Below are 57,671 nucleotides of genomic sequence, written 5' to 3'. Positions count from 1 at the left end.
TGCAGATACCGGTAGAAATGCAGCGGAATCCGGCTGGTCCTGAGCAGGGTTGCATGCAGATTGACCGGCAGCACCGGCACCACGCGCAGCCGCGCGGTCATTTCAAGATGCGTCACCGTCGCCTGCATCGAGCGCGGCTTGTCGGCCTTCGGCTTTTCCGGCTTGGCCATCTCACGCCTCTCCAGTGGCCACGGGCGTATCATCCCGCCCGCCCCACTCGCTCCAGGATCCGTCATAGAGCCGGCTGCCCTGGTGGCCGAGCGACCTGAGCGCGAGCGTGATGACGGCGGCCGTCACCCCGGAGCCGCAGGTGGTCACCACAGGCTGGCCAAGGTCGACGCCGGCTGAGTCAAAGATCGCCCGCAACTCGCTGAGCGATTTAAGCTTTCCTCCCGCGGAAAGGCTCATCACCGGCACGTTGCGGGCGCCGGGCATGTGGCCCGACCGCATCCCGGCCCGGGGTTCGGCCTCGACGCCCGTGAAGCGGCCGGGGCCGCGCGCGTCGGCGATCTGGCTGCCGCCATTGGTGACGATGCCCATCATGTCGTCGAAGCTTGCGACGGCGCCCGCGTCGAGCGTCGCGGCGAAATCCACCGGTTCCGGAGTGCGGGGAAGGCCTGTTTCGACAGGGCGACCCTCGGCCTTCCAGCGGTCGAAGCCGCCGTCGAGCACAAGGACATCGCGGGCCCCGAAGCTTTTCAGCATCCACCAGACCCGCGGCGCGGTGAACATGCCCGGTCCGTCATAGACGACGATGGTGTCTGTGTCGGACAGGCCGAGGCCGCCCATGGCGGCGGCGAACTGAGCCTCGCCGGGCAGCGTGTGCGGCAGCGACGCGCCGGGTTCGACAATGCGATCCTGGTCGAAGAAGAGGGCGCCGGGAATGCGCGCTGCCTGATATTCGGCCACCGGATCGCGGTTCTGCGCCGGCAGATACCAGGAGGCATCGACGATCCTGAGCTTCGCATCGTCAAGCCGCTCGGCGAGCCAGTCGAAGGAGACGACGTAGGGACTGGTATCGGTCATCGGGTGTTTCCTGCTTTGTCGGGTCGCCGCGGTCAGTCCGAGACGTTGCCGGTTCTTTCATGCCATTGGGCAATCGATTCGTCAGGATAGCGCGGAAACGTCTTGTCGCGCGGTCCCAATTGAGGCTCGACCCAGCCCGGCTTGAAGTCGAGCATCAGATGGGTGGATTCGTCCGGCTTTGGCAGGTCGGTGTCGATTGCCGAGGCGAAGGGGTGGATGAGCACAGGCCAGTTCGGATCATAGACCCAAAGCGCGCTGCCGCACGTGCTGCAGAAACGCCGCTCGCCCTCTGACAGGCCGTCCTTCATGCGGGCGTGGAACATGGTGATGTTCTCCTCGCCCTTGACGTCGAGCGTGTCGGTCAGCCCCATGATGTTGATGGCGTAGCCGCCTCCGCCCGCCGTCTTGCGGCAGATCGAGCAATAGCAGCGCTGGTAGGGTACGGGATGCGGGCTGTCGCAGGAAAAGCGGACGGCGCCGCAGTGGCAGGATCCTTCAAGACGCATGGTCATCTCCCTCGCGGATAGGCGTAACCGGGCCGGCCTAGTCTGGAGCGGCTCCGAAGCGAATGCGGAATCGGCGGTTTTCCTTGCCCTTCTTCTCGATCTTGCCGATGTGGATCTCGCCCACCTCGGCGGTGGAGCGCACATGGGTCCCGCCGCAGGGCTGGCTGTCGACCGAGGAAGCCTCGCCGATGCAGACCAGACGCAGGCGGCCGGTGCCGCGCGGCGGACGCACATTCTTGGATTTGACAAGGCCGGGATTGGCATCGAGATCGGCGTCGGCGATCCATTCGATGGACACCGGATGGTCCGCCCTGACGAGTTGCATCAGCTTTTCGGTCACCTCGGCCTTGTCGATGGTTTCGGCCATGTCGAAGTCCACGCGGCTGTCGTCCTCGCTGACGGAGGCACCGGTGATCGGGAAGGGGCAGACGACCGAGAGCAGATGGCAGGCGGTGTGCATGCGCATCAGCTTGAGACGCCGCTCCCAATCAAGATGCATGATCAGCCGATCGCCGATCGCGGGCATCGGCTGGCCAAGCGCAGGAATGTGCAGGACCTGCTGCTTGGTCTCGCCGGTCACCGTGCCGACGATCTCGATCCGGCCGCCGTCGGCGCGTTCGAAATGGCCGGTGTCGCCCGGCTGGCCGCCGGAGGTGGCGTAGAAGCAAGTCCGGTCGGTGAGGATGGCGCCGTCCTCGCGCACGCCGGTGACAACGGCCTCGCAGCTCTTGAGATAAGCGTCATCGAGAAACAGCAGGGCCATGGGATCATTCGCCGGAATAAGGAATGGAAAGGCTGCTTTCGGCCGTCAGCCAGCCCGGCACCGGCAGTCCCTTGGAGATCAGGAATTCCGGGTTAAACAGTTTGGACTGGTAGCGGTTGCCGTAGTCGCACAGGATGGTGACGATGGTGTGCCCGGGTCCCATGTCGCGGGCCATGCGGATGGCGCCCGCCACATTGATGCCCGATGAGCCGCCCAGGCAAAGGCCCTCGTGCTCGAGCAACTCGAAGACCAGCGGAATCGCTTCGGAATCGGGGATCGTGTAGGCGAAATCGGGGGTGAAGCCCTCGAGATTGGCGGTGATCCTGCCCTGGCCGATGCCCTCGGTGATGGAGGAGCCCTCGGACTTGAGTTCACCCTTGTTGTAGAAGCTCGCGAGCGCCGCGCCTTCCGGATCGGCAAGACCGATCTTGATGTCCTTGCGGAAGCCGCGCAGGCCCTCGGCGACGCCGGCGAGCGTGCCGCCGGAGCCGACCGCGCAGATGAAACCGTCGACCTTGCCGTCGGTGTCGCGCCAGATTTCCGGCGCTGTTGTCTTCACATGCGCCTCGCGGTTGGCGACATTGTCGAACTGGTTGGCCCAGATGGCGCCATTGGGGTCGGTCTTCGCCAGTTGCTCTGCCAGCCGGCCGGACAGCCGGACGTAATTGTCCGGGTTCTTGTAGGGCTTTGCCGGGACCTCGACCAGTTCGGCGCCCAGCAGCCGGAGCGCGTCCTTCTTTTCCTGGCTCTGGGTCTCGGGAATGACGATGACGGTGCGGTAGCCGAGCGCGCGCGCGACCATCGACAGGCCGATGCCGGTGTTGCCGGCCGTGCCCTCGACGATGGTGCCGCCGGGACGAAGCAGGCCCTTGCGCTCGGCGTCGCGAATGATTTCCAGAGCCGCCCGGTCCTTGACCGACTGGCCTGGATTGAGAAATTCCGCCTTGCCAAGAATGGTGCAGCCGGTGAGCGCCGAAGCAGCGTTGAGCCTGATCAGCGGCGTGTTGCCGATCGCCTTAAGTACGGAAGGAAGAATTTGCATGGGAATCCTGTCATTTTCGCCAGAGACTAAGCAGGCCTTTTTGGCTTCTCAAGACCCGGTGGAAAAGAAAAACCATTCGCCGGATCGGCTCCACTGGAGATTGAACGTCCGTCTTGCACCGAATCCGTCGCTTTGTCGCGCCCGGCGGCAGGGCCATCGGCAAATTCATCAGGGGCCGCCGGATTTTCCGGGAGAATGGCGCCGAGCCGATGGGGGATGAAACAATCCGCGGACGCACTACCTATCAGACCTGACGCCACCACTGGAGACGCCTCATGCCCCATTTCACCGTCCGTCCGGTCGACGGCGCCGCTTGGATTACCGGAGCCTCGAGCGGCATCGGCCGTGCCGTGGCGCTTCTGCTGGCCGCCAAGGGGTTCACCGTGCATGCAACGGCCCGCAGCGCCGACGATCTTGACGCGCTGGCCTCCGAAGCATCGGGACTGAGCGGCCGGATCGTCGCCACGCCGGGCGATGTGACCGATCCCGAGGCGATGACGGCGATTGTCGAGCGGATCATCGCGGACACCGGACCGCTGGCGCTGGCAATCTTCAATGCCGGCGTGTTCCTGCCCGTGTCGGGCGAAGCGCTGCAGGCCTCGCGCTTCAAAAAAACATTCGACGTCAATCTGATGGGGGTGGTCAATGGCCTGGTGCCGGCGGTAGGGGTCATGAAGCCGGCGGGCCGCGGCCAGATCGCAATCGTGTCCTCGGTGGCGGGCTATTCCGGTCTGCCGTCGAGCGCCGCTTACGGCGCCAGCAAAGCGGGGCTGACCAACATGGCCGAGAGCCTGAAATTCGATTTCGACAAGCTTGGGATTCGGATTCAGGTCATTCATCCCGGCTTTGTCGAGACACCGGCGACGGAGAAGAACCCGTTCGAGATGCCAGCGTTGATGAAGGTCGATGACGCAGCCGGGCGCATCGTCGAGGGACTGGCATCGTCCAGCTTCGAGATCACGTTTCCACGGCGCTTCACCTATGTGCTCAAATTCTTGAGGATGCTGCCCTATCCGCTCTACTTCACGCTGATGAACAAGGCCACCGGCTGGGAGGACCGGCCGCTGGAAACCGCAATGCGCGAGGACAAGGCGTAACACCCGGTCAGCGGCGGCTGTCGATCTCGTCCCGGAGCCTGCTCTGCCCGGCCTCGTCGAGCGGGAAATTCCACATCAACGCGATTGCCGCCAGCTTGGCGATGATCGGCAGCCAGGCGTAGGCGATGGCGAGCGCCAGCACTCCTTCGCGCGCCACGCCTGTGCCGCCGGGCACGAAGCCGAACAGCGCCAGCGCCGGAAACACGATTCCGACGCCAGCCGCCAACGCCAGCTTTGTAACCAGGCTCCAGGCGGCGAAATAGACGCCCGAGCGTTGTTCGCCTGACGAAGCCGTGTCGACGTCAATCACGTCGGCCTGGATCGCGGGCGGCAGCGCCAGGTCGAAGCCGAGCAGCAGTCCGGTCAGTGCGCAGATGGCGCCAAATCCGATCAGCGCGCCCTCCGGCAGCAGCGGAGCGGGGGCAAAGGCGAGGCAGGCGGCCAGCATGCCGAAACACCAGGCCCGGTGCTTGCCGATCTTTCGCGCCATGAATGTTGCCAGCGGCACGCCGGCAATGCCGCAGAGGAAATACAGAAACAGCAGCGGACCGCGTGCGTCGGGCAGCGCCAGCCGCTCGGAGACGAAATACAGAAACAAAGTCGCCGGGATGCCGTTGGCGACGCCGTTGAGGAAAAATGCCGCGATCAGCCTGACGAAGGGTTTGTTGGCGGCGATGTGCCTTAGCCCATCGCGCAAACCGATGCGCTTGCTGCTCCGCTCCACCGGCTCGGGCACCCGCCAGACCGCGACGGCGCCTGTCACTATAAGCAGCACCGCGACCGCGGCGCCTAGGATTGCGAGCCCGTGCCAGCCGTCCGGACTGGCAAAGCCCACCGTGAAGGGCAGCACGATCGCCGTCAGCGCCCCGCAGAGCGTGAGTGCCTCGCGCCAGCCGGCGAGCCGCGCCCGTCCGTGGTAGTCGTCGGCGAGTTCCGCGCCCCAGGCGGAGAAGGCGATCAGCGCGCCGGAATAGCCCAGCGACAGCGCCAGTCCCCAGCCGGCAAGCCACAGCGGCGTGGCGCCGGCCGGTGGCGCAAACAGCATCCACGCGGCAAGCGCGGTCAGGGGCAGGCTTGCCGCAAACAGTGTCCTGCGCCGGCCGAAGCGCGGCCGGAAACGGTCGCCGGCCCAGCCGATCAGCGGATCGTTGACGGCATCGAACAGCCGCACGATCAGAAGCGCGAAGCCGACCGAGGCCAGCGGCAGTCCCAGCGTCTCGGTGTAGAAGGTCGGGACCAGCACGTAGAGCGGCAGGGTGAGGGCGGCCAGCGGAATGGCCGGAAGCGCGTAAAGGACGATCTGCGCCAACGGCATCGGTGGAGAGGCCGGGCGAGGGCGTCCGGCGCCGGCGGGCAGGGTGGCGGCTGGCTCGTCGTTCACGCTTCTCACTTTCGCCGCCGCCGCTGTTTTGGTGGGGCGGCTTTCTATCGTTCATTCAATGGCTTGCGCGGCACTGCTCGCTGCCTGATTCCGCTTCTTCGGGAGATGAATCAGGTCAGGTCGAGGTGCCCGGCGGCCGGAGCTCCGGCGCAGGCGCTCTCAGCCGAAGACCACCTGGCGGACATTGACATGGCCGGAGCGGAAGCCTGCCTCGCAGTAGTAGAGGTAGAATTCCCACAGCTTGCGGAAGCGGTCGTCGAAGCCCAGCGGACGGATGGTGTCCCAGGCGCCCCAGAAACGGTGCCGCCATTCGGCGAGCGTCCGGCCGTAGTCGGGACCGAAGGCGCGGTGGCCCACCATCTCCAGACCGGCATCCCTGCCGAGCGAGACGAGATGGCTTTCCGCCGGCAGCATCCCGCCCGGGAAGACGTAGCGCTGGATGAAATCCGGGTTGTTGCGGTAGGTCTTGTAGGCCTCCGGCTTGATGGTGATGATCTGCAGCCCGGCGCGACCGCCCGGCTTGAGACAGTCGCGCACCTTGGCGAAATAGGTCGACCAGTATTTTTCGCCGACCGCCTCGAACATCTCGATGGAGACCACGGCGTCGTATTTGCCGGTCTCATCGCGGTAATCCTGGAACTTCAGATCGACCTTGTCGGACAGGCCTGCCTTCTCGATGCGCTCGCGGGCGAAGGCCAGTTGCTCGTGGGAGATGGTCAGCCCCGTGACATGGCAACCAAGCTCGGAGGCGGCGTATTCGGCAAAACCGCCCCAGCCGCAACCGATTTCCAGCACCCGGTCGCCCCGCTTGATGCCGGTGGCCTCAGCAAGCGCGCGGTACTTGGCGGTCTGCGCGCTGGCGAGATCGTTGGCGCCGTCGCTGAAGAGCGCGGAGGAATAGGTCATCGTCGGGTCGAGCCACTGCTTGTAAAAGGCATTGCCGAGATCGTAATGGGCAGAAATGTTGCGTCTGGCGCGGCGGCGGGTGTTGGTGTTGAACCAGTGCCGCATCTTCTCGATGATCCTCAGCACGCCGCGGGCGCCGCCGGCGAGATGGTCGCCCATCTCCACATTGATGAGAAACAGCTCGAGAAAGCCGGTCACATCCGGGCTTTCCCAGTCGCCATCCATGTAGGATTCGGCAACACCGATGGTGCCCGCCGTCAGGGCCCTGTGGGCGAGGTTCCAGTTGTGCAGGATCAGCACTGCCTCCGGCCCGTCGGCGAGGCCGTCGATGCGCACGCTTCGGCCGTCGGGCATGCGGATCACCAGCCGGCCCTGCGGCAGGCTGAGCAGGCCCTTGAGCGCCATCCTTGCCTTGGCTGGAAGGCCGCGGACATAATGCGAGAAATTGTCTGCCGACAGGCGTTCGGCGGACGTGATGATGGCGGGATCGGATGTGAAAGATGTCATGCCCGTGAACTCCAACTGTTTACGCTTGCGATGTCCCGGCTCACTGCCCAGGCTGACCGAAGCCTGTTTCGTCACGGTAACTGACGCTTCCGGGCGGCGGCGGGCGGTGCACGAGACGCACCCCCTTCAGCCACAACCTGAGTGCTTCCCAATGGATGCCGCCGATGATTTTCAACGGCAGAAACGGAATCCGCAAGAGATTTTTGCCTAGCGCCCAGGTGGTGAGTGCCTGCCGTCGGGCCGAATAAGTTGCGGCTAGGACAGGGCCGTCGGCGTCCGTCTCGAGTATCCTCCATGTCATCGCTTCCCCAGGATCGTTCATGCGGAAGAGGTAGTGCAGGCCGAGCTCAAGGAAAGGCGAGACATAGAATATCTTGGTCCGCGACTGGCGGATGCCGGCTGCCGAAGCCTCGCCCGGCAGCACCGGGCAGACATAGGAGTGGTGCTCGCCGAAAGTGTTGCGCACCTCGTACACCAGCGCCGTCAGCCGGTCGTCCTCGTCGTAGGCGTAATAGACCGAAAGCGGATTGAAGACATGGCCGAGGATCCGCGGGTAGCAGGCGAGCAGCACTCTTGCCGCGGGTCTGGCCAGTCCGGCGCGCGCGAGCAGTCCGTCAATGTGGCTGCGCAGGTCGGGGGCGGGCGAATCGCGCAGGTGGTCCCTTTCGAAGAAGGACACCAGGTTGGCGCGGTTGACCGAGAAGAGGGGCGAGAGCCTGCCGGCTGCCGGCAGTTGATCGAGATCGACCATCAACGAGAAGACGCGGTAGCGGAAGCGGTGGCCGATGGGCCTCATGCGCTGGTGCATGACGTCGCCGACATAGAGCCGCGCCGGCGCGTCCGCCGCGGATCGCGTCGGCGCGGGGGCGGACCGGCCCGTGGTGGTGGTGGCGTTCACCGTCTCACGCCGCCATCGTGTGGGCGGCCGGAGCCTGGCGCCAGGGGAATCTGCCGCCGAGCGCTTCGGCGGCGCGGATGCCCGATGAAAGTCCGTCCTCGTGAAAGCCGAAGCCGGTCCAGGCGCCGGCATAGCTGGTGGCGTTGTCGCCCTGGATGCCGGCCAGTTGTGCCTGGCGCCGCATGGCGTCGGCGCCGAATTGCGGATGGTCGTAGCTGAATGTCGCAAAGACCAGCTTCGGGTCTGGCTCGCGGTCCGGATTGAGGGTGACGAACAGCGGCAGGCTTTCATCGATGCCCTGCAGCCGGTTCATCCAGTAGGAGACCGCGACATTGGCATCCGACCCTTCCCTGGAGGAGCGCATGTAGTTCCATGACGACCAGACCTTGCGGCGCCTCGGCATCAGGTTGATGTCGCGGTGCAGGATCACGCGGTTGGGCGCATAGGGGATGGCGCCCAGTATCTCGCGCTCTTCCGGAGTGGGCTCGGCAAGCATCTTCAATGCCTGGTCGGTGTGACAGGCAAGGATGACATGATCGAAATGCTCCTGCCGGCCATTGCTGTCGAGCACGGTGACCCCGTCAGGGCCACGGTCGATCCGGACAACACCGCAATCAAGCCGCAGCCGATCGGCGAGCGGGTCGAGAAGCTTGCCCAGATAGTTGCGGCTGCCACCGGTGACCGTGCGCCAGGCGGGTCGCTCCGAATGAATGAGGCGGTGGTTCTCGAAGAAGTTGACGAAATAGGCGGCCGGGAACTCCAGCATCTTCTTGGCCGGCGTCGACCAGATCGCGGCGGCCATCGGCACCAGATAGTTGTTCATGAAGCCGGGCGAAAACCGGCGCCAGTCGAGATAGTCGCCGATCGAGCGGCTGGCCAGATGCCCGGCCTCGCGATCGATGAGGCAGATCCGGTTGAAGCGCAGAATTTCACGCAACATCATCAGGAATGAAGGCCGGAGGAAATTGCGCTTCTGGGCAAACAGGGTGGAGAAGCTGTCGCCGCCCCATTCCAGCTTTCCGTGGTCGAGCGACAGCGCGAAGCTCATGTCGCTCTGACGGGTTGCGACGTCGAAATGCGCGAACATCGCCGTCAGGTTGGGGTAGTTGAGCTCATTGTAGACGATGAAGCCCGTATCGACCGCGATGGCGGTGCCGTCATAGTCGATGTCGACGGTGGCAGTGTGGCCGCCGGACCGGCCCTGGCTTTCATAGAGGATGACATCGTGCAACTGCGACAGCGACCACGCGGCCGACGCGCCGGAAATGCCGGAACCGACAATGGCGATCCTCTTGCGATTGTCCGGCCGGATGACCGGAGAAAATGGAGCGTGGACGTTCATGCGGCACCCTTGATCTGGTTGTAGGCGGAGAGTGCCCGGTCACGGGCAGCCTTGTGGTCGACGATCGGTTCCGGATAGGTCCGGCCGAGCCGGACGCCTGCCTCGGAGAGGATCGACCGCGGCGCCTCCCAGGGCTTGTGAATGAATTTCGCAGGCATTTTCGACAGTTCAGGCACAAAGGCGCGCACATAGGCGCCATCGGGATCGAATTTCTCGCCCTGCAGGATCGGGTTGAAGATCCGGAAATAAGGCGAGGCGTCGGCGCCGCAGCCGGCGACCCACTGCCAGCTGGCGGCATTGGAGGCCGGGTCGGCGTCGACCAGCGTGTCCCAGAACCATTCCTCGCCGCGGCGCCAGTCGATCAGCAGATGCTTGGTCAGAAAGGAGGCGGCAATCATGCGGACGCGGTTGTGCATCCATCCTGTCTTCCAGAGCTGGCGCATGCCCGCATCAACGATCGGATAGCCGGTCAGGCCCTTCTCCCAGGCCTCAAGCGCCACCGGACTGTGCGCCCAGGGAAAGGCGTCGAAGCGCCGATTGTGGTTGGCGCGCGGCAGATCGGGCTCATTGACGAGCAGATGCCAGGAGAATTCTCGCCATCCGACCTCCTTGCGGAACACCAGCTCGTCACGGTCGCTGCCCGGGGTCTCTGCGCCTGCGAGCGCCTCGAAGATCTGGGCCGGCGTGATTTCGCCATGGGCGAGATGCGGCGACAGCCGCGAGGTGTTGTCAACCGACGGAATGTCGCGGCCTTCGGCATAGTCCGCAATGCCGTCGCCGAGGAACTCGTTCAGACGGGCCCGGGCGCCGGCTTCGCCGGGGGACCAGCCATCGCGCAATCCGCCGGCCCAGTCCGGTGTGGTCGGCAGCAGTTTCCAGTCGGAGAGTGCTTCACTGGCCACAGTCAGGTCGGGCGCCACCAGGCGTTCGGGCGCGGGCTGCGGCGGGCGCGGCTCGCCACCCGCCTCGAGCGCCCGCCAGAACGGTGTGTAGACGCGGTAATGTCCGCCGCCGCCCGTGCGCAAACGGGTCGGCTCATGCAGCAACTGGCCGGGAAAGCTCACCGCGCGCAGGCCGGAACTGGTCAGGCACGACTTGACGCGCGCGTCCGCGGCACTCCGCGCCGGGTCATAGCTGCGATTCCAGTAGACCGCCGAAGCGTTGAACCGGACGACAAGCATGGCCAGAATTTCGAACGGATCGCCGCTGAGCAGAGTCAACGGACTTCCGAGCGCCTCGAGCCGGGCCGCGAGTTGCTCCAGGGAGTGGTGCAGCCACCACTGTGCAGCCGCGCCGCGAGGACGGGCAGGCGAAGCGGTCTGGCGGATGTAGACGGGAAGCACGGCCTCGTGGGCACTGCCAGCGAAAAGAGCGGCGTTGTCGGCCACGCGCAGGTCGTCCCGCAGCCACACGATCGCCACTCCCGGCATCCGGACGGTCTCATCTTTCATCATTCGGTTCCGATTTTGCTGCGCCCGCGAGTCATGACTTTGGTTCAATGAACGTTTGACGGACGGGACGGCAAGAAAGTTTCAACGCCGATTGCGAAAAGTGAGGAATTGGCAGCAATGCGCCGAGATGGAAGGGGCAACCGTGCGCTACATCGAATCAGCGGCAGGTGTGCCGACGACGGGTGCCGGAGGGCCGGCCACTGCGGGTGCGCAATGCGACCCGGATCGTCGGAGGACGCCTACAGATATGCAGCGGACGCCTTCACGATTGCCCGCGGTCGCCGGCCTGGGCCGACCTCGCGGGTCAGTCCGCCAGCAGCGCCGACAGGGGAATCCTGACCAGGAAAACCGCGCCCGACGGGGAGCTTGACGTCTCCAGGACGCCGGACAGGGATTTGGCCAGCGAGCGCACGATCTGCATGCCCAGTCCGCTCGTCGATGCAGGGTCGAAACCGTCCGGCAGGCCCGGTCCGTCATCAGAGACCAGAAGGACGAAGTCGGTCTCGCTGGTGGTGGACTCAACCGTTATGGCGGGCGAGCGGCCGTGGGAAGCCGCATGCTTGATGGCATTGGTGATGAGTTCGGCGGTCAGAATGCCGAGCGACACCGCGCAGTCGGAGGCCACGGACACCGGCTCCGCGTCCACCTTGATGACCAGGTCGGATTCGCCATGGGATTCGGCCAGCTGGGCACCGAGATGCTCGAGATAGGGCGCAAAGGCGACATGTTCGCTGTGGGCGCCGCTGTAAAGGGCGCCGTGCACGCTGGCGATGGTGGAGATCCGGCTGGCTGCGTTCTGCAGAGCCGACTTGACCTCCTCATTGCCCGAGCGCCGCGCCTGCATTTTCAGCAGGGAGCCGACCACCGACAGGCTGTTCTTGATGCGATGGTCGATCTCCTTGGCCAGCATCTCCTTGAGCCGCAGGCTTTCCTCGAGTTCGCGATTGAGCGCCCTGATCTGGTTGTGAGACATTTCCTTCTCGATCGCCACGCCCAGCGTGTTGGCCAACGACTGCAGGAAATTGGTGTCGTTCGATGAAAACGACCCATTCGAGGGGCTGTCGGCCTCCAGCACGCCAAATCGCTCGCTGTCGCCATCGATGAGCACGTTGATCGCCCGCTTGACGTCGTGCTCAACCATGATGGCCGGGGTGCGGAAGCGGCTTTCCGTGTCCAGATGATTGGAGATGACGGGTTCACCGGTCTCGAAGGCAAATCCTGCCGGCGACTCGGTGCCGCCCGGCACGGTGGCATGGCCGACGACGCCGTCGCGCCAACCGATGCCGGCGATGATCAGAAAATTGCCGTCGGATTTGCGCCATTCCATGACCTTGGCCAGCCGCACGCCCAGGCCCTCGGCCGCAATCTCGCAGGCGCGGGCGAGAATCGCCGCCAGGGTCTTGTCCTGCAGGGCGAAGCGGCCGAACTCCGCCACCAGCGATTGCTGCCGGAGGCGCTGCTCGAGACTCGCCGTCGCGACGGCGTGAGACCCGGCTGAACTGCCGGAGGTTTCGTTGATCATGACCGGGTCCTGCTGAAATCGTTGCCTGCCAGCCATATAGGAGAAAACGCCGGCCGTACAACCGGTCTGTCACCGGCCAGGGGATAACCTGCGGGGGGCTGTGCAAATCGGCGTCACCGGCGGTCGCCGGCCTGCGTCACTGCCGTCACGGTGAAAAGGATCGGGCGAGCGGCAGGCGGCGATTGCCCCCCGCGAATTGCCGCAGGGACGCCGCCGAAGCCGTGCACGATCAGACCGCATGCCTGAAACCGTCGTGATCGAAGCAACTGCAACGATCCGGACGCTGTCGATAGATTGGCGGAAAGAAGGTTCACATGCCCGCGCGGCATGATGCCACGGCGAGGCAGAAGCAATGGCTCCCCGGGCCGGACTGGCCCTCCCTGAGGTTGACTGTGGTCATGCGAAGTGAAGGTAAAGGTCTTGCCCCAATTGTTCCTGAGCCAGTCCCGCATGTCCCGGTCGAGACGAACTGGAACGGGCGCTGGTGCAATTCTCAAGACCGTCATGAGCATCACAGGACACACTCAGGTGAACGTTCTCATGAAGCACTATGCGGACGTCACGGACGGGAAGCAGAAGGAGGCGCTCGAAAGGGCATTTGGGTGATTGCGCCATACAGTGCGTAGTGTATCTTTCCGTGTGAGAGTAGCAGCCTGATAAAAGGGTGGTCGAATTATTTGTGGAGTTGATGCGTGTCTGACGATTTGCCAAAGAAAACGGAAGATTTACCAATGGCAAGCGGCGTGCGTAATCCTCCGGTCAAACTGAAGCAGGCTCCCGTTTATCTGGAAGGCCAATTTTCATGTCCAAGATGCGGAGTATTTTCAACGCAGCAGTGGACCAGCCTGTATCGTCGGTTCAATCCTGGCGGCGGTGTTCGTCACATTCAATTGTCAGATATTAGCATGTCCCAATGCTTGGCATGCAGTGCAAAGTCATTGTGGTTCGAGAAGAGGTTAGTGGTCCCCGAGCAGAGCTTCGTTGAGGCCTTGCCGGAGGATCTGCCTGCAGAATTTATACGCGACTTCGAAGAAGCCGCAGCGATTTCAGCGCGAAGCCCGCGAGCTGCAGCAGCACTTCTTCGAATGTGCGTCGAGGCGCTCTGCAAGGATTTGGCTGGTCGGAGCAAGTTTGATCAAGCAATTGGCGAACTGGAGCGACAGGGGATACCAACTGAAATTAGTATCGCATTGGACGTAGTGAGATCAAATGGGAACGAAGTTTTGCACGCTGGCAAATTGTATGGTGATGATGACGATCATACGGTGAGAATGCTGTTCGACATTGTCCGTTCAATTGTAAACTGGGCGATAACGCAGAAGCGCAATCTTGCGCAGCTGTACGCAGAAATTCCCGATACGAAACGGGCTGCAAGTGAAGAACGACGTAGGAAGAGCAGAGAGGCGGCTGACGGAGGGTAACGTGCCCGATATTTGCGACTTCTTCAAATATTTGGATAGAATTTTCCTTGCCCCCCCTCGATAGGGGCAGCATCTCCTCTTCCCCCCATGCCCCCTGTTGAACCTATGGCTAGGTCTTTGATGTGTCTGTCAGGTGCTGGCTCGTGCCCAGCGCAGCGGGCGGTTCTGAGCGGTTTGGCAAGGGGTTGGAGTTTCGTCCGCTCGCGTGTGCGATGCCCCTTCTCTGCCGCCCGTTGAGGCAACCGGGTATTGCTCTGTGGTGACCATGAAGGCATCGCCACGATTCTCGTTGAGACGGTTCTGCGGGTCCCGATCAAGCTGCCCAATTGGTGCACGGCACAAGATGACCTACATGCAGTTTAGAGGCATAACGCAGACTAGGAGTCGGCAAGAGAGGGATGTGGGGATGTCAGAGCCATGCGCAGTTTGGGGGACAAGAACCTTTGAAAGCGGGCGGGTGGGCGACCGCCATGATTACCATTCGCCAAGGGCTGGGGGCAATATTCAATCAGCGGTAGCCGCTCCGCAGCCACAGGGACGAATGGGAAGAGCAACGGGGTGAGCGTGGCGGCGCCGTGAGGGGCAGCGGATGCCAAACCAATGAATGGTGCAATGAGTTCGAGGTCAGAGGCTTATTCTATCTCAAGAAAGTTTCTCTTGCCGGACGGATCAATTTCGATCCTGCCGTCAGCATTGCAAATTTCCTTATGACCTGTATCGGGGCGCTCGAAGTGAATTTCACCTTTATCATCTAGCGTGATGTACCAGTATTTTCCGGTTCCATAATCTTGCATTTCATAGATGAGCTCCATCGCGCACGCTTGGGTAACATAGCCCCAGCCACGAGCTATGTAGGCGATTTTCTTTTCAGACAGACGATCCACACGGATACGCTCTCGCGCCGCTTGAGCTGTGACCATGGTTACCAGCATAAGGGTGAAGGCGATTGCGATTGGAGTGTAGCGCATTGTTTTTCTGACCTATTGTAGATGTGAACCGGCCCCGGGCGTTGGCACGCTCTTACCTCTTGACAATGTGCTCTGCAATTCGAAATAACTGACAGCCAAGAGCTGCCGGTCACCTCAGCTCACACCCTCGACATCTACTGCCTTCGCAATTCGTATTGACAGACGGCGTAGTGTGGAGCCGCTGGATCCGGCACCCGAGAGATCGGGTACAGAGTGTTTGTTCGGGGTGATCGTCTCAAACCCGCTCCCGCAATTCCACGCAATCCCTCCGCAGGACTGGTCAGGAGATTGGGCCAGAGACTGATCAACAGAGCGACCTGTCGTCAAGATGTGGACTGACTAGCGATTGCGCGCTGAGGGTTGACTGCTGGTCCGTCGGGCAGCAGTGTCCGGTATTGCGGAGGTTGCAAGGATGAAGGTGAAATTTGTGGGGCTGTGTGCCGCTCTTCTCGTCAGCCATCCGGGCACTTCAGTGGCGAGATATCTAACAGGAAATGACCTTCAGGAACTCTGCGCGTCATCGGAGGTGGGGTGTATGTCCTACATTATGGGCGTTGTGGGAGGAGTTCAAACAAATGATGCCCTCGTCAACCGATCAAGCGAGAACAGAACGGCAGCATTACGTCTTTGCATTCCCGCAGGGGTGAGCGCGACCCAATTGGTCGATATCGTCAAGAAGTCCATTGATGGGCAGCCTGAAACTCGGCACCAAGATGCAGCCTTCCTCACTGTGTTAGCAATTACGCGCGCATTTCCTTGTAAGTGATTCGAACCGACGTCGTGGCCGGAAGCTTTGGAAATAGTACCAGAGGATTTCTGAAAACGTTGCCGACTGATCATTCTCTTATCTTATTGCGTGAAGGCCCCCTTTGTGGCCTGGTGAGCCTCAAGGGATAGCTTCGGTGTACGTCTACCTCGACTTGTTGGTCCAATCATGGGGTGGTCCAGGTCTCGGGCCCTCCGTCATCCACTCCGACTTGCGAAATATTGCAAATCTGGGGGCATGCCGTCGAACGTCATGTTGTTGATGGCCGTCCGGATGATCACGCCCCGCCGGACAAATTCCCTGATGGTGTCTGTCACGTCATGGTAGTTCCGGCCTAGCCGATCGACCCAGCGGACGACCAGCGTGTCTCCAGCCCTGAGCATGTCGAATACATGCAGGGCTTACCATGATGAGCGCCATAGCACGTGTACTCCCCAGTGTACCGTGAAGTGTACCTCGGGGGAGCCTCTAGGCGTTGAAACCATTGAGAAATCTAGCGAAATAGATAAGGAGTGGCTCCCCGGGCCGGATTCGAACCAGCGACCGATCGATTAACAGTCGATTGCTCTACCACTGAGCTACCGGGGACCGCCGCCGTTTGCAGCGTGGGGGGCCTATAACAAATGCTTCGGCGATTTGCCAAGCTGTTTTTCAAAAAAACGCCCTGTCTTGCAAAAGTCGGGCGCCAGTCCCATCTCAGGCGCCCGGCCGGCCGTGTGGAACCGGCTGCGGGTAGAACAGGATGCTGCAGTGAAGAAGAAGTCGGACTGGTTTCATTTCGACGGTGGTCGCGGTGAAATCACCATCGCGCGCCGCGTCTTTCGCCTGCCGGCCAACCGCGCGCCACGCATTGCCGTGGGGATCGCGCTGGTGTTCTGCGGCATTCTGGGTTTCCTGCCGGTGCTTGGCTTCTGGATGATCCCGCTCGGGCTGCTGGTGCTGTCGCAGGATCTGCCGACCGTTCGGCGCTGGCGGCGCAGGCTTTCCGTGCGGATGGGACAGCGGGGCAGGGCCCGTCGGCAGCCTCCGACGCGGTAGGGCCCTGGGCACGCGCCGCTATCTGCAGAATGCCCGCACCAGTTCGGCGCTTACGCGTCGAAGTCACCGGATTCCAGCCCGGCCGCATAAACCCGCCTCAGCCCGTCTGCCAGTTCGATCCGCGGCGACCAGCCGGTTGCCCGCAGCTTCGCGCTGCTCAGCAGCTTGCGCGGCGCGGATAACTCCGGAGCGCGCCGCTGTCCGTCGCTATCCGTGTTCCGAAACCGGCCCCGCTTCCACGCCGACCCCGGTGCGGCTGGTTGCCGCGCGAGCCGGTCACCCTTCCGGATCACCGCTTTGCATGTATGTTGTCTCGTAACCGTGGCGCGCGCGGTATCGCTCAAAGGCCCGCCAATTCATGACATCACGGGAAATGTTGAGCATCAATCCGTGAAGCGAGCGACTGATGCTGCGTCGCTTGCTGCCGAGCCTGCTCTGTTCGACGAGACTGCCGCCCAGTTCGGCGCTTCCATCGACAACGGCATTGCCCGGAACGGACCACACATCCAATCCCAGTTCCCAGTAGTATTTGATGTCCTCATCGACAGCACGAAACACCTTGCCGCGCGTCAGGTAGCGCTCGGCGCCCTGCCTGGAGATGAAATAAGCCACCATGCCGGCTCTCGGCCTGGCCCATTTCACCAGGCGGATCGCCTTCACAGTGGTCGCGATGGCCGCGCCCACCGGATCGTGGCGGGGAAAATCAAACAGCTTGACGAGATTCCGGTTCCCGCCCATCAGATCGGCGAGGTTGTTCAGGCAATCCACGACGGTCTTCGCGTCGATCACGCGGAAATCGTCCTCCAGCACCAGCGCATAATCGTGGCTGCTGGCCAGCAGCGCGGTCCAGGCCATGCGGTGGGTACCATACACGGCGATCTCCTGCCTGGTCGGCCGGCGCTTGCTGCGGAGCAGCCCGAGGCGACTGTCGTAGAGGTCGTCAACCCCCTTGTCGCTCGCGACCATCCCGTCGACCAGCGTGATATTCTCCTGAGCGAACAGCGCCTCGGCCTGGGCGCGCGCCGACGTTACCCGTTCCGGGCTGGATTGGCTGCATGTGAGAATGGCGACGAGGACTGGCAATATCATATATTCCGGTGATTTGATGATTGGCGCGACACACCGGCGGGGTTGTAGATCGGTTTCCTCCGCGTTGAAAGCGGGGCACATCCAGGGCGTGCTGGCCACCGGTGCCGTCAGGCGTTCCCTGCAAAGGGTGCTGCATCCGCGGGCCGATCAATGGCTTCCGGCATCCCCACGCCGGCATGAGCGGCGCTGCCTTGCATTTGGGCGCTTTGACGAATCAATCCCGGACAGGGCGGTGTTGGGAGTGACATCGCTGCGGCGCCGTGAGACGGACAAAGATCCGGCTTGCGGAGTTCCGGTCGGTCAACGAGCGTCGCAACCGGATCATCGGTGCCTGAGCTGCGATGGTCAGACCATCGGTGTGTTTTCATGGAGCGGAACGAATTGGAGGCCTCGCCCGGAATCGAACCGGGATGCAAGGATTTGCAGTCCTCTGCGTAACCACTCCGCCACGAGGCCTCTGGCCGGAACTTGTCCGGACGGCAGGCAAATAGACCGAGATGGCCGGAGACGCAAGTGGGGTCCGACAGCTTGCGTGGCGCCTGCGCCGTTTTGGTGCATTCCAAGCCCCAATGGCAGGGCGGGCCCCGACCGCTTGCCTCAGGGGGAATTCACGGTGGCAACGACCGGTCCGGCGGCTGTCCGGTGTTGCCAAGCGCCGAATTTCCCGGTCACATGGAGTGGTGCGGCTTGAAACTCGGACCCGGCCGTTTTAAGAGGCGCAGGCACAAGCATCGGAGACTCGGATGGGCATCGACTACACGCAGGCGCGCCAGAAGATGGTCGACAATCAGATCCGCACCACGGACGTGACTTCGCACTCGGTGCTGAAGGCGTTCCTGACGGTCGCGCGTGAGGATTTCGTTCCCGCCAGGCTCAAGCCGCTCGCCTACATCGATGCAGACCTCGAGATCCGGCCCGCCGGCCCCGGTGCGCCCGCCCGCTACCTCATGGAAGCCTCTCCGCTGGCGAAGCTGCTGCAACTGGCCGGCGTCTCCAAGTCCGACGTGGTTCTCGAGATCGGCAGCGGCACCGGATATGTGTCGGCGCTGCTTTCGCTGCTCGCCGGCTCGGTCGTGGCCGTGGAGAGTGACCCGGACCTCGCCGCCGCCGCGACGCGGACGCTGAGCGAGAACGGCTATGACAATGTTGCCGTCGTGACGGGCGACCTTGCCGCCGGCTATCCGAGCGAGGGACCCTACGACCTGATTTTCATCAGCGGATCGGTCGATCACGTGCCCGACGCCCTCGGCGCGCAACTGCGCGAGGGCGGGCGCCTGGTGACGGTAGTCGGTCACGGACCGGCGGCGCGCGCGGAAATTCTGGTGCGCGAGGCGGGGACCCTGTCGGGCCTGCCGGCGTTCAACGCATCGGTCAAGCCGCTTCCGGGTTTTGCAAAGGCGGCCGCTTTCGTCTTCTGACCAAGGCCGTTTCCGCGCGCCATGCGGCTCGTTATTATAAGCTGTTGCGCATCCGCCACGTGACTGTGCATTATGGCCGCTGCTGGCAATCCTAGGCATTGTACGGTGCGCCACATCGGATCATATGTACGCTGACGTTGATTGCCGGCTGTTCAGCCTGGCGGACGGTCGATTACGTGGAGAGTATTACCGGTGTCCCTGTTTCGAAGAACCCTTGTTTCCGCCCTGGCGATTGCCCTGGTGACAGCCACGCCGGTGTCGGCAAGCGCCGAATCACTGTTCGGCGCGATGGCGAAGGCCTATGAGAACAATCCCGACCTCAATGCCGCCCGTGCCGGCCTGCGCGCCATCGACGAGGGCGTGGCGATCGCCAAGTCCGGGTACCGGCCGGTTATTGCCGGCGTATCGACGCTGACCACCACCGACACCGAGGGCTACACCGTCAACTCCGCAGCCGTGGGCGTCGAGATCAGCCAGCCGCTGTTCGACGGGTTTCGCACCCGCAACTCTGTCCGCGCCGCCGAGGCCAACGTCTTTGCAGGCCGCGAAAATCTGCGCGGCACGGAAATAGACATCCTGCTCGCCACCGTGCAGGCCTATGCCGGCGTCATTCTCAACAATCAGCTTGTGGTCTACTACAAGGAAAACCTGAAATTCCTCCAGGAACAGCTGTCGGCCTCCAATGCGCGCTTCCAGGTGGGTGAGGGCACCCGCACCGATGTGAGCCTCGCCGAGGCGGAGCTGCAGGCCGCAAGGGCCTCGCTGTCGGCAGCGACGGCCGATGCCGCCACCAGCGTCGCGACCTATGTCCAGATCGTCGGCTCGGCGCCCTCCAAGCTTCAGGCTCTGCCGATGCCGAAGCGGCTGTTGCCGCGCAGCCTTGAGGCCGCCGTCGATGTCGGCCTGCGCGAGCATCCCACAATTCTGGCGGCGCTGCACGGCGTCGATGCTGCCGCTTATGGCGTCAAGGTTGACGAGGGCGCGTTGCTTCCGGGCGTCTCCGTCTCCGGCTCGGTGACGCAGGGCGACGGTGGCGTGACCACCTCGCAGCTGCAGGCCAGGCTGTCGGTGCCGATCTACAGCGGTGGCCTCTACTCGGCCACCGTCCGGCAATCGAAGGAAGCGCTGGGCCAGCAGCGGATCCTGGTGGATTCGGCCCGCCGGGCCATCCAGCAGTCGATCGTCTCCTCCTGGTCCCAGATGGAAGCTGCACGCGCCACGATCGCCGCCAACAAGGCGCAGGTTCAGGCGGCCTCGCTCGCCGTCAACGGCGTCGTCGAGCAGCGCAATGTCGGCCAGAGCACCACGCTCGACGTTCTCAACGCGCAGCAATCCGTGATCACCGGCAAGCAGGCGCTGGCGGCGGCGGAATACAATGCCGTCGTGGCGGCCTACGCGGTGCTGGCGGGAACTGGTCGGCTGACCGTCGACCGCCTCGGCCTGCAGGTCGCGGCCTACAAGCCGGAAGTTCACTACGAGGCCACCAAGGACCGCTGGTACGGCCTGCGCACCGTCGACGGCCGCTGAGCGGAGTCGGCGTCAATATCTGTGCATGACGTCCAAACTTCCCGGTCGCGGATTCTCTTTCGCTGCCTGATGGCTTATCGTGTTTATGATTCGCGGGCGCTTGCTGCCCGATGTAGTGAGTAACGGAGAGTCACGATGGCACAGGCAGGCGCACAGCGCGAACCTTCTATGGAAGAAATCCTGGCGTCGATTCGCCGGATCATCGAGAGCAACGAGCCTGCCGAGCAGCCGCTCGCCGACGACCATGGCGATGAGGATCTCGATGCGGCCGCGGACGCCGATGTGGGCCATCTCTCCCATGCCTCGCTTGCCGACGTAGCAGCCCGGGTCCGGGCGGAAGGCGCGGGCAACGGAAATGCGGACGCCCAGCAGGATGTCGCAGAGCTCATGCGTCTGGCGCTGGTCGCCGATGACGTCGATTCCCCGCAGCCTCGGCCGGAAGCGGCCGGACCTGCCCCCGAGCAGGCTGCCCCGAGCGCCGACGATCGGCATTCGCGGGTCGTGAACACGCAGGGGTCATCGCCATTCGCCCCCCGGCAGGCCTATCCGGCAGAGCCGGATCCAGTCGCGACACGGGCAGAGCCGGCGGCTTCCCGCCCCGAGCCGGCTATGCCGGTCGAGACAGGTCAGGCCGTACCGCATGCGGGTGGTCAACTCATCTCGATGGATGCCGGCGCCAAGGTGGCCGCCTCGTTCGATCACCTTTCGGCGACGCTGGCTGCCAGCAGCACGCGCAGCTTCGATGAGATCGCCGAGGAACTGCTCAAGCCGATGCTGCAGAATTGGCTCGACGACAATCTCCCCACCCTGGTCGAACGGCTCGTGCGCGAGGAAATCGAGCGGGTGTCGCGCGGCACCCGTCGCTGACAAGCGGTTGCATATGCTGCGTTTTTCGGCCACGGTGGGACATCGAAATCCGTGGAGTGGAAAATGCCGATGCGTGCTGTTCTGATTGCCTTGTCGCTGGTGCTGGTGCCGGCGACCGCTTCTGCCATGTCGATGAGCTTCAGCTGGGGTCCGACGAAGAAATGTCTCGATACCAAATCCCCGCCCATCGTCCTTTCGGATGTTCCCTCGGGGACCAAGACTTTGAAATTCAAAATGGTCGATCTCAATTACCTCAGTTTCAACCATGGAGGTGGCACTGTTCGTTACTCGGGCAGGAACGAGCTGCCTTATGGTGCATTTCGTTATAAAGGGCCGTGCCCGCCTTCGATGCATTACTATCAGATGACCGTTGATGCGTTCGATGCCAACGGGAAGAAACTGGCTACCGCCAAGGCTCGTCAGTCATACCAGAAGTAAGCAGGGCGGAGGTGCAGTCAAGAATTTGCAACAGGCCGGTGCCCGACGCCGGCCTGCTTGCGTTCGGGCCTGCGAGCGCGCGTCGAGTTGACTTGTCCGGCTGCATCCGGTTTACAGCAGGTCACTTCCCGAGCTCTCGAAACGGTTGCCAGACGATGTTGGAAAAGACCTATGACGCCGCGGCCATCGAGCCGAAGATCGCCCAGCGCTGGGCGGAGGCAGATGCGTTTCGCGCCGGTGCCGGCGCCAGGCCGGGCGCGGAGCCCTACACGATCGTCATCCCGCCGCCCAACGTCACCGGCTCGCTGCATATGGGCCACGCGCTCAACAACACGCTGCAAGATATCCTCATCCGCTTCGAGCGCATGCGCGGCAAGAACGTGCTCTGGCAGCCGGGCATGGACCATGCAGGCATCGCCACGCAGATGGTGGTTGAGCGGCAACTGGCGGAACGGAAGCTGCCAGACCGCCATGCCATGGGCCGGGAGGCCTTTGTCGAGCGCATCTGGGAATGGAAGGACGAATCGGGCGGGCTGATCTTCAATCAGCTGAAACGGCTCGGTGCCTCTTGTGATTGGTCGCGCGAGCGCTTCACCATGGACGAGGGTCTGTCGGCCGCGGTGCTCGAAGTCTTCGTCTCGCTCTACAAGGATGGCCTGATCTACAAGGACAAGCGCCTTGTGAACTGGGACCCGAAGTTGCTGACCGCGATCTCCGACCTCGAAGTGGAGCAGGTCGAGGTCAAGGGCCACCTCTGGCACTTCCGCTACCCGCTGGCTGATGGCGTCACCTACGAGCACCCCTACCGGCTTGGTGAAGAGGGGGAGAAGCTTGCCTGGAAGCCGTCCGACGGCGAGCCCGACGGCCACGAGACCCGCGATTATCTTGTGGTCGCCACCACACGGCCCGAAACCATGCTCGGCGATACCGGTGTGGCGGTGAATCCGGAAGACCCGCGCTATGGCGCGCTGATCGGCAAGGACGTGATCCTGCCGCTGGTCGGCCGGCGCATCCCGATCGTCGGCGATGCCTACGCCGACCCGGAGGCGGGCACCGGCGCGGTGAAGATGACTCCGGCGCATGATTTCAACGATTTCGACGTCGGCAAGCGCGCCAAGCTGCGCGCCATCAACATCATGACCGTCGACGGCCACATCACGCTGAAGGGCAACGAGGATTTCCTCGAAGGCCTCGAGGAAGCAGGCAAGCTTCTGGAAGTGCTGGAGGAGATCGACGGCATGGAGCGCTTTGCGGCGCGCGCCGCGATTGTCGAGAAGATGGACGAGACCGGTGCACTGGCGCTTATCGAGCCGCACACCCACATGGTGCCGCATGGCGACCGCGGCGGCGTGCCGATCGAGCCCTATCTGACCGACCAGTGGTATGTGAACGCCGGTGAGCTGGCCAGGCCGGCGATCGCCAGCGTGCGCGAGGGACGCACCAGTTTCGTGCCGAAGACCTGGGAGAAGACCTATTTCGAGTGGATGGAGAACATCCAGCCCTGGTGCATTTCGCGGCAATTGTGGTGGGGCCACCAGATCCCGGCCTGGTATGGTCCGGACGATCAGGTCTTCGTCGAAAAGGACGAGGAGGCGGCGCTTGAGGCCGCCATTCACCACTATCTCTCGCATGAGGGTCCCTGGAAGGCCTGGGTGCAGGAGAAGATCGAGACCTTCAAGCCGGGCGAGATCCTGACCCGCGACCCGGACGTGCTCGACACCTGGTTCTCGTCCGCGCTTTGGCCGTTCTCGACACTGGGCTGGCCGGAGAAGACCAAGGAGCTTGAGACCTATTACCAGACCGACGTTCTGGTCACCGGCTTCGACATCATCTTCTTCTGGGTCGCCCGGATGATGATGATGGGCCTGCATTTCATGAAGGACGAGGACGGCGCGCCGGTCGAGCCGTTCCACACCGTCTATGTGCATGCGCTGGTGCGCGACAAGACCGGGGCCAAGATGTCGAAGTCGAAGGGCAACGTCATCGACCCGCTGGAGCTGATCGAGGAATACGGCGCCGACGCGCTGCGTTTCACTCTGGCCATCATGGCGGCGCAAGGCCGCGACGTGAAACTCGACCCGGCGCGCATCGCCGGCTACCGCAATTTCGGCACCAAGCTGTGGAACGCCACCCGCTTTGCCGAGATGAACGGCGCCGCGCTTGATCCGGAATTTGATCCGTCTAGCGCGAAGCTCACCATCAACCGCTGGATTCTCACCGAACTCTCGCGCACCACCGACGAGGTGCGCGCGGCGATCGAGACCTACCGCTTCAACGAGGCTTCCGGCGCGCTGTACCGCTTTGTCTGGAACCAGGTCTGCGACTGGTATCTCGAGCTCCTGAAGCCCGTGTTCAACGGTGCCGACGAGGACGCCAAGCGCGAATCCCAGGCCTGCGTCGCCCATGTGCTGGCCGCCACCTACAAGCTGCTGCATCCGTTCATGCCTTTCATGACGGAAGAGCTGTGGGCGCATCTGGCGGGCGAGGGCGCAGGGCTGCTCTGCCACGCCGAATGGCCGTCGCCGGATTTCGCCGATGACGCCGCCGCCGACGAGATCAACTGGCTCATCGCGCTGGTAAGCGGGCTGAGGTCGGTGCGGTCGGAAATGAACGTGCCGCCGTCGTCGAAGGCGCCACTGGTCATGGTAGGCGCCAATGCGGTGACCCGCGAGCGGCTCGGCCGTCACGATCCGGCGATCAAGCAGTTGGCCCGGGTCACCGAAATTCATACAGCCGACGAGGCGCCTGCCGGTTCGGCGCAGATCGTCGTCGCCGAGGCCACTGCCTGCCTGCCGCTCGGCGATCTCATCGACCTCGGTGCCGAGAAGGCGCGGCTTGAGAAGGCGATCGGCAAGATCGACGAGGATCTCGACCGTATCTCCCGCAAGCTCGACAACGAGAAGTTCGTCGCCAATGCCAAGCCCGAGTTGGTGGACGCCGAACGCGAAAAGCAGGCGGAGCTGACCGGCCAGCGGGACAAGCTGGTGGAGGCGCTGGCTCGCCTCGGCGCGGCGGGCTGATCCGCTCACACTCGGAAGATCGTACGGCGGGATCTTGCTGCCGCCGGCAGCAGGGCCGGTGCCCGTTTTTTCGGCCGTTGCGCGAAATCCGGTCAATTGTGTCTGAATTGCAACAAAACTGTGTTTTGGCCGAAAATGCCGGCATATTAGCGGCATTTTCGGGCTGAAGCTGCGGCCTGGCGCGGTTTTTGCGGAGTTTGATGCCCCTTTACGGAAAATTCGCGCCATATCGGACGCCCGGAACGAAGGGCTGTCCCGGGCCGGTATTTACAAAGGCCGCCACATGTTACCTAATTGGGTTCATCGTAAGCTTTGACTTTCCTGGAGGGGACTCATGATTCGGGGCATTCTGAAGACCGGCGCTGTTGCGCTGTTGGCTGGCGCTGCTTTTGCCGGAGCGGCACAGGCGGGGGGATTCAACCGGGGCACTGCCGATACGGACATCTTGTTTGAAACCGGTCGCTTCGTTAGCCGAAACAGCGTGACCGTTGTCGCTCCGTCGCTTGATATCGACAGCATCAACGGCGCTCCGTCGTCAGGGTACGAGGCGAAGACCTATATGATTCCGTCCTTCGCCGCCAAGATTGGCGTGTCGGACAACGTTTCGTGTGCTGCGACCTACACCACGCCGTTTGGGGCAAACAGCACCTATGCGGGACTTACTGTTGGCGGTGCGCCTGTAGGCCGCGACCCGCTTTCTGTCACCGGTTCAGTGAGTCAGGAATTCATCACTCGGGAGTTCGGTGGCACCTGCGCCGTCGGCTTCAATTTGGGTAGGGGTCGCCTGAGCATTCTGGGCGGCGTGTTTGTGGAAACACTCGATTTCGATCAGCGCATCAATTCTGGTGCATTCAATTTTCATCTCGAAGACACAGGCTACGGCTACCGTATTGGCGCGGCCTACGAAATTCCGGAAATCGCGTTCCGCACTCAGCTGATGTATCGGTCGGCGCTCACGCATGATGCAACTGGAAATGTGACGCTGGTTGCAAACGGCGCCACCCTCGTGCCCAACGCCATCGGCAACGCACCTTTTCCGCAAAGTGTGGAATTCAAGGTGCAAAGCGGCGTGGCGCCTGGCTGGCTTGTCTACGGTGGCGTGAAATGGACCGATTGGAGCGTCTTCGAGAGCCTCAATTATACAGCAACCGCACCATCGTCGCTGAACTTCTTCTGGCGTGATGGCTGGACTATCAATGCCGGCGTCGCGCATTCCTTCACCGAAAAGCTTGCAGGCACCGTCGGCGTGACGTGGGACAACGGCACATCCACTGGTTACGATCTGAGCTCGCTGGAAACCTGGACGGTCAGTTCCGGCATTTCATACAAGGCCAATGACGCCGTGGAAATACGGGCCGGTGCGGGTTACTCGTTCATCTCCGCGGGTACGCAGAATTATTTCGATAGCGGTGTTCCGGGAGAATCGACGCCTCTGCCGGGAGCAAAGCATCAGGCTGCGGGCCATGCGGTGGCCGGTAGCCTCTCGATGCGGATCAAGTTCTGATCTTTCCCCCGATTGCCTTCTATCCGACCCCGCCCTTGTGGCGGGGTTTTTCGTTGCGGCCCGGCCGCCGGCCGCGCTGCCTTAGGGGACGAAGTGGCGAGTGTGACCGCAGGCTGTCCGCGGGCCCGAGCCTGTGGATCATTTCGGCGCGAAATGTCTGGTGATCACGAAATGTGACGAATCCGCAACACACTTTTCAGAAAGCATCTGCTAAGAAAAGAGCCGGACGCAAAGTGCCCATTTCCCGCCACAAACGGGGCGCACCGCAGACCACTAGCTGCCGCGTGTATCGGTCCATTTCGATCGTTCCGCGCCCGAGGGACCTGATGACAGACCAGACATTCGACAAATCCAGGCTTCCCAGCCGTCATACGACGGTCGGTGCCGCACGCGCGCCGCATCGCTCGTTTCTCTATGCGATGGGCCTGTCGGCTGAAGAAATTGCCCAGCCGCTGGTCGGTGTCGCCTCCTGCTGGAACGAGGCTGCACCCTGCAACATTTCGCTGATGCGCCAGGCCCAGGTGGTCAAGAAGGGCGTGGCCTCGGCCAAAGGCACGCCGCGCGAATTCTGCACCATTACCGTGACCGACGGCATCGCCATGGGCCACCAGGGCATGAAGTCGTCGCTGGCAAGCCGTGACGTCATCGCCGACTCGGTGGAACTGACCATGCGCGGCCACTGCTATGACGCGCTTGTCGGCCTGGCCGGCTGCGACAAGTCGCTGCCCGGGATGATGATGGCAATGGTGCGGCTCAACGTGCCGTCGATCTTCATCTATGGCGGCTCGATCCTGCCGGGCTCCTACCGCGGTCGGCAGATCACCGTGCAGGACGTGTTCGAGGCCGTAGGGCAGCATTCGGTCGGCATGATCTCGGACGACGACCTCATGGAGATCGAGCAGGCCGCATGCCCGTCCGCCGGCTCCTGCGGTGCCCAGTTCACCGCCAACACGATGGCGACCGTGGCCGAGGCCATCGGTCTCGCATTGCCCTATTCCTGCGGTGCGCCGGCTGCCTACGAGATGCGCGACAAGTTCAACTACGCGGCGGGCGAAAAGGTGATGGAACTGATCGCCAGGAACATCCGCCCGCGCGACATCGTCACGCTGAAGGCGCTGGAGAATGCTGCCGCCGTCGTTTCCGCCACCGGCGGTTCGACCAATGCGGCGCTGCACCTGCCGGCAATCGCGCATGAATGCGGCATCGAATTCGATCTCTTCGATGTGGCCAGGATCTTCGAACGCACGCCCTACATCGCCAATCTGAAGCCGGGCGGCAAATATGTCGCCAAGGACATGTTCGAAGCCGGCGGCATTCCGCTGCTGATGAAGACCATGCTCGAGCACGGCTATCTTCATGGCGATTGCATGACGGTGACAGGCCGTACTTTGGCCGAAAACATGGAGCATGTTCGCTGGAACGACCAGCAGGACGTGGTTCATCCGGCCGACAGGCCGATCACCACCACCGGCGGTGTCGTGGGGCTCAAGGGCAATCTCGCGCCTGATGGCGCCATCGTCAAGGTCGCGGGCATGGCCAACCAGGTGTTCTCCGGCCCCGCGCGGTGTTTCGACTCCGAGGAAGAGTGTTTCAAGGCCGTGACGAACCGAGACTACCAGGAGGGTGATGTGCTGGTCATCCGCTACGAGGGCCCGATCGGCGGCCCCGGCATGCGCGAGATGCTGTCAACCACCGCTGCGCTTTACGGCCAGGGCATGGGCGACAAGCTGGCGCTGATCACCGATGGCCGGTTCTCCGGCGCCACTCGCGGCTTCTGCATCGGGCATGTCGGTCCGGAAGCGGCTCTCGGCGGCCCGATCGGCCTGATTGAAGACGGCGACATCATCACGATCAACGCCATCGAAGGCACGATCGACGTGGCGCTGTCGGATGATGAACTGGCGGCACGCCGCCAAAAATGGATGCCGCGCGAGACGGATTATGCGTCTGGCGCGCTGTGGAAATATGCCCAGACCGTAGGGTCGGCGCGCCTCGGCGCGGTCACCCATCCCGGCGGAGCGAAAGAAAAGCACTGTTATGCGGATATCTGAGATGTCGAGAACCGGATTTTTGTGCGCGGCCCTTGCGTTGACGCTGGGCGTCGCCAGCCCTGCCTTGGCCTTTGATCCCGACGCCGGCGTGACACGCGAATCGGGGCCGTTCGATCTTTTCAAGTTCGGCTTCTCTGCCTACAAGAAGGGCCGCAAGGACGAAGCCGTGGAGGCCTACAAATACGCCGCCGAGAAGGGCCATTCCGGCGCCCGCTGGGCGCTGGCCAACATGTACGCCTATGGCGACGGCGTGGTCGAGAACGACTATGCGGCCTTCAAGATCTATGACGACATCGCCCGCCAGGGCATCGAGCCGGGATCGCAGGACACCGGCTATTTCGTCAATGCGCTTCTGTCGCTGGCCACCTATTACCAGCGCGGCATTCCCGACAGCCCGATCAAGCCCGATCTGAGCACGGCGCGGCAGCTCTATTTCCAGGCGGCCTCCGCCTTCGGTGTTCCGGAGGCGCAATACCGTCTCGGCCGGATGATCCTCGAAGGCGAGGGCGGAGCCAACAACCTGCAGCAGGCCAAGAAGTGGCTCAACCGGGCCCGCGTCAGCGGTCACCCGGCCGCAGCGGCGCTGCTTGGCAACGTCGTCTTCGGCGAGGGTCAGGTGGTGCGCGGGCTTGCGTTCATGACCGCGGCGCTGGAGCGGTCGCCGTCCGCGGACAAGCCCTGGATTCGCGGTATGCAGGAACGCGCCTTCTCGCTCGCCGACGAGGCCGACCGGCGCACCGCCATCGCGCTGGCGCAGGACATGCTCGACAAGGGGCTGAACTGAGACTCCGATCTGCCTCGATCTGCCCGGGACCATTGCCAGCAGGCCGCCGCAACAGGCGGCCTTCGCGTTTCCGACGCGCGTCGCATGCCGCACCATGGTCGCGAGTGCCTTGACTGTACGGGAAGCCGCCCGGATTCAACCGGCGGCGGGCGCCGCCACCGGGTGGGATGCCGGTTCGGGGGGCGTCATCCGTTCCGCGGTCGGACAGCCGTCCGACATCCGCTTCCAGCTGGTATTGTTGAGATTGCGTTCACAGCGAGCGAGGTATCGCGACGACGAGCCGACCTGCAGGCACATGACCGTGCCCTCCTTGACCCGCTTGCCGTTGCCTATGCACTCGCAATCCTTGCCCGCCAGCGCAGCCGATCCAGTCAGCAAGACGGCGAGAGCCGTGGCTGCGGTCAACGACGAAACACGGGCTGTCCGGGTCAACATGCCGCATGATGCGCCCGGCCGGCCGTTTTTTCAAGTCCCGCCGCCGCTGCCCGTCAGATGTCGAGGTGCACGAAGACCGGCACATGGTCCGAGGGCCTTTCCCAGCCGCGCACATGCTTCTCGATGCCCGCTGATTTGAGGCGGTTGGCGGCTTCGGGAGAGAGCATCAGGTGGTCGATGCGGATGCCGTTGTCCTTCGGCCAGGCGCCGGCCTGATAGTCCCAGAAGGTATAGACGCCGGTGCGATCGTCGACGGCGCGAATGGAGTCGGTGAAACCGAGATTTTCGAGCCTCCGGAAGGCGTTGCGCGATTCTGGCTGGAACAGCGCGTCGCCGGCCCAGGCGGCCGGGCTGTAGCAGTCGACAGGCTCCGGAATGACATTGAAATCGCCGGCCAGCACCAGCGGCTCCTCCAGCGCGAGGCGATCGGCGGCAAACGCGTTGAGCCGTTCCATCCAGCTGAGCTTGTAGGGGAATTTGGGCGTGTCGATCGGATTGCCGTTGGGCAGATACAGCGAGACGATGCGCACCACGCCGTTCTCTGTCGAGAAGACCGCTTCCATGAAGCGGGCATGCTCGTCGGTGTCGTCGCCGGGCAGGCCGCGCATGACCTCTTCCGGCGTGGCCTTCGACAGGATGGCGACGCCGTTGAAGCCCTTCTGGCCGTGGGTCTCGACGTGATAGCCCAGTGCTTCGATGGCCTCGCGCGGAAAATTCTCGTCCACCGACTTGATCTCCTGCAGGCAGACGACATCGGGATCACTTTCCTTCAGCCAGATGCACAGGTTCTCGATCCGCGCCTTGACGCCATTGATGTTCCAGGTGGCGATTTTCATCCAGGGCGGTCTTTCGGTAAGGCGCGAAGCGGGAGGCCGGGTGGGCCGGTCGGATCAGACGGAGAAGCTGGTGCCGCAGCCGCAGGAGGCCACGGCATTCGGATTGCGGATCTGGAACGACTGGCCCATCAGATTGTCGACAAAGTCGATCTCGGAGCCGGCCATATAGATCAGCGACATCTGGTCGATGAGCACACGGGCGTCATTTTTTTCCAGCACGATGTCGTCATCGGCGGCTGAGCCGGCCAGGTCGAACTTGTAGGAGAAGCCGGAACAGCCACCGCCCTCGACAGAGACGCGCAACGCGGTCTTGTCTTTCTCGCCGGCGAGAATGGCCTTGATGCGGTTTGCTGCGGCATCCGACAGCGTGACTTCGGTGGTGGCGGTCATATGAACTCCTTGCCGGGGTCAAGTTCCGGAGAGACATGTTTCAAATCCTGTGCCTTATAGGTAAGAAGGCGCGGGACGGGCGTCAATGCTTTGGGTCAATGTCGCCCGAATGGCAAGGTGAACGATGACATTCGACGTTTCAAAACTGGGTTTCGGCACCGGATTGCGCGCATCCTATGCGACGGACCCATGGAACAGCCGGGGACGGCTGTTTGCTGAATCGCTCAGCCCGACACGTTCCGAGTTCCAGCGCGACCGTGACCGGATCATTCACACCACCGCCTTCCGCCGGCTCAAGCACAAGACCCAGGTGTTCGTCGCCCATGAGGGCGATCACTACCGCACCCGGTTGACCCACACCATCGAGGTGGCGCAGGTGGCTCGCGCGCTGGCGCGGGCGCTGAGGCTCGACGAGGACCTGGCCGAGGGCGTCGCGCTCGTGCACGATTTCGGCCACACGCCCTTCGGCCATACCGGCGAGGATGCGATGGCCGAGCTGTTCAGGGACCATGGCGGCTTTGATCACAACGCGCAGTCGCTGGCCATCGTCACCAAGCTTGAGCGGCGCTACGCCGAATTCGACGGACTCAATCTGACCTGGGAGACGCTGGAGGGGCTGGTCAAGCACAACGGGCCGCTCACGGACCGGGCGGGGCAGGCGCTCACCGACCCGCACAGGCCCGGCACTTCCACGCCTGTCGCTGTGCCCATCCTGCACTACAACGAATTGCATGATCTGTGGCTGTGGAGCCATGCCAGCCTTGAGGCTCAATGCGCGGCAATCGCCGACGACATTGCCTACAATACCCACGACATCGACGACGGGCTGCGCTCGGGCCTGGTGACCATGGAGATGCTCGAGGAACTTCCGCTGATCACGGGCTTCCTCCGGGAGGTGCGCAATCGGTATCCGGGGCTGGAGGAGCCGCGGCTGATCCACGAGATCATGCGCCGCCAGATCACCGCCATGGTCGAGGATGTCATCGGCGTGGCGCAACGCAACCTCAACGAGATCAGGCCGGAATCGGCCGACGACGTGCGGATGGCCGGAAGGACGATGGCTTGCTTTTCCCCGGAGATGGCCACTGCCGACCGCCAGGTGAAGATGTTCCTTTACCGTCATCTCTACCGCCATCCCGATGTCATGAGGGTGCGGGAGCAGGCGGCGCAGATCATCCGCGATCTTCATGCGGCCTTCATGGCCGATCCCTCGCAGATGGGCGACGCGCGCTGGAGCGCGGAACTGGAGCCGCTCGGCCCGGCGCAACTGGCCCGCCACGTGCGCGACTACCTCGCCGGCATGACCGACACCTATGCAGTGGCCGTGCACAGGCGGCTGTTTGACCACACACCGGATTTGCGATAGGCCAGCGGCCAAATTGCCGCGATCACCTTCGCCGCTGCCAGACAATCCGGATTTCCACCATGAATGTGTTCAAAGATCTTGAGGCGCGTATCAAGACCGCCGTTGAAGCGCTTGAAATCGTAAAGACAAGCGAAGCTTCCATCAATCTTGACCGGATAACCGTGGAGCCGCCGCGCGATTCCTCTCATGGCGACATCGCCTCCAATGTGGCGATGGTGCTGGCCAAGCCGCTGGGGATGAATCCACGCGCCCTGGCCGATATGATCGCCGAGGCCTTTGCCGGAGATCCCGATGTCCTGCACACCACGGTGGCCGGTCCCGGCTTCCTGAACTTCCGAATGTCGGCCGGATACTGGCAGCGCCTGCTGGTCGAAATCTGTGAGGCGGGCACCGATTACGGCCGTTCCGATTTCGGCGCCGGACGCAAGGTCAACGTCGAATTCGTCTCCGCCAATCCCACGGGGCCGATGCATGTCGGCCATTGCCGGGGCGCCGTGGTGGGCGACGCGCTGGCCAATCTGCTCAGCTTCGCCGGCTATGCGGTCGACAAGGAATACTACATCAACGACGCCGGTTCGCAGATCGACGTGCTGGCGAGCTCGGTGTATTTGCGCTACCGCGAGGCGCTGGGCGAGAGCATCGGCGAGATCCCGGCCGGGCTCTATCCGGGAGACTATCTGGTGCCGGTGGGCCAGGCGCTGGCAGCCGAGTATGGCCAGAGGCTGGCCTCGATGCCGGAAGCAGAGCGAATGGAGATCATCAAGGATCGCGCCATTGCCGCGATGATGGACATGATCCGCGACGACCTCAAGGCGCTCAATGTCGTCCACGACGTGTTCTTTTCCGAGCGCACCCTGCATGCCGACGGCGCCACTGCCATCCGCAGGGCGATCAACGATCTCACCTACAAGGGCCATGTCTACAAGGGCAAGCTGCCGCCGCCGAAGGGCCAACTGCCGGAAGACTGGGAAGACCGCGAGCAGACATTGTTCCGCTCCACCGATGTGGGCGACGATATCGACCGGCCGCTGATCAAGTCCGACGGCAGCTATACCTATTTTGCCGCCGACGTCGCCTATTTCCGCGACAAGTTCGAGCGCGGCTATTCCGAGATGATCTATGTGCTTGGCGCCGACCATGGCGGCTATGTCAAGCGGCTGGAAGCCGTGGCCCGTGCGGTGTCCGGCGGCCAGACCAAGCTCACGGTCCTGCTGTGTCAGCTGGTCAAGCTCTATCGCGGCGGCGAACCGGTGCGGATGTCGAAGCGGTCGGGCGATTTCATCACGCTGCGCGAGGTGGTCGAGGAAGTCGGCCGCGATTCGGTGCGCTTCATGATGCTCTACCGCAAGAGTTCCGAGCCGCTCGATTTCGACTTCGCCAAGGTGACCGAGCAGTCCAAGGACAACCCTGTCTTCTATGTGCAATACGCGCATGCGCGCTGCCACTCGGTGATGCGCCAGGCGGTCGAGGTGATTCCCGACATCGACATCTCGGCCGAAACTCTGGCCGCACAGGATTTTGCCGGGCTCACCGACGAAAGCGAGCTGGCGCTGATTGCAAAACTCGCCGAATATCCCCGCCTGATCGATGCGGCGAGCGCAGCACAGGAGCCGCATAAGGTGGCTTTTTACCTCTATGATCTTGCCAGCGCGCTGCACACCCACTGGAACAGAGGCAGAGACACGCCGGAATTACGGTTTGTTAACGATAAAAACCGACAATTGACTTCTGCCAGATTGGGTCTGGTGTACGCTGTTGCATCGGTGCTGAAATCGGGGCTGTCCATTACAGGCACCGACGCTCCACTCGAAATGCGCTGACGTCACCATTTCCCCACATTGCTCTGGCAGGACAACTGCGCGCGAGTATGTGAGTGACCATGTCTGACGACCACAGCAAGAATTACCGGGACGCACCGGGAGACATCGCCGAAGACGATCCGCTTGCCGAGCTGGCCCGGATCATCGGATATGATCGCCCGCGGGATACGCGTCCCCAGGTCGACGCGCCCGACACGGTGCCGGATCTCGACATCTTCGATCTCGAAGCCGAGTTGATGCGCGAGCTCGATCAGACCGGGTTCGAACAGCCGCGGGCAGCCCCCCTCGAAGCGGTTCGCGCCGATCCGGCGGTTGCCGCCGAAGCCGATGGCGCGCGGCAAGCCGAGGATGACGCCGGGGAAGGGGACGCAGTCGCGGCGGCCTATGGCCTGCCCGGAGCCGGCACCCTCGATGCCGGACCGGTGGAGGATATATTCGGCGACGAGGACTTCACACCCGATGTTGACGACGAGACCCGCAATGTGAGTGAGGCCTTCACGCAGGCCGAACCGCGCGCGCTGGATTACCCGACGCCAGAGGATTCTGCAGACGCATGGGAATTGACGCCCGGCGATGCGGGGTTTGCGTCCGAGCCTGATTACGGTGCGTGGAATGACGACGATGATGCCGTCGATCTCGATCTGAACCTCGACCTCGACCTTGATGAAGCGCTCCGGGCACTGGCCGACGCTCCGCCGAGCGGGGATGCGCTTGCATCTGGACCCGAAGAGGACTTCACGCTTGAAGACATCGAGCTGGACAAGGCCGATCGCGAAAAGGTCGCCGGGTTTGCCGACAGGTTCTATGCCGATGACGACGACGTCCTGGCCGACATGGAGCGGGTGTCCCTGCACCGCGAACGGAGCCTTGACGAGGCCGACCATGGCAGTGCACGGGATGTGCCGACCGCTGATCCAGTGCAGGAGCCGCACGGATTCACGGCGGCGGAGGACCAGGGTTATGATTTTCCGGAGGCGGAAACATCCGACGCCGCAGCCGGTGCAGAGTCCGATGCCGATTACGATTTCATTGACGAAGTTCCCTCGCGTCCGGTCGATCGCGCTGATCCGGATCGCGATCTTGACCAGCCGCAGGTGATGGAGAATGCATTCGAGACCGCCGATAGCGCGGCTGAACTGACGACCGAAGAACAATTCCACGGCTGGCAGCCCGACGACCGGGCCGCGGATGCTGTCGCCGACGCTATGGCCCCGGACGCGCCCGAGCTAAAGCCTGCCGGCTTCGCCAGGGAAACGACCAGCCATTATATCGATTTCGAGGACGAACTGGCAGCCGAACTCGATGTCTACCAGCAGGAGCTGGATATCGCCGATGACGATCCTTCGCTGACGGAATCCTATCTGGGCACCGGGGTGCCTGCTGAATCGATCTCGATCGAAACCGCCCAAGATTTGGAGTTTGCCGCCGCCGCCAACGAATTCGTCGAGAATGCGGACGTGCCGGAGGCGATCGCAGAACTGGATGAAGCGGAGCTGGATGCGCGGTTTGCAGCCTGGTCGCCCGCCACGGACGGTCCTGCACGGGACCGGGCGCCGGATGATGATCTTCAGGCTCTTGGGGCGGATTATGTCGCCGAAAACGGCTTCGAGTTCGACCTTGGACCGGAACTCGAGCAGGCGCTGGCCCGCTCGATCGAAGTTTCCGATCGCGAAGTGCCTGCCGGCCTTGCGCCGGAGCTGCTTTCGCATGAGGACGAACCGGACATGGGCGCGGGCGCCGCAGCGGCAGCACCGCTCTCCGGCGCGGATGATGCCACGGCCGATGAACTCGCGGATCTGGACATGTCCGACTTCGACGATCTCTGGTCGGCGGCTCCGGACGCCGAGCCTTCCGGTCTCGAGCCAGTCGGCGTTGAGCCTGACGTGGCCGATCTCGACGCCGACGACTTGAACGAGGATGCCTGGCTGGAGGAGGAGACGGACGAAAACTCCTCCCTGGAGGCAGAGGCAGACCTGGAAGAGCCCCAGCCGGAACAGGTTGATCGCGACGAGATCGCCGATGCATTTGGCGACCTGCTGTCGGAGCCCGACGTCGAGTCCCTGCCAAGCGGCGCTGCGGATCTCCCGCAAGCGGGCGAGAGGCTGATCCAAACCGAGCGTGGCGGCGAGACGGATCTGCCCGCGGCTTCCGCCTGGCTCGGCGTGAATGTGCACGAGCGTTCGGCGCCGACGATCAACGGTCATGATGACGAGACTGATGCGACACCGGCCGGCGAGGGCGGATTCGACCCCGCGGCGCTGTCGGAAGCTGACTACCGCCTCGAGCAGATCGCGGAGTTCGACGTGCCGTCGATTCCCCACGATGACCCGACGCAGGAGACGGACGCGGAAGACGGCTTCGAGGCTGATATCGAACGGGAGTTCGCCCAACTCGTCGATGCGGAACTGCCTGACTCCTATGAGGTCTCGGAGACGGAGATCGCCGAGATGGCGGCATCCGCCGCAGCCTGGCCCGGAGTCGCCAAGGCGTCGGACGAGATCATTCCCGACGACTACTACGATCTCGAGGACAATCTCGAATCAAAGCCGCACGGTGACTATGCGGAAGACGATTTTTCCGTCCGTCATGGCCGGGACCCCGCACACGATATCTACCGTCCTGATCCGGCCGAACCGCTCGATGATCGGGGCAGCCGCGGACCCATGCTGGCGCTGCTGGTGCTGGGCATCGCCGTATTGGGCGGACTGGGCGTCTTCGGCTGGAGCATACTCTCCGGAGACGACGCCGATGGGTCCGGCGGCCCGCGCATCATTCTGGCCGACAAGGAGCCGGTCAAGGTCGTGCCGGAAAATCCCGGGGGTCTCGTGGTGCCGAACCAGGAGAAGGCCGTTTATGAAAAGGTCGATGGTGGCGATGTCTCCAAGCCGACCCAGCCCAGTCTTGTGACCTCGGCCGAGGAGCCGGTGGACGTGGTCCAGCGCACTCTCGATCCCAGTTTCCTTCCGCTCGAGGGCGAGAACGACGCCGAGCCGGAGAAGGCAGAAGACCGTCTGGCGGCCGATGAGACACAGGCGGACGGCGAGCCGGCGGCCGGCAGCGTCGTCGTGGTGCCACGCAAGGTCCGCACGATGGTGGTCCGCCCGGACGGGACCATAGTCGCCCGCGATGAGCCTGATCCGCAGCCTGTAGCCGAAGCGGCGCCAGCCACGGCGACGCCTCCGGTCCAGACCGCCGCCACCGAGCCGCAGGCCGGTGTGGTGGGGCCCGCTGCACCGGCCGCTGCCTCGGTGGAACCTGCGTCCCCGGCCGCCGCCGTGCCCGACACAACGGTCACGGCGCCGGTGCGCGTGGTCACGACACAGCCAATCACCACGCCAGTGGCGGCGCCGGTGCCTGAGGTCCGGCCGTCCGAGCAGGCTGTCAACATCGTCAGCACAGTCAGCGAGAACGGCAATGTCAATGCGCCGGCCGCAGCCCCGGCGGCCCCTCAGGCAGCCGCAGCGCCCGCTGTGGACAATCCCGGCGGATACTACATGCAGATCGCCTCGCAGCCGACACCGGAGGGCGCACAGGCGTCCTACAGCAACCTGTCGGGCCGCTTTGCCAGCGTGATCGGTGGCCGCGGCGTGCAGATCCAGCGAGCCGACATTCCGGGCAAGGGCGTCTACCACCGCGTGCGGATTCCGGCCGGAGGTCGCGACGAGGCCAATGCGCTGTGCGCCCGCTACAAGGCGGCCGGCGGCAGTTGTCTGGTCACCCGCTGACCACGGGCAGGCGTAACACATGAGGGCAGGGGCTGGTCCCCTGCCACCCGTCTACGGCTCGCGGTCATGCCGACATCGGCTTTGCGCAGCGGCAAGGTATGCCGGCCTGTCAAAACAGTCGCAAGCCGCTATCATCGCCGGATGACCGAATCAAAAGCCATCATACTCGGCAGTTCCGGCCTCAGCCTCACCGCTGACGAGCGCGCCTTCTACACCGAGCATCGCCCCTGGGGCTTCATCCTGTTTGGCCGCAACATCGGCGAGCCATCGCAGATCGCCGACCTAGTCGCCGGCATGCGCGATTGCGTCGGCCGTCCTGATGCGCCGGTCCTGATCGACCAGGAAGGCGGCCGAGTGCAGCGCATCCGGCCGCCGATGGCGCCTCACTATCCATCGGGAGCCGATCTCGGCGCGCTCTACGATGCCGATCCCGATGCGGGATTGCGCGCAGCCTGGATCATGTCGCGCCTGCACGCCTTCGACCTGCTGCCCCTCGGAATCAATGTGGACTGCCTACCTGTGCTCGACGTGCCGGAGCCCGGAGCCCACCAGGTGATCGGCAGCCGCGCCTACGGCCTCAGCGCCGCCACCGTGGCGGCCATGGGGGCGGCCGCGGCCGCAGGCCTGAAGGCTGGCGGTCTGCTGCCTGTGATCAAGCACATGCCCGGCCATGGCCGGGCCCGGGCGGACACACACCATGAGCTCCCGGTCGTCGATACCTGCCGCGAGGACTTGTCGGCGCGCGATTTCGCGCCGTTCCGGGAATTGCGCCACGAGGCCATGGCGATGTCCGCGCATGTGGTGTTTTCCGCCCTTGACCCGGACAGCCCGGCGACCACCTCGAAGCGGGTGATTGACGAGGTGATCCGGGGTGAAATCGGTTTTGATGGACTTTTGATGTCGGATGACGTGTCGATGAACGCGCTTTCTGGGGATTGCGCCGCCAGGGCCCGTGCAATTTTCGCCGCGGGATGCGATGTCACCTTGCACTGCAACGGCGATCCCGCCGAAATGGTCGCCGTTGCGGGCGTGGCGCCGCTGCTGTCGGGTGATGCGCTCAGGCGCGCCGAGGCGGTGGAACGGGCTTTTCTTGCGCCCGACGCCAGTGACGAGGCGGCGTTGCGCGCGGAATTCGAGAGCTTGATGGCAACCGCATGAGATAACGGAGGCGGCAGCAGGTGGCAGACACTCAACTCAAACCGGGCAGGCCGGGCGCGCGCGTGCCGATGGAACGGTTGTGGGAAGATGCCTCCGAACGCGCCGTCAGCGACCCGGCGCTGCTGGTTGATCTCGACGGCTTCGAAGGTCCGCTGGATCTGCTTCTCCACCTCGCGCGCACGCAGCGCGTCGACATGGCGAAGATCTCCGTGCTGGCCCTCGCAGAGCAGTATCTGGATTTTGTCGAGAAGGCGCGGGAACTGCGCCTCGAGCTTGCAGCCGACTATCTGGTGATGGCGGCGTGGCTCGCCTTTCTCAAATCGCGGCTGCTGATCCCCCATCCCGCCAAGGGCGACGAGCCGTCCGGCGAGGAGATGGCGGCGCAGCTGGCGTTTCGGCTCAAGCGGCTGGAAGCCATGCGGGAGGTGGCCACCCGGCTGGTGAACCGCAACCGGCTCGGCCGCGACGTGTTTGCGCGCGGCGCGCCGGTGCCGCTGATCATCGACAAGACCTCCATCTTCGATGCCTCGCTCTACGACCTGCTGACCGCCTATGCTTCGCAGCGGCAGCGCCAGTCGCTGTCGCATGTCACCATCGGCCATCGCCGGGTCTGGTCGCTCGCCGACGCGCGGGTGATCCTCAGCCGCATGATCGGAGAACTCAGCGACTGGACTGCGCTGGACCAGTATCTGATCCGCTATCTCTCCGATCCGGAGGAGCGGGCGACCGCAATCGCCAGTTCCTTTGCCGCTTCGCTGGAAATGGTGCGTGAGGGGCGGCTCGAGATCCGGCAGGACGGGGCGTTTCAGCCGATCTACATGCGACGCGGAGCCAATCAGGCAGCAACATCGGGGAGCACCGCAGCATGACAATGGATCCAGCCCGCGCTCAATCGATGTCCGATCACCATGCGAAGTCCGACGAGCATGCAGACCTGGAGGGCGCAGCCATGGGGAAAGGTGAGAGCGGAGCGATGGAAGCGCTTAACGAGCACCGGCTGCGTGAAGCCGAACGCATCGCCGAAGCTCTGGTGTTCGCCTCGGCCACCCCGATACCGGGCAAGGCCATCGCCGAAAAGCTGCCCCAGGGCGTCGACGTCTCGGCGGTCATGGAACAACTGTCCCGGTCCTATGCCCAGCGCGGCGTCAATCTGGTCCGCGTCGGCGACGCCTGGGCGTTTCGCACCGCTGCCGATCTCTCGTTTCTGATCCGCAAGGACGAGACCGAGGTGCGCAAGCTCTCCCGCGCGGGCCTCGAGGTAATGGCCATCATTGCCTACCACCAGCCTGTGACGCGCGCCGAGATCGAGGATGTGCGCGGCGTCGCCACGTCCCGCGGAACGCTCGATGTGCTGCTCGAGTCGGGATGGGTGAGGATGCGTGGCCGCCGGCGCACGCCGGGGCGTCCGGTCACCTATGGAACGACGCCGGCATTTCTCGATCATTTCGGCCTTGAGGAACTGCGCGATCTCCCCGGCATGGAAGAGCTCAAGGGCGCGGGGCTCCTCTCCAGCCGGATCCCGTCGAGCTTCCAGGTGCCGCAGCCGCCGGCCAATGACGACCTCGCCGAGGACGAGGATCCCATCACCCAGATGGATCTCGAGGAACTCGGGCTCTTGACTCCCATGGGTGAAGCGGACGACTAAACGTCCGGTCCGGACCGCAACCTTCACTGCGCGGGTCGCGGAGGCCGCGAACGGAAGCTCGGACAAAAGGTCAATTGACGGTGCAGGAACAAAAAAGGCCGGCGATGGAACGCAGGACGGCTGGTGTCACATTTGCCGCCCGGCTGGCCTTCGAGGATATCCGCCATGCCTATGGCGAGAACCAGACTCTGCGCGGCGTGACGCTGACAGCGGAGCCCGGGGAGGTCCTGTGCCTGCTGGGTCCTTCGGGGTCCGGCAAGACGACGCTGCTCAGGATCGCCGCAGGAATCGAACGGCAGGCATCGGGCCGGCTGTTGCTCAACGACCGCGAGATCGCCGGGCCGGGAGGGTATCTGCCACCGGAACGACGCGGCATCGGGCTCATGTTCCAGGATTTTGCGCTGTTTCCGCATCTGACGATTCTCGACAATGTCCGCTTCGGGCTGACGGCGTTGTCGAGGGCGGACGGCCGCCGCGAGGCGATGGCAGCGCTCGACCGGGTCGGCATGGCCCATTACGCCGACAATTTTCCCCATGCGCTCTCGGGCGGCGAGCAGCAGCGGGTGGCGCTGGCCCGCGCGCTGGCGCCGAGGCCAGCGGTGCTGCTGATGGACGAACCGTTCTCGGGGCTCGACTCGCGGCTCAAGGACAGCGTCCGCGCCGAGACGCTGGCCATTCTGCGCGAGGCCCGCGCCACCGCCATCGTCGTCACCCATGACGCCGAGGAAGCCATGCGCATGGGCGACCGCATCGCGCTGCTGCGCGACGGCCTGCTGGTGCAGGTGGGGACGGCGGAAGATCTCTATCACCGACCGACCAGCCTGTTTGCGGCAGGATTCTTCTCGGAGATCAACGTGTTCGAGGCCGCGGTCGCCAACGGTCATGCCGACACGCCGCTCGGACCGGTACCGACCCCAGACCTGCGGGAGGGGACTTTAGTCTCGGTTGCCATCAGACTGCCGGGCGTGGTGATTTCGGAGTCCGGCGCGGGAGTGCCGGCGCGCATAGTGGCGCGGAGATTTCTCGGAGTGGAGGAACTGGTCACAGTGGCCGTCCCCGGCGGCGGCAGTTCGGTCGATGCGCGCATCCGTGCCGGCCAATTGCGCCATGGAGCCCGGGATGTTTCGCTCACGGTGAACGAGCGGGACATTTTGGTGTTTGAAAATTCGGGGCAAACAGCCTAGATCAAAGTCGGAATTGAACAGGAGAGTATTATGGGTTCATTTAGCATCTGGCATTGGCTGATCGTTCTGGTGGTCGTGCTGCTGCTTTTCGGCCGCGGCAAGATCCCCGAACTGATGGGTGACGTGGCTAAGGGCATCAAGAGCTTCAAGAAGGGCATGTCCGAAGAGGATGCTGCCGCCAACGAGCCAAAGACTGTTGATCTCAAGGCCGACAACAGCATGGACAGCAAGCAAAACAGCGAGAACAAGGATCGCGGTTGATCCAGTGCGGCGGCGGCATGCGTGCGGGATTGATTGATCCCGTACGCTATTTCGCCATTTTCGCATTGTGAAGCTGAGTGCGGGCAATGTCATGACCGTGCCTTTCCCTGGGTCTGAGGAGACGCTTTGATGTTTGACGTCGGTTGGCCGGAGCTCCTGGTCATCGCCATCGTGCTGATCGTCGTGGTGGGTCCCAAGGACCTGCCGCCGATGCTTCGCGCTTTCGGCAGGACCACCAAGAAACTGCGCGGCATGGCCAATGAATTCCGCGGGCAGTTCGACGAGGTGTTGCGCGAAGCTGAACTCGACGACGTCAAGAAGACGCTGACCGAGGCACGCAAGCTCAATCCGATCCAGACCATCCGCGATGCGGTCAATCCGCTGAAGTCGACCGGCGAGCAGATCAAGTCAGATCTGGAAAAGACCATCAACGCAAACCCGACGAAGACCACGGATTCCGAGGTCGAGGCGCCAGCTGTGCCCAAGGTCGACATCCCGCCGTCTTCGATGAAGCTGGGCGACGGCCCTCCGACCGTGCCCGCGCCGTGGACCCCGAAGTCCGCCTCCGCACCGGTGACGGCCGACGAGCCGGCGATCCCGGCCAAGGCCGGCAAGGCTCCGGGCAAGGCCGCAGCAAAGCCCGCAGCAAAGCCCGCGAGCGAAAAAGCTGCGGCAACATCTGCGGCAAAGGCCCCGGCCGCTGCGCCGGCGAAGGCAAAGACTGCTGCTGCAAAGCCTGCATCGGTAACCGCTCCGGCGCCCGCAGGGCCCACCGTTGCCGCGAAGGCGGCAGCCCGGCCGGCGGCCAAGGCAGCCTCGGCGCCTGCCAAGCCCACACCGGCCAGGCCGGCCGCAAAGCCGGCAGCGGCGAAAACCACGACCTCCAAGGCGGCTAAAACCCCGAAAGATCAGGCATGAGCGGCGATATCGAAGACACACCACAGCCGCTGATCGCGCATCTCATTGAACTGCGCAATCGACTGATGTGGGCGATCGGCGGGTTCATGATCGCCTTCATCGTCTGCTTCATGTTTGCCAAGCAGCTGTTCAACGTGCTGGTGCAACCCTTTATCTGGGCGGTCGGCTGGTCGGGAATTGCCAGCCGCAAGATCGAGCTGATCTACACGGCACCGCAGGAGTTCTTCTTCACCCAGGTCAAGATCGGCATGTTCGGTGGCCTCGTGCTGGCGTTTCCGCTGATCGCCGCGCAGCTCTACAAGTTCGTCGCGCCGGGCCTGTACAAGAACGAGCGTTCCGCCTTTCTGCCGTTCCTGGTGGCGTCGCCGATCCTGTTCATGCTGGGTGCCGCGCTGGTCTATTTCTTCTTCACGCCGATGGTCATGCTGTTCTTCCTGTCGATGGAGCAGCAGGGCGGCAACGGCGAGGCCTCGATCCAGCTGCTGCCGAAGGTTTCGGAGTATCTCGGCCTGATCATGACGCTGATCTTCGCCTTCGGTCTGGTGTTCCAGCTGCCGGTGGTGACGACGCTGATGGCGCGGGCCGGCCTGGTGACGTCCGCCGGCTTGGCTGACAAGCGCAAATACGCAATTGTCGCGGCTTTTATCGCCGCCGCCATCCTGACGCCGCCCGATCCGGTGTCCCAGATCGGACTTGCGCTGCCAACCATCCTTCTTTACGAGATTGGCATCTATTGCGCCCGATTTGTGGAGCGTCAACGCGCCCAAGCCAAGGCCGGAGCCGCGGTTGGCGAAGCGGAGACTGCCGCACCGGTCACGCCCGACGACAAGCCCGCCGCCTGACTGGCGGCGGTCGCGGGCCTCCGACCGGATTTCGCTCCCGGTCTGGTGCAAGCCTCACACATGCCCGGGACACGCCAAAATGCTTGACATCAAATGGATCCGCGACAACGCCGACCTGCTCGACGCCGCGCTGGCCATGCGCTTCGCGCCGGCCCAGGCGCAGGCGCTGATCGCCGAGGACGAGGCCCGACGCGGCCTGGTGCAGAGGCTGCAGGAGATGCAGTCACGCCGCAATGCGGCCTCCAAGGAGATCGGCGCAGCCATGGCTGCCAATGATCCGGCCCGCGCCGACGCGCTCAAGGCTGAAGTCGCCGAGATCAAGGCCAACATGCAGGCCGTCGAGGAAGCCTCGAAACAGGCCGATGCGGACATGCTCGACAAGCTGTCGCGGCTGCCCAACATTCCGCTCGAAGGCGTTCCCGTCGGCGATGACGAAACCGGCAATCGCGAAGAGCGCAAGGTCGGCGACAAGCCGTCCTGGACCCACACGCCGATGGAGCACTACGAGATCGGCGAGCAGCTGGGCTATCTGGATTTCGAGGCGGCGGCGAAGATTTCAGGCGCCCGCTTCACCGTGGTCAGGGGGCCGCTCGCCCGGCTCGAGCGCGCGCTCGGCCAGTTCATGCTTGATCTTCACACCGAGGAGCACGGCTACACCGAGGTCAACCCGCCGCTGATGGTGCGCGACGAGGCGATGTTCGGAACCGGGCAACTCCCCAAATTCGGCGAGGACCTGTTCCGCACCACCGATGGCCGCTGGCTGATCCCGACGGCGGAGGTGCCGCTGACCAACATGGTGCGCGAGCAGATTCTCGAACATTCCGTGCTGCCGCTGCGGTTCACCGCTCTGACGCCGTGCTTCCGCTCGGAGGCGGGCTCCGCAGGTCGCGACACGCGCGGCATGCTGCGCCAGCACCAGTTCATGAAATGCGAGATGGTCTCGATCACTGACGCCGACAGCTCGGTCGCCGAGCACGAGCGGATGACAGCCTGCGCCGAAGAGGTGCTCAAGCGCCTCGGCCTGCACTACCGGGTGATGACGCTGTGCACAGGCGACATGGGGTTCGGCGCGCGCAAGACCTATGACATCGAAGTCTGGCTGCCGGGGCAGGACACCTATCGCGAGATTTCCTCGGTCTCGGTCTGCGGCGATTTCCAGGGCCGGCGCATGAATGCGCGCTATCGCGATCCCGCCGACAAGGCGACACGCTTCGTCCACACGCTGAACGGCTCGGGCATCGCCGTCGGCCGCGCGATGATCGCGGTAATGGAAAATTACCTCAACGCCGATGGATCGATCACCGTGCCCGATGTGCTCGTTTCCTATATGGGCGGGCTCACACGAATTGAAAAAGCGGCCTGATTGCCGCTCCGGAAAGGGTCTCGCATGCGCATTCTGCTCACCAATGACGACGGCATCCACGCCGAGGGTCTCGCCGTGCTGGAACGGATCGCGCGGACGCTTTCCGACGATGTCTGGATCGTGGCGCCCGAAACCGACCAGAGCGGGTTGGCTCATTCGCTGACGCTCTCCGAGCCGCTGCGGCTCAGGAAGGTCGGCGAGAAGCATTACGCGCTGCGCGGCACGCCGACCGACTGCGTCATCATGGCGGTCAAGAGCCTGATGGATCCGGCGCCGGACCTCGTGCTTTCGGGCGTCAATTCGGGCCAGAACGTCGCCGATGACGTGACCTATTCCGGCACGGTTGCGGGGGCCATGGAGGGCACTTTGCTCGGCATCCGCTCGATCGCGATCTCGCAGGCCTACCGCCACGAGGATGTCGGCCGGGCGATGCCCTGGGAGGTGGTGGAGACGCTGGCGCCTGAACTTCTCAGCAAGCTCATCGAGGTGGAGATGCCGAAGGGCTCGCTGATCAACATCAATTTCCCCAACTGCCCTCCGGATGAGGTCAAGGGGGTGACCGTCACCGAGCAGGGACAGATGACCCATGGTCTGTCGATCGAGGAACGCAAGGACGGCCGGGGGTTTCCGTATTTCTGGCTCAAGTTCGGCCGCCGCGACTTTTCGCCGGAAGCCAACAGTGACATCCGTGCCGTGACCGGCGGCTACATTTCGGTCACGCCGCTGAAGATGGACCTGACGGATCACCTGCTGCAGGCGCGGTTGAGCCAGGCGCTTGCCGTTGACTGACGGCTCGGCGGGCGCAGTTGAAGCAGGAAACGGGGAGTGGATGTGAACGCGCGGTTGATGGAGAAGGAGGGCTTTGCGGGACTGCTGCTGCGTTTGCGCGGCGAGGGCATCACCGACAAGATGCTGTTGACTGCCATGGAGCAGACGCCGCGCACCCTGTTCCTCTCCGCCGCCCATGCGCATGCCGCCTATTCCGACCGGCTGTTGCCGATCGACTGCGGCGGATTTGCCGAAGGCGGTGACCTTGTGGCTCGACTCCTTTCGCTTGCCGACATCAAGCCGGGCCAGCGGGTGCTGGATGTGGGCACAGGGAGCGGCTTCCTGGGCGCTGTCGCCGGCCGTATGGCCGAGCGGGTGCTGACGATCGACCGCTACAGGACGCTCACGCAACTGGCCCAGCAGCGCTTCCAGCATCTCGGCCTGAGCAATGTGATTGCCCGCCATGCCGATGGCAACAAGGCTGTCTCGGGCGAGGGCATGTTCGACCGCATCATCGTCACCGCCTCGTTCGACGCCATGCCGCGCCACTATGTCGACTGTCTGGCCGCGGGCGGCATCATGCTGGCGCCCATCATCGGCGCCGACGGCATCACCCGCCTGTGCCGGCTGCTCAAGATCGGCAGCCGCTTCGAGCGTGAAGACCTGTTCCCGGTGCCCTACAGCCGGATGATCCCCGGCCTTGCCGCAGCTCTCTGATTCTGCCGCAGGCCAACGACGAGCCTGCGCGCATCGATCCGCGGCCGAAAGTTGCCGGTGAAGATGCAGGAGGGCCTTCCTCGGACCCTGAACGGCTCCGCCTGGTGCCCTTTACGCCAAACCTTCCATCATTTTTCCGCTTTTAACCGACCGGTAACACTAACGCGCTTTAATCATGACAGTTGGTTTTGCGTTGATTGGTAGGTTGTGTCATGCGTCACAGAGTGTCTCAAGTATCCGGCAGGTCGGCAATCCGGCTTATCGCCATTGCGCTGCTGGCCGGGACCGCCGCAGGCTGCAGTTCCGATGTCAGCCGGTTCATGTCGCAGGGAACCGATGGTATCACCACAGCTTCGGTGCCTGCGCCCGAGTCCACGCGGCTTGCGCCCGTAGGCTCCATACCGAATTCGGGCGGGCAGTACGCCGCGCCGCAGTCGGTGTCCCAGGCCTATCCGGGTGATGTGCAATCGTCGTCCCGGACCGGCGCTTATGATCCGGCTTCGACCGGTTCGGTGGCGCGGACTGTCTCGTCTTCCGACAATCTGCTCGGGAGCCAGCGGCAGGTGGCGCGCGGGCAACTGCCGGCCGTCAGCCGGATGCCTGCAACCGTGGTTGGCTCCTCCGACCGCAATTCGCCGGACCTGACAACCGCATCGATTGCCCAGCCGCGGGCAGCCGTGCCGTCATCGGCCGTACGCCAGAAGCCCGTCAGCGTTCCGCATGTGGCCGGCACTCCGCAGCAGCCGTTCCCGGGCGATGTCGCCGGCAATACCCTGGCGCCGGATCCGATCATCACTGGGACGGCGCCGCGCACCGCCGGCTGGAATGCGACGGGCGGCTCCCGGATCACGCTAGGGGAGGGCGAGACCGTCAGCAGCGTCTCGCGCCGTTACGGCGTTCCCATCAACGAGATCATGAAGGCAAACGGCCTCGCCGATGCCTCGAAGGTGCGTGCGGGCCAGCAGCTGCTGATCCCGGTCTACGTCTACGGTTCGTCCAAGTCTGCCCAGGGCCAGACGCCGGCCAATCCGACAGCGCCCAATCGCGCCCCGGCCCAGGACGTGGCCGTGCTGCCCACACTCCCGACCCAGCGGGATGCGAAGCCGACCTCCACGGCGAGCGCCGCCAATGCAACGCCAAAGCAGGCCGCGGGTGTCCACGTGGTGCAATCGGGCGACACGCTGACCAAGATCGCCAATGCAAACGGCGTGAGTATCGATGCGCTGAAGGCCGCCAACGGGCTGACCACGGCATCGATCCGCATCGGCCAGAAGCTCAACATCCCGGGCGGCTCTTCGACCGGGACCGCGCCCGATCCGGTGCAGACAGCGTCGGTCAAGCCGTCGGTGCAGGCTGCCGCGTCGACCGCTCCCGCACCGAAAGTCTACACCGCCCCGGCTGCATCAGCGGGCAAGGACAAGCTGACGGAAACCGCCAAGGCGGTCTCCGCCGAGGCCCCGGCCGGCACCGGCATCGGCAAGCTTCGCTGGCCCGGCCGCGGTCAGGTGATCACCGGTTTTGCCAAGTCCGAGGACGGCCGACGCAATGACGGCATCGATATCTCGATGCCGGTGGGCACCGCCGTCAAGGCAGCCGAGAACGGCGTGGTGATCTATTCCGGCGATGGTCTCAAGGAATACGGCAACACCGTGCTGATCCGTCATGACAACGGCCTGGTCACCGTCTACGCCCATGCCGAAAGCCTGAAGGTCAACCGCGGCGACAAGGTCCAGCGCGGCCAGACGATCGCCAGTTCCGGCATGAGCGGAGTGGCCAAGACGCCACGGCTGCATTTTGAAGTGCGCAAGGACGCCACTCCGGTCGATCCGTCCAGCTTTCTCGAATAGTCCGCCCCTCCAGGCGAAAGAAAAGGCCCGCGGGACATCCCCGCGGGCCTTTGCCGTTCACCGGAGCCTGCGACCGCGCCGCGATCAGATGACGCGGCCCAGCCGCCCGGCCAGATCCTGGACGAACTGCCAAGCGACGCGGCCGGAGCGGGAACCGCGGGTGGTCGACCACTCCAGCGCCTCGGCGCGCAGGGCATCCGCCTGGATATCGAGGCCGTAATGCGCGGCGTAGCCGCCGACCATCGCGAGATAGTCGTCCTGGCTGCACTTGTGGAATCCGAGCCACAGGCCGAAGCGATCAGACAGCGACACCTTCTCCTCGACGGCTTCGTGTGGGTTGATTGCGGTGGAGCGTTCGTTCTCGATCATGTCGCGCGGCAGGAGGTGCCGCCGGTTCGAAGTGGCATAGAGGATGACATTGTCGGGCCGACCCTCAATGCCGCCGTCCAGCGCGGCCTTCAGCGACTTGTAGCTTGTGTCGTCATGATCGAAGGAGAGATCGTCGCAGAACAGGATGAAGCGGGCCCCGGTGCTGCGGAGAATCGTCATCAGTTGCGGCAGGCTGTCGATGTCCTCCCTGTGGATCTCCACCAGCTTCAACGGAGCGGCGAGACCGTCGGATCCGAGCAGTGCCGCGTGCACGGACTTGACAAGCGACGATTTGCCCATGCCGCGCGCGCCCCACAGCAGGACGTTGTTGGCCGAAAACCCTCGGGCGAAGCGCGTGGTGTTGTCGATGAGGATGTCGCGGACATGGTCGACGCCGCGGATGAGCGAGATATCGATCCGGTTCGGCCTGTTGACCGGCTGCAGGTGCCCCGATGCCGCTTCCCATACAAAGCAGTCGGCGGCTCCGGTGTCATTGACCACGGGAGCGGGACCGGCGAGGCGTTCCATGGCCGCGGCCAGACGGCTCAATTCAGTCAGGATCTGGCGGCTGGTGTCATCGTTCATGGCTGTCGGTATCCCGGGTTGCTGCTCGATGCGGATTGGCAGGAAGTGGCGGTAGCATGCCGCAGCATCACGGAAAAGCGGGATTTGTCGGGAAATAGCCGCGGGCGCGCTTAGGTTTGCGTTGCAATCGGCGGTCTTGCCACTATATTCCGCTCAAATCCTGGCTCCCCTTTCGGGTCGCCGTCCACTCAGGAGTTCTTGTATGTTTGTTACCCCGGCTCATGCCCAATCTGCGCTCGGCGCTGGCGGCGGCGGCGACGTGATCATGTCGATTCTGCCGTTCCTGCTGATCTTCGTGATCATGTATTTTCTCATCATCCGTCCGCAGCGCACGGCACAGAAGAAGCGGGTGGAAATGCTCAACGCGGTGCGCCGCGGCGACCAGGTGATCCTGGGCGGCGGCATCACCGGCAAGGTGTCGAAGGTCATCGACGACGCAGAACTCGAAGTCGAAATCGCCGAGGGCGTCAAGGTTCGCGTGTTGCGCAGCCTGCTCGCCGACGTCCGCTCCAAGAGCGAGCCGGTCAAGGAATAGTCCCAACAGGCGGACGGGATTTCCTCGTCCGCCATTCCCGGCCCGCTTCAAGCCCGGCTGGATGATCCGAGAGCGCCATGCTGTATTTTTCCCGATGGAAAACCACCCTCATCTGGCTTGCGGTTCTCGCCGGTGTGGTCTTTGCCTTCCCGAACCTCCTCAGCCAGGACCAGGTTGGCAAACTGCCGGAATTCCTGCCGTCAAAGAAGATGACTCTGGGACTTGACCTGCAGGGCGGATCCCACATCCTTTTGCAGATCGACCGCGAGGACATCATCAAGGACCGGCTCGCGAGCACCAGCGACGAGGTCCGCGGGATCCTGCGCGATGCCGGCATCGGCTATACCGGCCTTTCGGGCTCGGGGCAGGCGGTCCAGGTCCGAATTCGCGACACTGCCAAGATAGAGGAAGCCAAGACGCTGCTCAACGTGCTGACGCAGCCTGTCAATGCCGGCCTGTTCGGCGGCGGCAACCTGACGGAAGCGACGCTCGAGGAGACCCAGCCGGGTGTGTTGCGCGTCCTCCTGTCCGACGACGGGATCGATTACCGGGTCTCGTCGGCCGTGGCCCAGTCGATCGAGGTGGTTCGCCGCCGCGTCGACGAGCTCGGTACGACGGAGCCGTCGATCCAGCGGCAGGGCACCGACCGCATTCTGGTTCAGGTTCCCGGCCTCGGCGATCCGCAGAGGCTGAAGGATCTTCTCAACCAGACGGCCAAGCTGACCTTCCGCATGGTCGATACCGACATGCCGGTCCAGGAGGCGATGAACGGCCGCCCGCCGGCCGGATCGGAAGTGCTTTATTCCAAGGATGATCCGCCGGTTCCCTACCTGGTCAAGCGCCAGGTGGAAGTCTCCGGAGAAAACCTCGTCGACGCGCAGGCCGGCTTCGACCAGCGCAACAACGAACCGATCGTCAGCTTCAAGTTCGACACCAAGGGTGGCCAGCGCTTCGGCCAGATCACCCAGCAGAACGTCAACAGGCCGTTCGCCATCGTGCTCGACAACCAGGTGCTGTCGGCACCGGTGATCCGGGAGCCGATCCTCGGTGGATCCGGACAGATTTCCGGCAGCTTCAGCGTCGAGGGCGCCAATGACCTGGCGATCCTGCTGCGCGCCGGCGCGCTGCCGGCGACCCTGACGGTGATTGAGGAACGGACCGTCGGACCGGGCCTGGGCGCGGATTCGATTGCCGCCGGCGAAATCGCAGGCATCATCGGCGCGCTCCTGGTGGTGGGCTTCATGTTCGTCGCCTACGGCCTGCTCGGCTTCATCGCCAACCTGGCGCTCGTTGCCAACGTGACGATGATCATCGCGGTGCTCACCATTCTCGGAGCGACGCTGACCTTGCCCGGCATCGCCGGCATCGTGCTCACCGTCGGCATGGCGGTGGATTCCAACGTGCTGATCTATGAGCGCATCCGCGAGGAGTACCGCAACGGGCGCTCGCTGATCCAGGCCATCGACGCCGGGTTCAGCCGCGCCTTTGCCACCATTCTTGATGCCAACGTCACCACACTGATCGCTGCCGTCATCCTGTTCTATCTCGGGACCGGCCCGGTGCGCGGCTTCGCTATCACGCTGGCTATCGGCATTGTCACCACCGTGTTCACCGCCTTCACCTTCACGCGCTGGATGGTGGCGGAGTGGGTGCGCCGGAGGCGTCCGAAGAAGCTGCCCGGCGGACTGCTCGATTCGCTCGTGCGCGATTTCGGCATCCGTTTCATGGGACTGCGCCGTTTCACATTCATGTTCTCCGCAGTGACATCGATCGCGGCCATGGTGCTGTTTGCGACCCTGAACATGAATTACGGCATCGATTTCAAGGGCGGCTCGATGATCGAGCTGAAGGCGAAGGATGGTGCCGCTGACATCAGCGATATCCGCGCGCGCCTGTCCGAGCTCAATCTCGGCGAGGTGCAGGTGCAGGAATTCGGCAGCCCGAGCGAGGTGCTGGTCCGCATCCAGGCGCAGGGCGGCGGTGAGAATGCGGAACAGACCGTCATCACCAATATCCGCGGCGAACTGGAGGATACCTACGAGTTCCGCCGGGTCGAGGTGGTGGGTCCGACCGTGTCCGGAGAACTGGCCAAGGCTGGCACTCTGGCCGTGATTGCCGCGCTGATGGCGATCCTGGTCTATATCTGGTTCCGCTTCGAGTGGCAGTTCGCGCTCGGCGCCATCATCGCCACCGTGCACGACGTCGTGCTGACCATCGGTGTCTTCGTCATCTCCGGATTTGAGTTCAACCTGACTTCGATCGCGGCGGTGCTGACCATTGTCGGCTATTCGCTCAACGACACCGTGGTGGTCTACGATCGGGTTCGCGAAAACCTGCGACGCTACAAGAAGATGCCGTTGCCGAAACTGCTCGACCTGTCGATCAACCAGACTCTGTCGCGCACGATCCTGACCTCGTTCACCACCGTTCTGGCGCTCCTTGCGCTGTTCATCTTCGGCGGCGAGGTCATTCGGTCGTTCACCTTCGCCATGATCTTCGGCGTGCTTGTCGGCACCTACTCGTCGATCTTCATCGCTGCCCCGGTGCTGATCCTGTTCAAGCTTCGCTCGGACAGTTTCCGCAAGGATCCGGGCGTGGCGGAGGAGACGGACGGGACACAGGTTGTCGAGACGGGCGTTGCCGGCAAAAGCGTCGTCTAGGAATGGCGCGCGGGATCGAAATCCGGCAGGCGCATTTCCCCGGCCGGGCCCCGATCGATGCCTACGGCAATGGCGGCTTCCGGTTTGCCGATATGTCGCACCGGGGCTCGATCCTTTGCCTGCCCGCGGGCATTCATGGCTGGGAGGTGACAGACGCTTCGGCGCTTGACCTTGAAGATTTCCGCCGCGTGCTCGACGCGGCGGGAGAGATCGAATTCCTGCTGGTGGGCACGGGGACGTCGATCGTCCAGATTCCAAAGCCGATCCGTGCCGAATTGCGCGCCCGCAACATATCCTCAGACCCGATGGGCACCGGCGCGGCGGTGCGCACCTACAATGTGATGCTGGCCGAATCTCGCGCCGTCGCCGCCGCGCTGATCGCGGTCTGAGGGCCGATGGTGCCGCACGCATCTGCCGAAGCTGGGATTTCCGACTGGACGCGGTCTCTGTCGGCGCTCCGCGAAGCCGATCGCGACCGCTATCTGTCGCTGTTGCTGATGCCGGAATCCGCGCGCGCAGACATCGCCGCGCTCTATCTCTTCAATGCGGAAGTCGCTGCCGTTCGAGATCGGGTCCGTGAGTCGCTGCCGGGGGAGATCCGGCTGCAATGGTGGCGTGACGTGATCTCGGGGGAGAGGGCGATCGAGGCGGTCAACCACCCGGTCGCGGCATCGTTGCTGCGAAGCATCGCGACAAGGCAATTGCCGACCGCACCGTTGATGGCGCTGTGCGATGCCCATGTTTTCGACCTTTACGATGATCCGATGCCCGATCGCGGCAGTTATGAGGGCTATGCCGGCGAAACGGCGGCGGCGATGATCCAGCTCACCTCGGTCGTCCTCGATCCGGCGGCTTCGTCCGAATCGGCCATCGCGGCGGGCCACGCAGGAGTGGCGCACGCGGTTGCCGGTCATCTGATGCTGCTGCCGCAGCACCGGGCGCGCGGCCAGGTGTTTGTTCCCGGCGACATTCTCGCGGCGACCGGACTTGACCGCGATGCCTTCCTCGCCGGCGACGACAGGGCGGCAGTCGCCGCGGCGCTTTCGGCCTTCGTCGCGCTCGGACGCGAGCATCTGGGCAAGGCCCGCGCCGCGATGGCGCCCTTGCCGCCCAGCCTCCGCGCCGCCTTCATTCCGGCGGCAATCGCAGCCCCGGTGCTTGACCGTGCTGGGCGGCTTGGCGCGGATTGCCTCACAAGGCCTCCGCAACCGCCGCAATGGCTCAGGCAATGGCGGCTCTGGCGCGTCAGCCGCGGCGGCGCACTCTGAGTCGCGTGCCGATTCGATCTCCCGGCGGAAAATCGAACCTGAAGCAGTCCTCGCGCGTTGGCTGTGATGCCGGTCCCCGATGGGGTGGGCGATCGGCGAATGTGGGCGCGGAGGCGTCCGGGGTCGACTCACCGCAGCCGGTGTCATTGGGGACCGGCCGCAAGCCTGGAGACATGCCATGCCACGCAGATCCGCCGCATCACTCGCCGCCGCCGCAATGCTCGCCCTTTCGGGCTCCGCCCACGCCTTCGTGCAGGCCGACCTCGACAAGCTCGAGACCACAGGCTCCTGTGTGGATTGCGACCTTTCCGGCGCCATGCTGACAGGTAAGGTCAAGCCTCAGGCCGACCTCTCGGGCGCCAACCTGACAGATGCCTTCTTCGAAGAGGAGGATCTGACAGGTGTGAAGCTCTGCAACACCATCATGGCCGACGGCAGGACCGACAACCGCGACTGCTGACCAGGCGGGACGCCCATCCCCATCTGCTGCCGGCGTGCCTCTGCCGCAGCCGCGGCTTGTTTTTCTGACAGCCGCGCGGCATAGTTTGCCGGGATGACGCGGATCAGTCTCGCGTCAAGGGAGAACGGCATGAGTCTGGGCCTGCTGGTGATGGTGGTGGTCCTCGGCATCGGCTTGGTGGTGGCCGCAGTGCACTATTCCGGTGGTTCGCTTGCCCGCGACGACCGGGATCCCGGCACTGCCATTCTCGAGTTCGGCAGGGCCTACCCGACCGAGGCGATCCGTTCGGTGATCCTGACGGAGACCGGCGATGCAGCGTTCCTGCGTTTGGCCGACGGCCGCACCGGTTTCCTGCAGACGATGGGCAAGCACTATGTGGCGCGCATCATCGACCCTGCCTATGTGACGGCCAAGCCCCTCGACCGCGGTCACGGCATGACCATCATGTTCCGCGAATCCACACTCAAGGGTGGCGACTACAGGTTCCGCTCTGCCAAGGACGCGGCCGAAGTGTCGCTCTGGCTGGTGGAGTCCTTTGTCGTGGCCGGACGCGAGGTGGAGGAAAGGGCAGGGCAGGGCAATGGGTGACATCCGGTTTCCCGACGTCACGCAACTGGCGATTCCCTTCTTCGTCGCGGCCATGCTGCTCGAACTGGCGGTCATCCGCTATTTCCGTCGGCGCGGCGACTACGAGACCCGCGACACGCTGACCTCGCTGCTGATGGGAACCGGCAATGTCGTGTCCGGCATCCTGCTCGGCTTCATCGCCTTCGGCGTGCTGATGTGGGCCTGGCAGTTCCGGCTGTTCGACCTTGGCACATCCTGGCCGGTGATCGTGCTCTGCTTCATTCTCGATGACCTGCGCTACTACTGGTATCACCGCATCGCCCATCGCTCGCGCTGGGTCTGGGCCGAGCACGTCACGCATCATTCCTCGCAGCATTACAACCTGTCGACCGCGCTGCGCCAGAGCTGGACGGGGACGCTGACCGGGATGTTCATCCTGCGCATCCCGCTGGCGCTCCTCGGATTCCATCCGCTGCTCCTGGCCTTTGTCGGCGGTCTCAACCTTGTCTATCAGTTCTGGATCCACACCGAGGCGATCGGCCGGATGTGGAAGCCGATCGAGCTGATCTTCAACACGCCGTCTCACCACCGGGTGCACCACGCCACCAACCCGCGCTATCTCGACGCCAATTTCGCCGGGACGCTGATCGTCTGGGACCGCATGTTCGGAACCTTCGTACCCGAGCTCGACGAGGACCTGCCGCGCTACGGCATCGTGCGCAACATCGGCACCTTCAATCCGATTCGTGTCGCCTTCCACGAATGGATCGACATGTTCAAGGACGCGTTCCAGCCCGGGCTGAGCCTGCGCCAGCGCATCGGCTATCTGTTCGCGCCGCCGGGCTGGAGCCATGACGGCTCGCGGCTCAACAGCGCCGAACTGAAGGCCGAATATGTCGGCCTTCACCCCGAGACCGCAGGCACGCCGGGCCTGCCGGCAAGCGGTTCGGCTGTTGCCGCATCCGCACGTGGCCTGACTGCCGCCGAATAGGGCCTGGGCTACGGCCCGGGTACCGGAGATGCGACTGGCAGGCTGCCATCCGCAAGGCGTGGCAAGCGGACCCACGCTGCCCGCCGGCGGCGGGAAGATCCAGATCCCGCAGGCAAGTGAACGATCCGGGGTCCAGTTCCGGAGGGCACTTCCGTGCTTGGGGGAATCGCAATAGACCTGCAGTCCCTGGCCTGCCCCATTGTCGGGTGGCGCCGGCCACCTCCGGCGGGGCACGCCGCCAGACCCCGCAACACCCGAGTCCCGCCATGGCCGATGCCGCCGCCAGCCCGTCTACCTTCTGCACGCCGGAGCAGCGCAAGTTCGTGCTCGCGGCCGCCATTCTGGCCTCGGCGCTCGCCTTCATCGACGGCTCCATCGTCTCGATCGCAACGCCGACGATTCGCAAGAGCCTGGACGCCTCGCTGACCGACGCGCAGTGGATCGCCAACGGTTACACGCTGTCGCTGTCAGCCCTGATGCTGCTCGGGGGCGCGGCCGGCGATCGCTTCGGCCTCAAGCGCGTCTTCTGCGCCGGAATTGCGATGTTCGTCGCCATGTCTCTGCTCTGCGCGCTGGCCTGGAGCCCGTCGAGCCTGATCGGATTCCGCGTGCTGCAGGGCGTCGGCGCCGCCTTCATGATTCCCGGCAGTCTGGCGTTGATCTCCAAGGCCTATCCGAAGGCCGAGCGCGGCCGGGCGATCGGCACCTGGGCCGCGGCCTCGGCGATCACCACCGCCGGCGGGCCGATCATCGGCGGATTCCTGTTGTCACAGGGCTCGGTGGAGATCTGGCGCTTCATCTTCGCCATCAACCTGCCGCTCGGCGGACTGGCGCTGTGGATGCTGATGGCGCGGGTGCCCGTGGACGCCCCCGTGGCGCGCAAGCCGCTGGATGTGCGCGGCGCGGGTCTGGCAATCGTCTTCCTCGGAGCCCTGGCCTGGGCTCTCACGGGTCCGGAGGCCGACGACGGCCTGCCCGACGCCGGTCATCTGGGTCTCTGGCTGTCGGTGGCGGCCTTCGCCCTTTGGGGCTTCATCCATGCGGAGCGCACCGCCGTCGCGCCGATCATGCCGCTCCGGGTGTTTGCAAGCCTGAGTTTCGATGCCGCCAACATCGCCACCTTCAGCCTCTATTTCGGGCTGTCCGCGGTGCTGTTCTTCCTGCCGATGACGCTGATCGGCGGCTGGGGCGTGAGCGAGACCACTGCCGGCATCGTGTTCGTGCCGCTGACCCTGGCGATCGCCAGCCTCTCAGGTCCCGTCGGTGCGCTGGCCGACAGGACCGGCCCGGGGCCGCTGATCGCCGCCGGCTCCGCCCTGGTGGCGACTGCCTATGCGACGCTCGGCGCCTTTTTGTGGCTCAACAATTTCTGGCTGCATGTTCTGCCCTGCATCGTCGTCATGGCGCTGGGGATGGCACTGGTTGTCGCTCCGCTGTCGGCCGCCGTCATGGGCTCGGTGGATGATGCCGACACCGGCACCGCCTCGGGCGTCAACAATGCGGTCAGCCGCGTCGCCGGTCTGGTTGCAGTCGCCGCCATGGGCGGTCTGGCGGCATGGCGTTTCGGGCTGTCTTCGGCACCGGGAGAGTTCGGACTGGCGCTCGATACAGGCGTTGACGCGGCGCACC

Annotated in this window: 50 protein-coding genes, 2 tRNA genes and 1 pseudogene (2 of these 53 running past the window's edge); 34 read left to right on the top strand and 19 right to left on the bottom strand. The window is 63.9% G+C overall.

The features are described 5' to 3' along the window. The 5 genes in view from DFR52_RS04595 to DFR52_RS04575 are tightly spaced (at most 32 nt apart) and all read right to left on the bottom strand, a layout consistent with a single transcriptional unit that may run on beyond the window. Positions 1-170: the 5' end (the start) of a GNAT family N-acetyltransferase gene (locus tag DFR52_RS04595; RefSeq protein ID WP_110030689.1), read on the bottom strand. 412 nt of this gene lie to the left of the window's left edge; only the first 170 of its 582 coding nucleotides appear in the window; its start codon is at positions 168-170; its stop codon lies beyond the left edge, outside the window. 1 nt (position 171) lies between these two features. Next, entirely contained in the window at positions 172-1,026 is an 855-nt protein-coding gene (sseA, locus tag DFR52_RS04590) for a 3-mercaptopyruvate sulfurtransferase (RefSeq protein ID WP_110030688.1), read from the bottom strand. 32 nt (positions 1,027-1,058) lie between these two features. After that, positions 1,059-1,538 carry a GFA family protein gene (locus DFR52_RS04585; RefSeq protein ID WP_210205761.1) on the bottom strand — a complete coding sequence of 160 codons (480 nt, stop codon included), beginning with the start codon at positions 1,536-1,538 and terminating at the stop codon, positions 1,059-1,061. Positions 1,539-1,569: 31 nt separating this feature from the next. Further along, positions 1,570-2,295: an alanyl-tRNA editing protein gene (locus tag DFR52_RS04580; protein ID WP_110030686.1), complete on the bottom strand. Its 726-nt coding sequence runs from the start codon at positions 2,293-2,295 to the stop codon at positions 1,570-1,572. 4 nt (positions 2,296-2,299) lie between these two features. Then, positions 2,300-3,337 carry a cysteine synthase A gene (locus DFR52_RS04575; protein WP_110030685.1) on the bottom strand — a complete coding sequence of 346 codons (1,038 nt, stop codon included), beginning with the start codon at positions 3,335-3,337 and terminating at the stop codon, positions 2,300-2,302. 275 nt (positions 3,338-3,612) lie between these two features. Between DFR52_RS04575 and DFR52_RS04570 the strand changes: the two genes are divergently transcribed. Next, on the top strand, positions 3,613-4,434 hold the full coding sequence (locus DFR52_RS04570; RefSeq protein WP_110030684.1) for an SDR family NAD(P)-dependent oxidoreductase: 822 nt from the start codon (positions 3,613-3,615) through the stop codon (positions 4,432-4,434). A gap of 7 nt (positions 4,435-4,441) precedes the next feature. Here the strand turns inward: DFR52_RS04570 and DFR52_RS04565 are convergent, their stop codons facing one another. The 6 genes from DFR52_RS04565 to DFR52_RS04540 form a co-directional block, all read right to left on the bottom strand. Beyond that, complete coding sequence (locus DFR52_RS04565; RefSeq protein WP_110030683.1) at positions 4,442-5,749, bottom strand: MFS transporter; 1,308 nt, start codon at positions 5,747-5,749, stop codon at positions 4,442-4,444. A 225-nt stretch (positions 5,750-5,974) separates the two neighbouring features. Continuing rightward, positions 5,975-7,228: an SAM-dependent methyltransferase gene (locus DFR52_RS04560; protein WP_110030682.1), complete on the bottom strand. Its 1,254-nt coding sequence runs from the start codon at positions 7,226-7,228 to the stop codon at positions 5,975-5,977. Between the two features lie 40 nt (positions 7,229-7,268). Beyond that, a complete protein-coding gene (locus DFR52_RS04555) occupies positions 7,269-8,036 on the bottom strand; it encodes a DUF1365 domain-containing protein (RefSeq protein WP_245415220.1) in 768 nt (255 codons plus the stop codon). 94 nt (positions 8,037-8,130) lie between these two features. Next, positions 8,131-9,468 carry an NAD(P)/FAD-dependent oxidoreductase gene (locus DFR52_RS04550; RefSeq protein WP_110030680.1) on the bottom strand — a complete coding sequence of 446 codons (1,338 nt, stop codon included), beginning with the start codon at positions 9,466-9,468 and terminating at the stop codon, positions 8,131-8,133. Further along, on the bottom strand, positions 9,465-10,919 hold the full coding sequence (locus DFR52_RS04545; protein WP_245415186.1) for a cryptochrome/photolyase family protein: 1,455 nt from the start codon (positions 10,917-10,919) through the stop codon (positions 9,465-9,467). The genes DFR52_RS04550 and DFR52_RS04545 overlap by 4 nt, the downstream gene beginning before the upstream one ends. 304 nt (positions 10,920-11,223) lie before the next feature. Beyond that, positions 11,224-12,441 carry a sensor histidine kinase gene (locus DFR52_RS04540; RefSeq protein ID WP_158284854.1) on the bottom strand — a complete coding sequence of 406 codons (1,218 nt, stop codon included), beginning with the start codon at positions 12,439-12,441 and terminating at the stop codon, positions 11,224-11,226. A gap of 692 nt (positions 12,442-13,133) precedes the next feature. On the opposite strand from DFR52_RS04540, the gene DFR52_RS04535 reads away from it, so the two are divergent. Then, positions 13,134-13,862: a DUF4145 domain-containing protein gene (locus DFR52_RS04535; RefSeq protein ID WP_146215535.1), complete on the top strand. Its 729-nt coding sequence runs from the start codon at positions 13,134-13,136 to the stop codon at positions 13,860-13,862. Between the two features lie 632 nt (positions 13,863-14,494). Here the strand turns inward: DFR52_RS04535 and DFR52_RS04530 are convergent. After that, positions 14,495-14,830, bottom strand: a complete 336-nt coding sequence (locus DFR52_RS04530; RefSeq protein WP_110030677.1) for a hypothetical protein — start codon at positions 14,828-14,830, stop codon at positions 14,495-14,497. A gap of 412 nt (positions 14,831-15,242) precedes the next feature. On the opposite strand from DFR52_RS04530, the gene DFR52_RS25070 reads away from it, so the two are divergent. Further along, entirely contained in the window at positions 15,243-15,596 is a 354-nt protein-coding gene (locus tag DFR52_RS25070) for a Rap1a/Tai family immunity protein (RefSeq protein WP_425351131.1), read from the top strand. 227 nt (positions 15,597-15,823) lie between these two features. Here DFR52_RS25070 and DFR52_RS04525 read toward each other — a convergent pair. Continuing rightward, positions 15,824-15,988: pseudogene (locus DFR52_RS04525) on the bottom strand (recombinase family protein); the annotation flags it as partial. 121 nt (positions 15,989-16,109) lie between these two features. Further along, positions 16,110-16,184 (bottom strand) — tRNA-Asn (locus DFR52_RS04520). A 210-nt stretch (positions 16,185-16,394) separates the two neighbouring features. Between DFR52_RS04520 and DFR52_RS04515 the strand changes: the two genes are divergently transcribed. After that, positions 16,395-16,634, top strand: a complete 240-nt coding sequence (locus DFR52_RS04515; protein WP_245415219.1) for a PGPGW domain-containing protein — start codon at positions 16,395-16,397, stop codon at positions 16,632-16,634. A 276-nt stretch (positions 16,635-16,910) separates the two neighbouring features. Here DFR52_RS04515 and DFR52_RS04505 read toward each other — a convergent pair whose 3' ends face one another. After that, complete coding sequence (locus DFR52_RS04505; protein WP_146215534.1) at positions 16,911-17,822, bottom strand: glycosyltransferase family 25 protein; 912 nt, start codon at positions 17,820-17,822, stop codon at positions 16,911-16,913. A 283-nt stretch (positions 17,823-18,105) separates the two neighbouring features. Further along, positions 18,106-18,179 (bottom strand) — tRNA-Cys (locus DFR52_RS04500). 287 nt (positions 18,180-18,466) lie between these two features. Between DFR52_RS04500 and DFR52_RS04495 the strand changes: the two genes are divergently transcribed. The 8 genes from DFR52_RS04495 to DFR52_RS04460 all read left to right on the top strand — a co-directional run bounded on the left by DFR52_RS04495 (position 18,467) and on the right by DFR52_RS04460 (position 29,332). Next, positions 18,467-19,141, top strand: coding sequence for a protein-L-isoaspartate O-methyltransferase family protein (locus tag DFR52_RS04495; protein WP_110030674.1), 675 nt, complete (start codon positions 18,467-18,469; stop codon positions 19,139-19,141). 192 nt (positions 19,142-19,333) lie between these two features. Next, positions 19,334-20,668: a TolC family outer membrane protein gene (locus DFR52_RS04490; protein ID WP_110030673.1), complete on the top strand. Its 1,335-nt coding sequence runs from the start codon at positions 19,334-19,336 to the stop codon at positions 20,666-20,668. A gap of 135 nt (positions 20,669-20,803) precedes the next feature. Next, positions 20,804-21,535, top strand: coding sequence for a PopZ family protein (locus tag DFR52_RS04485; protein ID WP_110030672.1), 732 nt, complete (start codon positions 20,804-20,806; stop codon positions 21,533-21,535). 63 nt (positions 21,536-21,598) lie between these two features. Further along, on the top strand, positions 21,599-21,973 hold the full coding sequence (locus DFR52_RS04480) for a YbhB/YbcL family Raf kinase inhibitor-like protein (protein WP_245415185.1): 375 nt from the start codon (positions 21,599-21,601) through the stop codon (positions 21,971-21,973). 155 nt (positions 21,974-22,128) lie between these two features. Next, positions 22,129-24,993, top strand: a complete 2,865-nt coding sequence (locus DFR52_RS04475) for a valine--tRNA ligase (RefSeq protein ID WP_110030670.1) — start codon at positions 22,129-22,131, stop codon at positions 24,991-24,993. 334 nt (positions 24,994-25,327) lie between these two features. Continuing rightward, entirely contained in the window at positions 25,328-26,497 is a 1,170-nt protein-coding gene (locus DFR52_RS04470) for an OmpP1/FadL family transporter (protein ID WP_110030669.1), read from the top strand. 326 nt (positions 26,498-26,823) lie between these two features. After that, positions 26,824-28,548, top strand: coding sequence for a dihydroxy-acid dehydratase (gene ilvD / locus DFR52_RS04465; protein WP_110031130.1), 1,725 nt, complete (start codon positions 26,824-26,826; stop codon positions 28,546-28,548). A gap of 1 nt (position 28,549) precedes the next feature. Beyond that, positions 28,550-29,332 (top strand): tetratricopeptide repeat protein, encoded by a 783-nt coding sequence (locus DFR52_RS04460; protein ID WP_210205760.1) that lies wholly within the window; start codon positions 28,550-28,552, stop codon positions 29,330-29,332. 488 nt (positions 29,333-29,820) lie between these two features. Here the strand turns inward: DFR52_RS04460 and xth are convergent, their stop codons facing one another. Then, positions 29,821-30,603: an exodeoxyribonuclease III gene (gene xth, locus DFR52_RS04450; protein ID WP_110030666.1), complete on the bottom strand. Its 783-nt coding sequence runs from the start codon at positions 30,601-30,603 to the stop codon at positions 29,821-29,823. 54 nt (positions 30,604-30,657) lie between these two features. Beyond that, on the bottom strand, positions 30,658-30,993 hold the full coding sequence (erpA, locus tag DFR52_RS04445) for an iron-sulfur cluster insertion protein ErpA (RefSeq protein WP_110030665.1): 336 nt from the start codon (positions 30,991-30,993) through the stop codon (positions 30,658-30,660). Between the two features lie 124 nt (positions 30,994-31,117). Between erpA and DFR52_RS04440 the strand changes: the two genes are divergently transcribed. From DFR52_RS04440 to DFR52_RS04375, 14 genes are all read left to right on the top strand, one after another. Further along, on the top strand, positions 31,118-32,359 hold the full coding sequence (locus DFR52_RS04440; RefSeq protein ID WP_110030664.1) for a deoxyguanosinetriphosphate triphosphohydrolase: 1,242 nt from the start codon (positions 31,118-31,120) through the stop codon (positions 32,357-32,359). A gap of 59 nt (positions 32,360-32,418) precedes the next feature. Further along, positions 32,419-34,179: an arginine--tRNA ligase gene (gene argS, locus DFR52_RS04435; RefSeq protein WP_110030663.1), complete on the top strand. Its 1,761-nt coding sequence runs from the start codon at positions 32,419-32,421 to the stop codon at positions 34,177-34,179. Positions 34,180-34,238: 59 nt separating this feature from the next. Next, a complete protein-coding gene (locus tag DFR52_RS04430) occupies positions 34,239-37,904 on the top strand; it encodes an SPOR domain-containing protein (protein WP_110030662.1) in 3,666 nt (1,221 codons plus the stop codon). A gap of 141 nt (positions 37,905-38,045) precedes the next feature. Next, positions 38,046-39,062 carry a beta-N-acetylhexosaminidase gene (gene nagZ / locus DFR52_RS04425; protein ID WP_110030661.1) on the top strand — a complete coding sequence of 339 codons (1,017 nt, stop codon included), beginning with the start codon at positions 38,046-38,048 and terminating at the stop codon, positions 39,060-39,062. 68 nt (positions 39,063-39,130) lie between these two features. After that, positions 39,131-39,931 (top strand): segregation and condensation protein A, encoded by an 801-nt coding sequence (locus DFR52_RS04420; RefSeq protein WP_110030660.1) that lies wholly within the window; start codon positions 39,131-39,133, stop codon positions 39,929-39,931. 80 nt (positions 39,932-40,011) lie between these two features. Continuing rightward, the gene (scpB, locus tag DFR52_RS04415; RefSeq protein WP_245415218.1) at positions 40,012-40,707 is read left to right on the top strand and encodes an SMC-Scp complex subunit ScpB; all 696 of its coding nucleotides are present in this window, start codon (positions 40,012-40,014) and stop codon (positions 40,705-40,707) included. Between the two features lie 104 nt (positions 40,708-40,811). Beyond that, on the top strand, positions 40,812-41,891 hold the full coding sequence (locus DFR52_RS04410; protein WP_110030658.1) for an ABC transporter ATP-binding protein: 1,080 nt from the start codon (positions 40,812-40,814) through the stop codon (positions 41,889-41,891). Positions 41,892-41,921: 30 nt separating this feature from the next. After that, complete coding sequence (locus DFR52_RS04405) at positions 41,922-42,152, top strand: twin-arginine translocase TatA/TatE family subunit (RefSeq protein ID WP_110030657.1); 231 nt, start codon at positions 41,922-41,924, stop codon at positions 42,150-42,152. A gap of 129 nt (positions 42,153-42,281) precedes the next feature. Further along, on the top strand, positions 42,282-43,070 hold the full coding sequence (tatB, locus tag DFR52_RS04400) for a Sec-independent protein translocase protein TatB (protein ID WP_110030656.1): 789 nt from the start codon (positions 42,282-42,284) through the stop codon (positions 43,068-43,070). Continuing rightward, the gene (gene tatC / locus DFR52_RS04395; protein WP_110030655.1) at positions 43,067-43,912 is read left to right on the top strand and encodes a twin-arginine translocase subunit TatC; all 846 of its coding nucleotides are present in this window, start codon (positions 43,067-43,069) and stop codon (positions 43,910-43,912) included. The genes tatB and tatC overlap by 4 nt, the downstream gene beginning before the upstream one ends. A gap of 79 nt (positions 43,913-43,991) precedes the next feature. After that, positions 43,992-45,275 carry a serine--tRNA ligase gene (gene serS, locus DFR52_RS04390; RefSeq protein ID WP_110030654.1) on the top strand — a complete coding sequence of 428 codons (1,284 nt, stop codon included), beginning with the start codon at positions 43,992-43,994 and terminating at the stop codon, positions 45,273-45,275. 24 nt (positions 45,276-45,299) lie between these two features. Further along, complete coding sequence (surE, locus tag DFR52_RS04385; protein ID WP_110030653.1) at positions 45,300-46,064, top strand: 5'/3'-nucleotidase SurE; 765 nt, start codon at positions 45,300-45,302, stop codon at positions 46,062-46,064. A gap of 42 nt (positions 46,065-46,106) precedes the next feature. Further along, complete coding sequence (locus tag DFR52_RS04380; RefSeq protein WP_110031129.1) at positions 46,107-46,760, top strand: protein-L-isoaspartate(D-aspartate) O-methyltransferase; 654 nt, start codon at positions 46,107-46,109, stop codon at positions 46,758-46,760. Between the two features lie 224 nt (positions 46,761-46,984). Beyond that, positions 46,985-48,607: a peptidoglycan DD-metalloendopeptidase family protein gene (locus tag DFR52_RS04375; RefSeq protein WP_245415184.1), complete on the top strand. Its 1,623-nt coding sequence runs from the start codon at positions 46,985-46,987 to the stop codon at positions 48,605-48,607. A gap of 84 nt (positions 48,608-48,691) precedes the next feature. Here the strand turns inward: DFR52_RS04375 and DFR52_RS04370 are convergent, their stop codons facing one another. Further along, entirely contained in the window at positions 48,692-49,561 is an 870-nt protein-coding gene (locus DFR52_RS04370; RefSeq protein WP_110030651.1) for an ATP-binding protein, read from the bottom strand. Positions 49,562-49,763: 202 nt separating this feature from the next. Between DFR52_RS04370 and yajC the strand changes: the two genes are divergently transcribed. The 8 genes from yajC to DFR52_RS04330 all read left to right on the top strand — a co-directional run. After that, positions 49,764-50,096: a preprotein translocase subunit YajC gene (yajC, locus tag DFR52_RS04365; RefSeq protein WP_110030650.1), complete on the top strand. Its 333-nt coding sequence runs from the start codon at positions 49,764-49,766 to the stop codon at positions 50,094-50,096. Between the two features lie 77 nt (positions 50,097-50,173). Further along, entirely contained in the window at positions 50,174-52,756 is a 2,583-nt protein-coding gene (gene secDF / locus DFR52_RS04360; protein WP_110030649.1) for a protein translocase subunit SecDF, read from the top strand. 2 nt (positions 52,757-52,758) lie between these two features. Then, positions 52,759-53,145, top strand: coding sequence for an Mth938-like domain-containing protein (locus DFR52_RS04355; protein WP_110030648.1), 387 nt, complete (start codon positions 52,759-52,761; stop codon positions 53,143-53,145). Between the two features lie 9 nt (positions 53,146-53,154). Beyond that, a complete protein-coding gene (locus DFR52_RS04350; protein ID WP_245415183.1) occupies positions 53,155-54,024 on the top strand; it encodes a phytoene/squalene synthase family protein in 870 nt (289 codons plus the stop codon). Positions 54,025-54,202: 178 nt separating this feature from the next. After that, the gene (locus DFR52_RS04345; protein WP_158284852.1) at positions 54,203-54,484 is read left to right on the top strand and encodes a pentapeptide repeat-containing protein; all 282 of its coding nucleotides are present in this window, start codon (positions 54,203-54,205) and stop codon (positions 54,482-54,484) included. Between the two features lie 129 nt (positions 54,485-54,613). Then, a complete protein-coding gene (locus DFR52_RS04340) occupies positions 54,614-55,072 on the top strand; it encodes a hypothetical protein (protein ID WP_110030645.1) in 459 nt (152 codons plus the stop codon). Then, positions 55,065-56,042: a sterol desaturase family protein gene (locus DFR52_RS04335; protein ID WP_110030644.1), complete on the top strand. Its 978-nt coding sequence runs from the start codon at positions 55,065-55,067 to the stop codon at positions 56,040-56,042. Before DFR52_RS04340 ends, DFR52_RS04335 begins: the two co-directional genes overlap by 8 nt. Before the next feature lie 266 nt (positions 56,043-56,308). Further along, a protein-coding gene (locus DFR52_RS04330; RefSeq protein WP_110030643.1) for an MFS transporter crosses the window boundary here: on the top strand, positions 56,309-57,671 show its 5' portion. 119 nt of this gene lie beyond the right edge of the window; the window shows 1,363 of its 1,482 coding nt (coding positions 1-1,363); the start codon lies at positions 56,309-56,311; the stop codon falls past the right edge of the window.

The sequence above is a fragment of the Hoeflea marina genome, from assembly GCF_003182275.1.
Lineage (GTDB): Bacteria > Pseudomonadota > Alphaproteobacteria > Rhizobiales > Rhizobiaceae > Hoeflea > Hoeflea marina.
Note: the sequence above shows the minus strand (reverse complement) of the source record. Positions and strands in the feature narration are given on the sequence as shown.

Coding starts and splice junctions, on each gene's coding strand:
- erpA (WP_110030665.1), bottom strand. CDS start 30,993: ATGACCGCCACCACCGAAGTCACGCTGTCGGATGCCGCAGCAAACCGC.
- DFR52_RS04480 (WP_245415185.1), top strand. CDS start 21,599: ATGCCGATGCGTGCTGTTCTGATTGCCTTGTCGCTGGTGCTGGTGCCG.
- DFR52_RS04585 (WP_210205761.1), bottom strand. CDS start 1,538: ATGACCATGCGTCTTGAAGGATCCTGCCACTGCGGCGCCGTCCGCTTT.
- DFR52_RS04495 (WP_110030674.1), top strand. CDS start 18,467: ATGGGCATCGACTACACGCAGGCGCGCCAGAAGATGGTCGACAATCAG.
- DFR52_RS04370 (WP_110030651.1), bottom strand. CDS start 49,561: ATGAACGATGACACCAGCCGCCAGATCCTGACTGAATTGAGCCGTCTG.
- DFR52_RS04485 (WP_110030672.1), top strand. CDS start 20,804: ATGGCACAGGCAGGCGCACAGCGCGAACCTTCTATGGAAGAAATCCTG.
- sseA (WP_110030688.1), bottom strand. CDS start 1,026: ATGACCGATACCAGTCCCTACGTCGTCTCCTTCGACTGGCTCGCCGAG.
- DFR52_RS04355 (WP_110030648.1), top strand. CDS start 52,759: ATGGCGCGCGGGATCGAAATCCGGCAGGCGCATTTCCCCGGCCGGGCC.
- DFR52_RS04530 (WP_110030677.1), bottom strand. CDS start 14,830: ATGCGCTACACTCCAATCGCAATCGCCTTCACCCTTATGCTGGTAACC.
- DFR52_RS04575 (WP_110030685.1), bottom strand. CDS start 3,337: ATGCAAATTCTTCCTTCCGTACTTAAGGCGATCGGCAACACGCCGCTG.
- serS (WP_110030654.1), top strand. CDS start 43,992: ATGCTTGACATCAAATGGATCCGCGACAACGCCGACCTGCTCGACGCC.
- nagZ (WP_110030661.1), top strand. CDS start 38,046: ATGACCGAATCAAAAGCCATCATACTCGGCAGTTCCGGCCTCAGCCTC.
- surE (WP_110030653.1), top strand. CDS start 45,300: ATGCGCATTCTGCTCACCAATGACGACGGCATCCACGCCGAGGGTCTC.
- DFR52_RS04430 (WP_110030662.1), top strand. CDS start 34,239: ATGTCTGACGACCACAGCAAGAATTACCGGGACGCACCGGGAGACATC.
- DFR52_RS04545 (WP_245415186.1), bottom strand. CDS start 10,919: ATGAAAGATGAGACCGTCCGGATGCCGGGAGTGGCGATCGTGTGGCTG.
- DFR52_RS04560 (WP_110030682.1), bottom strand. CDS start 7,228: ATGACATCTTTCACATCCGATCCCGCCATCATCACGTCCGCCGAACGC.
- DFR52_RS04420 (WP_110030660.1), top strand. CDS start 39,131: ATGGAACGGTTGTGGGAAGATGCCTCCGAACGCGCCGTCAGCGACCCG.
- tatC (WP_110030655.1), top strand. CDS start 43,067: ATGAGCGGCGATATCGAAGACACACCACAGCCGCTGATCGCGCATCTC.
- DFR52_RS04565 (WP_110030683.1), bottom strand. CDS start 5,749: ATGCCGTTGGCGCAGATCGTCCTTTACGCGCTTCCGGCCATTCCGCTG.
- DFR52_RS04345 (WP_158284852.1), top strand. CDS start 54,203: ATGCCACGCAGATCCGCCGCATCACTCGCCGCCGCCGCAATGCTCGCC.
- DFR52_RS04410 (WP_110030658.1), top strand. CDS start 40,812: ATGGAACGCAGGACGGCTGGTGTCACATTTGCCGCCCGGCTGGCCTTC.
- DFR52_RS25070 (WP_425351131.1), top strand. CDS start 15,243: ATGAAGGTGAAATTTGTGGGGCTGTGTGCCGCTCTTCTCGTCAGCCAT.
- ilvD (WP_110031130.1), top strand. CDS start 26,824: ATGACAGACCAGACATTCGACAAATCCAGGCTTCCCAGCCGTCATACG.
- DFR52_RS04540 (WP_158284854.1), bottom strand. CDS start 12,441: ATGATCAACGAAACCTCCGGCAGTTCAGCCGGGTCTCACGCCGTCGCG.
- DFR52_RS04475 (WP_110030670.1), top strand. CDS start 22,129: ATGTTGGAAAAGACCTATGACGCCGCGGCCATCGAGCCGAAGATCGCC.
- DFR52_RS04580 (WP_110030686.1), bottom strand. CDS start 2,295: ATGGCCCTGCTGTTTCTCGATGACGCTTATCTCAAGAGCTGCGAGGCC.
- argS (WP_110030663.1), top strand. CDS start 32,419: ATGAATGTGTTCAAAGATCTTGAGGCGCGTATCAAGACCGCCGTTGAA.
- DFR52_RS04335 (WP_110030644.1), top strand. CDS start 55,065: ATGGGTGACATCCGGTTTCCCGACGTCACGCAACTGGCGATTCCCTTC.
- DFR52_RS04340 (WP_110030645.1), top strand. CDS start 54,614: ATGAGTCTGGGCCTGCTGGTGATGGTGGTGGTCCTCGGCATCGGCTTG.
- DFR52_RS04440 (WP_110030664.1), top strand. CDS start 31,118: ATGACATTCGACGTTTCAAAACTGGGTTTCGGCACCGGATTGCGCGCA.
- DFR52_RS04570 (WP_110030684.1), top strand. CDS start 3,613: ATGCCCCATTTCACCGTCCGTCCGGTCGACGGCGCCGCTTGGATTACC.
- tatB (WP_110030656.1), top strand. CDS start 42,282: ATGTTTGACGTCGGTTGGCCGGAGCTCCTGGTCATCGCCATCGTGCTG.
- DFR52_RS04555 (WP_245415220.1), bottom strand. CDS start 8,036: ATGCACCAGCGCATGAGGCCCATCGGCCACCGCTTCCGCTACCGCGTC.
- DFR52_RS04460 (WP_210205760.1), top strand. CDS start 28,550: ATGTCGAGAACCGGATTTTTGTGCGCGGCCCTTGCGTTGACGCTGGGC.
- yajC (WP_110030650.1), top strand. CDS start 49,764: ATGTTTGTTACCCCGGCTCATGCCCAATCTGCGCTCGGCGCTGGCGGC.
- DFR52_RS04470 (WP_110030669.1), top strand. CDS start 25,328: ATGATTCGGGGCATTCTGAAGACCGGCGCTGTTGCGCTGTTGGCTGGC.
- xth (WP_110030666.1), bottom strand. CDS start 30,603: ATGAAAATCGCCACCTGGAACATCAATGGCGTCAAGGCGCGGATCGAG.
- DFR52_RS04405 (WP_110030657.1), top strand. CDS start 41,922: ATGGGTTCATTTAGCATCTGGCATTGGCTGATCGTTCTGGTGGTCGTG.
- secDF (WP_110030649.1), top strand. CDS start 50,174: ATGCTGTATTTTTCCCGATGGAAAACCACCCTCATCTGGCTTGCGGTT.
- scpB (WP_245415218.1), top strand. CDS start 40,012: ATGGGGAAAGGTGAGAGCGGAGCGATGGAAGCGCTTAACGAGCACCGG.
- DFR52_RS04550 (WP_110030680.1), bottom strand. CDS start 9,468: ATGAACGTCCACGCTCCATTTTCTCCGGTCATCCGGCCGGACAATCGC.